Genomic DNA, 56,087 nt, shown 5'->3' on the forward strand with positions numbered 1-56,087 from the left:
AGCTTGCCTCGCGATCTTTTGACTTTTTAAAAGATCGCGAGGCAAGCTCGCTCCTACAGTTTTATTGGGGGTTAGAGCGTTAACGCCCCGCTGTACAGCCCATACGCCGCGCCCAGCGCGGTAATCACGACTGCGGCGAATATCAGCGGCTCTATGCCCTTGAACAACGCCTGCCCTTGCTCACGCTTGGCCTTGGCAAACAGAAATATCCCCGGCGCATAGAGCAACGCGGACAACAGCAAGTACTTGGGCCCCGCCGCATACAGCAACCACATCGCGTAGATCAATGCGATGGCTCCTATCAGCAAGTCCTTGACCCGGCTACGACTGGCCTTGGCGTAGGTCTCACCGCGCACGCACAACAACACCGAATACGCCGCCGACCAGAAATAAGGCACCAGAATCATCGATGAGGCGAGGTAGATCAGGGTGGTGTAGGTGCCCGATGACACCAGCGTGATGACCAGAAACAGCTGAATCATGATATTGGTCAGCCACAGGGCGTTGACCGGCACATGGTTGGCGTTTTCCTTTTTCAGGAACGCCGGCATGGTTTTATCCCGGGACGTCGCGTACAAAATCTCGGCGCACAACAATGCCCATGACAGCAGCGCACCGAGCAATGAAACCGCCAGGCCGATGCTGATCAGAATCGCGCCCCAATCCCCCACCACATGCTTGAGCACCCCGGCCATGGACGGGTTTTGCAGTTGCGCCAGTTCGGGCTGAGTCATGATGCCCATCGACAGCACGTTCACCAGCACCAGCAACGCCAGCACGCCGAGAAACCCGATCACGGTGGCCTTGCCCACATCGGAACGCTTTTCGGCGCGCCCGGAGTAAACACTGGCGCCTTCGATACCGATAAACACAAACACGGTGACCAGCATCATGTTGCGCACCTGGTCCATCACGCTACCGACGCTGGGCATTTCTGAGCCCCACAGGTCACGGGTAAAGATGTCGGCTTTAAACGCCACGGCGGCCAGCACGATAAACATCACGATCGGTACGATTTTCGCGACGGTGGTGAGCTGGTTGATAAAAGCGGCCTCTTTGATGCCGCGCATCACCAAAAAATGCACGCCCCACAGCAACAGCGATGCACAGCCGATGGCAATGGGCGTATTGCCCTGGCCAAACGCGGGGACGAAAAAACCCAAGGTGCTGAACAGCAACACGAAGTAACCCACGTTGCCCATCCAGGCACTGATCCAGTAGCCCCAGGCCGACGAGAACCCCATGTAGTCGCCAAATCCGGCCTTGGCGTAGGCGTACACGCCCGAATCCAGCTCCGGCTTGCGGTTGGCCAGGGTCTGGAATACAAAAGCCAGCGCCAGCATGCCCACCGCCGTGATTGCCCAACCAATCAATACCGCAGCGCCAGCGGCTCGTTCGGCAATATTTTGTGGCAATGAAAAAATACCGCCGCCAATCATCGACCCGACCACTAACGCAATCAAGGCATTGAGCCGAAGCTTCTGGGTCTGCTGAGACATCGCTACCTCTTTGTTGGGTGTTTTATTAATGCTGGTTATCAAGCGACAGGCAGTTGCGAGTAAATAAATGTTTGTCCCAAACGTTTAATAAAGTTGCGCTATAAGCCTGATTTTTTTAACAGCAAGATTTTCTATTAAAGACCAAAAACTAGCGCAGATGCAGATGACGTTTTCATTTCACAGGCCGTTAAATGAAACATCCGGCTCACATTTGCAAATTCTCAAATAGTGTCTAGCTTCATTCCCCACGACGAATCAATTAAAGCCGCTGTATTACCTGAAAGCCCTCTGGAGCCGGGTTTCCAGCGCGCGTCATAAAAATGCGCAATAGCGACCTCCCCGCTCTACTGACAATGGAATGTAGTCATGACCTGACCTAAGTCAACAGGGTAAGCAAACAACGCAATAACCTCTGAGACATCACTTCACATGGATTGGAGTCACTCTAAATGTCTGACACTCCTGGAAAACTTCGACTAGGTGCATTGGTTGCTCTGGTAGTCGGTTCAATGATTGGCGGCGGGATTTTTTCGCTGCCGCAAAACATGGCGGCAAGTGCGGATGTCGGGGCGATTTTAATCGGCTGGGCGATCACCGCCGTGGGCATGCTGACCCTCGCATTTGTGTTCCAGACCCTGGCCAATCGAAAACCCGACCTGGACGGCGGCGTGTACGCCTATGCCAAGGCCGGGTTTGGCGATTACATGGGTTTCTCATCGGCCTGGGGGTACTGGATCAGTGCCTGGCTGGGCAACGTGGGTTACTTCGTGCTGCTGTTCAGCACACTCGGTTACTTCTTCCCGATCTTCGGTGAAGGCAACACGGTCGCCGCCATCGTCGGCGCGTCAATCCTGCTCTGGGCCGTGCACTTTCTGGTCTTGCGCGGCATCAAGGAAGCAGCGTTCATCAACCTGGTGACCACCGTCGCCAAGGTCGTACCGCTGATTCTGTTCATTCTGATTGCACTGTTCGCGTTCAAACTGGACATCTTCACCAGTGACATCTGGGGCCTGAAAAACCCGTCGCTGGGCAGCGTGATGGACCAGGTGCGCAACATGATGCTGGTCACCGTGTGGGTGTTCATCGGTATCGAAGGCGCGAGCATCTTCTCGTCCCGTGCCGAAAAACGCTCAGACGTCGGTCGCGCCACCGTGATCGGTTTTATCACCGTGCTGCTCTTGCTGGTGCTGGTGAACGTGCTGTCGCTGGGCATCATGACTCAGCCAGAACTGGCAAAACTGCAAAACCCTTCGATGGCGGCCGTGCTTGAACACGTGGTCGGCCACTGGGGGGCGGTGCTGATCAGCGTCGGCTTGATCGTGTCCTTGCTGGGTGCCCTGCTGTCGTGGGTGCTGCTGTGTGCAGAGATCATGTTCTCGGCCGCCAAAGACCACACCATGCCGGCGTTCCTGAAAAAGGAAAACGCCAACCACGTACCGGTCAACGCCCTGTGGCTGACCAACGTGATGGTGCAGATCTTCCTGATCATCACCCTGTTCTCGGAAAGCACCTACCTGTCGCTGATCTATCTGGCGACCTCGATGATCCTCGTGCCTTACCTCTGGTCGGCGGCCTACGGCCTGCTGCTGGCGGTGCGCGGCGAGACTTACGAGAACGCCCTGGCTGAGCGCAAAAAAGACCTGATCATCGGTTCTGTCGCGCTGATCTACGCGATCTGGCTGATCTATGCCGGTGGTCTGAAGTACCTGCTGCTCTCGGCCCTGCTGTATGCACCTGGCGCCATCTTGTTCGCCAAGGCCAAACGCGAAAGCGGCCAACAAGTGTTTACCAACATCGAGAAAGTGATTTTTGCCGCAGTGATTATCGGTGCCCTGGTGGCAGCGTATGGCCTCTACGACGGCTTTCTAACCCTGTAATACCCTGTTTTATGTACTTTGGAGGATGACTGTAATGACCACGGAAAAAGTGAAGTACGGCGTGCATTCCGAAGCCGGCAAGCTGCATAAGGTTATGGTGTGTTCCCCAGGCCTGGCTCACCAGCGTCTGACCCCGAGCAACTGCGATGAGCTGTTGTTTGATGACGTGCTCTGGGTCAACCAGGCCAAGCGTGACCACTTCGATTTCGTCACCAAAATGCGCGACCGCGGGATTGATGTGCTGGAAATGCACAACCTGCTGACCGATATTGTTGCCATTCCAGAAGCGCTGGACTGGATCCTTGACCACAAGGTCACGCCGAATCAAGTGGGCGTGGGCCTGATCAATGAAGTCAAAGCCTGGCTCAAGAGCCTGGAGCCGCGCCACATTGCCGAGTACCTGATTGGCGGTGTCTCTGCTGACGACCTGCCTAATAGCTTCGGTGGCAAAACCATCCAGATGTTCCGCGATTTCCTGGGCCACACCAGCTTTATCCTGCCGCCCCTGCCGAACACTCAGTTCACCCGTGACACCACCTGCTGGATCTACGGTGGCGTGACGCTGAACCCGATGTACTGGCCTGCCCGCCGTCAGGAAACCCTGCTGACCACGGCGATTTACAAGTTCCACCCTGAGTTCACCCAGGCTGAATTCAACGTCTGGTACGGCGATCCGACCGTTGACCACGGCAATGCCAGCCTCGAAGGCGGCGACGTCATGCCAATCGGCAAGGGCGTGGTACTGATCGGCATGGGCGAGCGCTCGTCACGCCAGGCCATCGGCCAACTGGCACAGAACCTGTTCAAGAACAAAGCGGTTGAGCGTGTGATTGTTGCCGGGCTGCCCAAGTCTCGCGCGGCGATGCACCTGGACACCGTGTTCAGCTTCTGCGATCACGACCTGGTGACCATCTTCCCGGAAGTGGTCAATCAAATTGTCGCCTTCTCCCTGTACCCGGATGAAAGCAAAGCCGGTGGCATTGACGTTCGCCGTGAAGAAGCCAGCTTCCTCGATGTGGTCGCCAAGGCCTTGGGCCTGAAAGCCCTGCGCGTTGTCGAAACCGGCGGTAACAGCTTCGCCGCCGAGCGTGAGCAGTGGGATGACGGCAACAACGTCGTGGCACTGGAGCCTGGCGTGGTCATCGGCTACGACCGCAACACGTACACCAACACCCTGCTGCGCAAGGCCGGTGTTGAAGTGATCACCATCAGCGCCTCTGAACTGGGACGCGGCCGTGGCGGCGGTCACTGCATGACCTGCCCGATCGTACGCGACCCAATCGATTACTAAGTCACCCATTGATTGCTTGCGCTGACCCCACAAGGGGCGGCGCAAGCCGGTTAACCAGAAACCCAGGAGATCCCCATGGCGTTTAACATGAAAAACCGCAGCTTGCTGAGCTTGGTTCATCACACCCCTCGTGAGCTGCACTTCTTGCTGGATCTGTCCCGTGACCTCAAGCGCGCCAAGTACACCGGTACTGAAGAGCCGCACTTGAAAGGCAAGAACATCGCGCTGATTTTTGAAAAAACCTCGACCCGCACCCGTTGCGCGTTCGAAGTTGCAGCCCACGACCAGGGCGCGCACGTGACTTACATCGACCCGGTTTCTTCGCAAATCGGCCACAAAGAAAGCATGAAAGACACCGCCCGCGTTCTCGGCCGCATGTTTGACGCCATCGAATACCGTGGCTTTGAGCAAGTGGTTGTCGAAGAGCTGGCCAAGTACGCAGGCGTACCGGTGTTCAACGGCCTGACCGCTGAGTTCCACCCGACGCAAATGATTGCTGACGTGCTGACCATGCGTGAACACAGCGACAAGCCGCTGCACAACATCAGCTACGCCTACTTGGGCGATGCGCGCAACAACATGGGTAACTCGCTGCTGCTGATCGGCGCCAAGCTGGGCATGGACGTGCGCATCGCCGCACCAAAAAGCCTGTGGCCAGAAGAAGCCTTCGTCAAACAGTGCCAGGAATTCGCCAAGGAAAGCGGTGCCAAAATCACCCTGACCGAAGACCCGAAAGCGGCGGTAAAAGGCGTGGACTTCATCCACACCGACGTGTGGGTATCGATGGGCGAGCCGGTTGAAACCTGGAACGAACGCATCAAGCTGCTGCTGCCTTACCAGGTCAACACCGACATCATCAAGGCGGCAGAAAACCCGCGCGTGAAGTTCATGCACTGCCTGCCGGCGTTCCATAACAGCGAAACCAAAGTCGGCAAGGACGTGGCTGAGCATCACCCGAACCTGAAAAACGGCATTGAAGTGACCGAAGAAGTGTTCGAGTCGCCGGTCAACATTGCCTTTGAACAGGCTGAAAACCGCATGCACACCATCAAGGCCATTCTGGTGGCGGCGCTGGCTGATATCTAAGCCCTGGTTCGGTTGGCCTGTGTACACAGGCCTTCTGTGGGAGCGGGCTTGCTCGCGATGGATTCAGCGCGCGTTCAGAGACAGACCGCGTCGCCAGCATCGCGAGCAAGCCCGCTCCTACACCACAGCGTCGCTTACCCTCCCCTTTAAATAAGGACATTTTCTATGCGTATCGTCGTTGCACTGGGCGGTAACGCCCTTCTTCGTCGCGGCCAGCCCATGACCGCTGACAACCAACGCGAAAACATCCGTACGGCCACCGCCCAAATCGCCCGCGTCGCCCCTGGCAACGAACTGGTGGTGGCGCACGGTAACGGCCCGCAAGTGGGCCTGCTGTCGCTGCAAGCCGCTGCCTACACTGACGTTGCGCCCTACCCGCTGGACGTGCTCGGGGCTGAAACCGAAGGCATGATCGGTTACATGATCGAGCAAGAACTGGGCAACCTGCTGCCCAAGGACGTGCCTTTCGCCACCTTGCTGACCCAGGTAGAAGTCGACCCCAAAGACCCGGCTTTCAAGAACCCGACCAAGCCGATCGGCCCGGTGTACAGCGAAGCTGACGCCAAGCGCCTGGCCGCTGAAAAGGGTTGGGACATTGCCCCGGACGGCGACAAGTTCCGCCGCGTGGTGCCAAGCCCCAAGCCCAAACACATCTTTGAAATCCGCCCGATCAAATGGCTGCTGGAAAAAGGCACCGTGGTGATCTGCGCGGGCGGTGGCGGTATTCCGACCATGTACGGCGAAGACGGCAACCTCAAGGGCATTGAGGCGGTAATCGACAAAGACCTGGCCTCGTCCCTGCTGGCTCAACAGCTCAACAGTGACTTGCTGGTAATCGCCACAGACGTCAACGCTGCCTTTATCAACTGGGGCAAACCTGACCAGAAAGGCATTACACAGGCGCACCCGGACGAACTGGAAAAACTCGGCTTTGCCGCTGGCTCCATGGGCCCGAAAGTTGAAGCGGCCTGTGAATTTGCCCGCAAGACCGGCAAGACTGCCGTGATCGGCGCACTGGCGGATATTGAAGCAATCGTTCAAGGTAAGGCAGGTACTCGAGTGAGCACCGAGAAACCTGGTATTACCTACTTCTGAACCCAAGGGCAGGCCTGGCGGTCTGCCCTTGACTACTTAGCCTCAAGGAGCAGCCCTATGGCCTCGTTCGAACCCGGTCACCTGCATATCCATCGCGAACCGCTGCAGCCGGGCGACTTTGGTTATGACATCAAAATCGATTACCAGGTCGTTCAAGATCCCAAGGAAGGCAGGTCGATGCAGTTCGACATGCACGGCCAGATCAACAAAAAGGATTTCAAGGACTCGTTCACGCTGCCCAAGGACATGGCGTTCGATTTCGCCCGCGTGGCCTTCAAAATCGCCGTGAAAAACGGTATTCCCAGCAACGCGAACATCCTGTCGATGCATAAATACTACGACTTGATGTTCAAGGACGTACGAGAGCAACTCGACGTCAAGCCGGGTGACCCGGTAAAACCTGAACACCTGGAATAACCCTCTGTAGCCGCTGCCGCAGGCTGCGATAAGGCCCGAAGGGGCTTCAAAACCTGAAGGCAGGACCGCTGCGCGCTCCATCGCAGGCTGCGCCAGCGGCTACAAGGTTTTTTGAGCTTTGTCCTAAGCCTCCCCGCCAAGGCATACTGGCCATCCCCTGGCTTAAGTTTTCTCGTTCCCATGCGTATCCATGTCAGTTTTATCGACCGTGTCGGCATCACCCAGGAAGTTCTGGCGTTGCTCGGCGGGCGTAATCTCAACCTGGATGCCGTGGAGATGGTGCCGCCCAATGTCTACATCGACGCCCCGACCCTCAGCCCGCAAGTGCTCGACGAGCTGCGCGAGGCGCTGTTCAGGGTTAACGGGGTGCAGTCGGTGCGGGTGGTCGATATCCTTCCCGGCCAGCGCCGCCACCTGCAACTCGACGCCCTGCTCGCCGCCATGACCGATCCGGTATTGGCGCTGGACAGCGGTGGCCACGTGCTGCTGGCCAACCCGGCGCTGGTCACGCTGTACGGCCGTGACCCTACCGGTGAAAGCATCGGCGAGCTGTTCAGCGATCCCGGCCTGCTCAATGTGTTGCTGGAAAATGGTTTTCGCCTGCCGTTGCGCGAAGTGACGCTCAACGGCCAGCCGCTGATGCTCGACGCCACGCCGATTACAGACGCCGGTGCCTTGCTCACGCTGTACCAGCCCAGCCGTATTGGTGAGCGGCTGGCCGCCCTGCATCACGACCACGCAGAAGGCTTTGACGCGCTGCTCGGTGACTCCCCGGCGATCCGCACCCTGAAGGCCCGTGCCCAGCGCGTGGCGGCGCTGGATGCGCCCTTGCTGATTCAGGGCGAAACCGGCACCGGCAAAGAACTCGTGGCCCGCGCCTGTCATGCGATCAGCACCCGTTTTGCAGCGCCGTTTTTGGCTTTGAACTGCGCGGCGCTCCCGGAAAACCTGGCTGAAAGCGAGCTGTTTGGCTATGCCCCCGGCGCCTTCACCGGCGCCCAGCGCGGCGGCAAGCCGGGGCTGATGGAGCTGGCCAACCACGGCACGGTGTTCCTTGATGAAATCGCTGAAATGTCGCCCTACCTGCAAGCCAAGCTGCTGCGCTTTTTGAATGACGGCAGTTTTCGTCGGGTGGGCGGCGAGCGTGAGGTCAAGGTCAATGTGCGGATCCTCAGCGCGACCCACCGTAACCTCGAAAAAATGGTCAATGAAGGGACGTTTCGCGAAGACCTGTTCTATCGCCTGAACGTGCTGAACCTTGAGGTGCCGCCGCTGCGCGAGCGCGGCCAGGATATTTTGCTGCTGGCACGCGCCTTTATGCAGCAGGCTTGCACGCAGATCCAGCGCCCGGTGTGCCGCCTGGCACCCGGCACTTACCCGGCGTTGCTGGGCAATCGCTGGCCGGGTAATGTGCGGCAATTACAGAACGTAATTTTCCGCGCGGCCGCGATCTGTGAAAGCACGCTGGTGGATATCGGTGACCTCGACATCGCGGGCACCTCGGTCGCCCGGCAAAGCGATGGCGAGATAGAAACCCTGGAGCTGGCGGTCGAAACGTTCGAAAAAGCCCTGCTGGAAAAACTCTACGTCAGCTACCCCTCAACTCGCCAATTGGCCAGCCGCCTGCAAACCTCGCACACCGCCATTGCGCACCGCCTGCGCAAGTACGGCATCCCGGGTAAAAATTAAGCCTCGCGATCTTTTAAAAGATCGCGAGGCAAGCTCGCTCCTACAGAAACCTTGTTTTCCGTATTGATTTCATTCCAGCGGAACGATTTCGATACAGGCATGCCAATCCTCAGTAACCCAAGGCTTTGATCCACTTGGATTTTTTAATTGCGCCAGCACTGTAGCGATTTCGCTACAGCGTGATGAGTCAGTCATCTGCAAAACCACTATAAGTAACTGATAAATAAGCCTTTTTATAAACTGGCAACCATCTTGCAGTGATCATCGCATTCAGCTCGACCTGCACGAGCATTACACCTGTGACCACCAGACATGTCTGGCCCTGAGGAGTTTCGATGAGCGAATTGCGTTTTACTGAAGACCACGAATGGCTGCGTGCCGAAGCCGATGGCAGCGTGACCGTAGGCATTACGGCTTTTGCGCAAAACGCTTTGGGCGATGTGGTGTTTGTTCAATTGCCAGAGTTGCAGGCTTACGACAAAGGCGCTGAAGCCGCCACGGTTGAATCGGTCAAGGCCGCCAGCGGCGTGTACATGCCACTGGACGGTGAAGTCCTCGAACTGAACGCTAAACTCGAAGACAGTCCAGAACTGGTCAACGAGGATCCGCTGGGTGAAGGCTGGTTTTTTCGCTTTAAACCGGCTGATCCCGAGGCGCTCGGCAAGCTGCTCACGCAGGACGCTTACGACCGCTTGATCAAAGCTCAAGACGACAACTGAGGAGCCGGCCATGACGATTAATCTCAGCACTGCCAATGAATTCATCGCGCGCCACATCGGCCCGCGTCAGGCCGACGAACAGGCCATGCTCACCACTCTTGGGTTTGACTCGCTGCAAGCACTCAGCGCCAGCGTCATCCCGGAAGGCATCAAGGGCACCAGCGTACTCAACCTGCCCGCTGGCCAAAGTGAAGCCGATGCCCTGGCATCAATCAAAGCCATCGCGGCGAAAAACCAGCTGCACAAAACCTATATCGGCCAAGGCTATTACAACTGCCACACGCCTTCGCCGATCTTGCGCAACCTGCTGGAAAACCCGGCCTGGTACACCGCTTACACGCCTTATCAGCCGGAAATCTCCCAGGGTCGTCTTGAAGCCTTGCTGAATTTCCAGACGCTGATCAGCGACCTCACCGGCCTGCCGATTGCCAACGCTTCGCTGCTCGACGAAGCCACCGCGGCCGCCGAAGCCATGACCTTCTGCAAACGCCTGAGCAAGAACAAAACCAGCGAGCGCTTCTTCGCCTCCCGCCACTGCCACCCGCAAACCCTCGATGTGCTGCGCACCCGTGCCGAGCCGCTAGGCATTGAAGTGGTGGTGGGTGACGAGCGTGAGTTGAGCGACCTGTCGTCGTTCTTCGGTGCCTTGCTGCAATACCCGGCAAGCAATGGCGATGTGTTTGATTATCGCGATCTGGTTGAACGCTTCCACGCCGCTAACGCGCTGGTGGCGGTGGCCGCTGACTTGTTGGCGCTGACCTTGCTGACACCTCCCGGTGAGTTCGGCGCCGACGTGGCCATCGGCAGCGCCCAGCGCTTTGGCGTGCCACTGGGGTTTGGTGGCCCGCACGCGGCTTACTTTTCGACCCGCGATGCCTTCAAGCGCGACATGCCGGGGCGTCTGGTCGGCATGTCAGTAGACCGTCACGGCAAACCGGCGCTGCGCCTGGCGATGCAAACCCGCGAGCAACATATCCGCCGCGAGAAGGCCACCAGTAACATCTGTACCGCTCAAGTGTTACTGGCCAACATCGCCAGCATGTACGCCGTGTACCACGGGCCTCAAGGCCTGACCCAGATTGCCCGGCGCATCCATCAGTTGACTGCAATCCTTGCCCAGGGCCTGAAGGGGCTGGGGCTGAACGTTGAGCAAAGCCAGTTTTTCGACACCCTGACCCTGCACACCGGCAACCGCACCAGCGCGCTGCACGCCAAGGCTCAGGCCCAGCACATCAACCTGCGGGTGGTCGATGACGAACGCCTTGGGCTGTCGCTGGACGAAACCAGCAGCCAGTCCGACGTGGTTGCCCTGTGGGCCTTGCTCGCAGTCGATGGCCAGACATTGCCTGACTTCGACACCTTGGCCCAGTCGGTAAAAGGCACGCTGCCTGCGGCGTTGCTGCGACAGTCGGCGATTCTGAGCCACCCGGTGTTCAACCGTTATCACTCTGAAACCGAGCTGATGCGTTACCTGCGCCGTCTGGCTGACAAAGACCTGGCGCTGGACCGCACCATGATCCCACTGGGCTCGTGCACCATGAAGCTCAACGCCGCCAGCGAAATGATCCCGGTGACCTGGGCCGAGTTCGGCAACTTGCACCCGTTTGCTCCTGCCGAGCAAAGCCAGGGCTATCAGCAACTGACCCGCGAGCTGGAACTCATGCTCTGCGAGGCCACCGGTTACGATGCCGTGTCGCTGCAACCCAACGCCGGCTCCCAAGGTGAATACGCAGGCTTGCTGGCTATTCGTGCGTACCACCAGAGCCGTGGCGAAGAGCGCCGCGACATCTGCCTGATCCCCTCCTCGGCCCACGGCACCAACCCGGCGACCGCACACATGGCCGGTATGCGCGTGGTGGTGACCGCCTGTGACGCGCGCGGCAACGTCGACATTGAAGACCTGCGCGCCAAGGCCATCGAGCACCGTGATCACCTGGCCGCGCTGATGATCACCTACCCGTCGACCCACGGCGTTTTTGAAGAAGGCATCCGCGAAATCTGCGGCATCATTCATGACAACGGCGGCCAGGTGTACATCGACGGCGCCAACATGAACGCGATGGTCGGCCTGTGCGCACCGGGCAAGTTTGGCGGCGACGTGTCGCACCTTAACCTGCACAAAACCTTCTGCATCCCGCACGGCGGTGGCGGCCCGGGCGTTGGCCCGATTGGCGTCAAGTCGCACCTGATCCCGTTCCTGCCGGGCCACAGCGCCCTGGAACGCAAGGAAGGCGCCGTGTGTGCCGCCCCGTTCGGCAGCGCCAGCATTCTGCCGATCACCTGGATGTACATCCGCATGATGGGCGGCGAAGGCCTGAAACGCGCCTCGCAATTGGCCATTTTGAACGCCAACTACATTGCCCGCCGTCTCGAAGAGCATTACCCGGTGCTGTACTCGGGCGCCAACGGCCTGGTGGCGCACGAATGCATCCTCGACCTGCGCCCGCTTAAAGAAACCAGTGGCATCAGCGTTGATGACGTGGCCAAGCGCCTGATCGACTTTGGCTTCCACGCGCCGACCATGTCGTTCCCGGTGGCGGGCACGTTGATGATCGAGCCGACTGAAAGTGAATCCAAACAAGAGCTGGATCGCTTCTGCGAAGCCATGATCCGCATCCGCGAGGAGATTCGCGCGGTCGAAAACGGCAGCCTCGACAAAGACGATAACCCGCTGAAAAACGCCCCGCACACGGCCGCAGAAATCGTTGGCGAGTGGACTCACCCGTACAGCCGTGAACAAGCGGTGTACCCGGTCGCGTCGTTGATCGAAGGCAAATACTGGCCGCCGGTGGGCCGTGTCGACAACGTGTTCGGCGACCGCAACCTGGTCTGCGCGTGCCCGTCGATCGAGAGCTATCAGGAGGCTTGATCCCGATCCGTAGGAGCGAGCTTGCCTCGCGATCTTTTGATCTTTTTAAAAGATCGCGAGACGAGCTCGCTCCTACACGTTTTGCTTGCCAATTCATCTATAAGAAACCGGAGAACCCTATGTCGTTAAGCGTGTTCGACCTGTTCAAAATTGGCATCGGCCCTTCCAGTTCCCACACCGTCGGCCCCATGCGGGCTGCCGCACGTTTTGTCGAAGGTTTGGCCCGCGAGGGTTTGCTGCCGAGCACGGCCTGCGTGAAAGTAGAGCTGTACGGTTCCCTCGGCGCCACCGGTAAAGGTCACGGCAGCGACAAGGCCGTGTTGCTGGGGCTTGAAGGCGAACTCCCGGACACCGTCAACACCGAAACCGTGGCTGAACGCCTGGCGATGATTCGCAGCAGCGGGCGTTTGAACCTCAACGGTGAACACGCCATCGACTTCAACGAAAAACTGCACCTGGCGATGATTCGCAAACCCTTGGCCTTTCACCCCAATGGCATGATTTTTCGCGCCCTGGACGCCGCCGGCATACAGATTCGCAGCCGCGAGTATTACTCGGTCGGCGGCGGTTTTGTGGTGGATGAAGACGCTGCGGGCGCTGATCGCATCGTCGAAGACAGTACGCCACTGAAGTACCCGTTCAAAACCGCCAAAGAGCTGCTGAACCATTGCGCCACGCAGCACTTGTCCATCAGCCAAGTGATGCTGGCCAACGAAGGCGCCTGGCGCCCGGAAGCCGAAACCCGCAGTGGCCTGCTGCACATCTGGCAAGTGATGCAGGACTGCGTGAGCGCGGGCTGTCGCAATGAAGGGATTTTACCCGGTGGCTTAAAGGTCAAACGCCGGGCTGCTGCGCTGCACCGCCAACTGTGCAGCCACCCGGAAGCCGCCCTGCGCGATGCGCTGTCCGTGCTCGACTGGGTCAATCTGTATGCACTGGCGGTAAACGAAGAAAACGCCAACGGAGGGCGCGTGGTCACCGCGCCCACCAATGGGGCTGCGGGGATTATCCCGGCCGTGCTGCATTACTACATGCGCTTTATCGGCGGTGCCAACGAAGACGGCGTGGTGCGGTTTCTGCTGACGGCAGCCGCCATCGGCATTCTGTACAAGGAAAACGCCTCGATCTCAGGCGCCGAAGTCGGCTGCCAGGGCGAGGTCGGTGTGGCCTGCTCCATGGCCGCGGGTGCGCTCTGCGAAGTGCTGGGCGGCAGCGTGCAACAAGTCGAGAACGCCGCCGAAATCGGCATGGAACATAACCTGGGGCTGACCTGCGACCCGATTGGCGGGCTGGTGCAAGTGCCGTGTATCGAGCGCAACGCCATGGGCTCGGTCAAGGCCATCAACGCCGTGCGCATGGCGTTGCGCGGCGACGGCCAGCACTTTGTCTCGCTCGACAAGGTCATCCGCACCATGCGCCAGACCGGCGCTGACATGAAAAGCAAATACAAAGAGACCGCCCGCGGCGGTCTGGCTGTCAACATTATTGAGTGCTGATTTTCAAGGAGTTAAGAATGTCCACCGAACACCTGCTCATCACCCCGCTGCACGCACTGCACCTTGAACTCGGTGCCCGCATGGTGCCGTTTGCCGGCTATGACATGCCCGTGCAATACCCGCTGGGCGTAATGAAAGAGCACCAGCACACCCGTGAACAGGCCGGATTGTTTGATGTTTCGCACATGGGGCAGATCCTGCTGACCGGTGCCGGTGCCGCCAAAGCTCTGGAGACATTGGTGCCCGTCGACATCATCGACCTGCCGGTGGGCATGCAGCGTTACGCCATGTTCACCAACGAACAAGGCGGCATTCTGGATGACCTGATGGTTGCCAATCTGGGTAATGACCAATTGTTTTTGGTAGTTAACGCGGCCTGCAAGGAGCAGGACCTGGCTCACCTGCGCAAACATCTGAGCGCCCACTGCGAGATCCAGCCGCTGTTTGAAGAGCGCGCCCTGCTGGCCCTGCAAGGCCCGGCAGCGGTAAAGGTGTTGCAGCGTCTGGCACCTGACGTCGCCAAAATGACCTTTATGCAATTTGAGCCGGTGACGCTGCAGGGCGCGGCGTGTTACGTCAGCCGCTCGGGTTATACCGGTGAAGACGGCTTTGAGATCTCGGTACCGACAGCACACGCAGAAAAACTCGCCCGCGCCCTGTTGGCTGAACCTGAGGTTGAAGCCATTGGTTTGGGCGCACGTGATTCGCTGCGCCTTGAAGCCGGTCTGTGCTTATACGGCCACGACATGAACGAAAAGACCACGCCAATTGAAGCCAGCCTGTTGTGGGCGATCTCTAAAGCGCGCCGTGCCGACGGCCCGCGCGCGGGTGGCTTCCCCGGTGCTGACACCATTTTTGCCCAGCAACAACAAGGGGTTGCACGAAAAAGGGTCGGCCTGCTGCCCCAAGAACGCACACCGGTGCGTGAAGGCGCCGAGGTGGTCGATGCACAGGGTAACGTCATCGGCACAGTGTGTAGCGGCGGCTTCGGCCCTACCCTGGGCGCACCGCTGACCATGGCGTATCTGGACAGTGCATTCACCCCGATAGACACCGAGGTCTGGGCGATTGTTCGGGGTAAACGTGTACCGATGAAAGTGTCTAAACTGCCGTTTGTAGCGCAACGTTATTATCGGGGATAAGCCCCCGGGCTTTTTATACAGTTGTATGACACTTGCGTGCCATACAACTGCCACAAAACAGTGCGAAGTTTCGATAGTGAAAAAAGCACTTTAAACATGAAAACAATTGAACACCTCTATGAACACACTTTCTTTAACGCTGCCCACACCCCACTGTAGGAGCGAGCTTGCTCGCGATCTTTTGATCTTTTAAATGCGTTGCTATAAGTGAACTGCATGAGGTTATAAAGCGGTTTATTTAAGGGGCTTGTTTTTTTAATTCTGTTTTCGTAGAGTTTGACCACTGTGTTTGCATGGGTCGCTGGAATCGTGACCTGGGCAGTAGCTCTATGTTTGCTACAACCCGTTCTGCGTCTCTTACTTTCCTGCAACCCAGCACCAGTCCTCTTTCACTGTAAGGAGGCTGCCATTAATTGTTAGCGTCAAGGAATTAAGAAATGTCTCAACGTCAGAGCGGTACCGTCAAGTGGTTTAACGACGAGAAAGGTTTTGGTTTCATCACTCCGGAAAGCGGCCCGGATCTGTTCGTACACTTCCGGGCCATTCAAGGCAACGGTTTCAAAAGCTTGAAAGAAGGCCAGAAAGTGACCTTCATCGCTGTTCAAGGCCAAAAAGGCATGCAGGCTGACGAAGTTCAAGCCGAAGCCTAAGCTTCTGCTGCACAAAAGCCTCTGATGCTGACATCAGAGGCTTTTTTGTGGGCGCAATTTCGTAAGATGGGTTTTTCCTTCACGAGAGCCTGCCATGTCGAAACCACCACTTAGCCCCCAAGGCGACTTTCCCGCCGCCGGCCTGGGGCGCCGTCTGGCAGCCATGTTCTATGATTTTTTGCTGTGTACGGCCCTGCTGATCGTGACCACGTTTATCTACAAGCTGATCATGATGGGCTTTATCGGTGAAGCCAAAATGCGCGAACTTTCCGAAGCCGGGGCGCTGGATGGCGATCCGTTGCTCTCGACCATTTTGTTGTTTGTCCTGTTCGCGTTCTTTGCCAAGTTCTGGACCCACAGCGGCCAAACCCTGGGCATGCAAGTGTGGGGCGTGCGCGTGCAAAACGCCGACGGGACGGCGATCAGCCTGTGGCAAGCGCTGTTGCGTTTTATGGTGTCGATTGGTTCGTGGCTGTGTTTAGGGCTGGGGTTTATCTGGTCTGTGTTCGATAAGCGCGAGCGCACCTGGCACGACATGTACTCCGACAGCCAGCTGGTTCGCATCCCTAAACAGAAGAAATAAAAAAAGCCCGTATCTCGCGATACGGGCTTTTTATTTTGGTTGTGCCTCTGTGTCACTGCCATTTGCTGCACAAACGGGTTGCTACGCAACCCTTCGCAGCCTTCGGCAGCGACTACGAGGCTGGTTACTCTGCCAGCTTGAAAGTAATGAAGCTGGCACGACCCTGACGCAGTACACGCATCGAGACCGAACGATTTTTTGGCAATGCCTTGGCAATTTCAGTGAATTGCTTGGCATCGGTAATCGCCTGGTTGTTCAGATGAGTGATCACATCACCCGGTTGCAGACCAATCAACGCCGCAGGACCGTCCTGTACGTCTTTGATGATCACGCCACCTTTGATGTCGTTGGCTTTCTTCTGCTCGTCGGTCAAGTCAGCGACAGCAACGCCCAGACGGTTGCTGCTTTGCTCAGCACCGGTAAGACCTGCCATTTCCTTGCCTTCATCCGGGATAGCGCCCACGGTGAGGTCCAGGGTTTTGCGCTTGCCGTCACGCACCACTTCAAGCGTGGCTTTGCTACCGGCTTTCAACGCGCCTACCAGGTGCGGCAGGTCGGCCGACATGACAATCGGCTGGCCGTTCATGCTCAGGATCACGTCACCCACTTGCAGACCGCCTTTGGCAGCCGGGCCGTCGTCCAGTACTTGAGCAACCAGAGCACCGGCTGGTTTTTCCAGGCCGAAGGATTCAGCCAGGTCTTTGTTGACCTCTTGAATCACTACGCCCAACCAGCCACGGCTGACTTTGCCACCGGTTTTGAGTTGGTTGGAAACGTCCATGGCCACATCGATAGGGATCGCGAACGACACGCCCATGAAGCCACCGGAACGGGTGTAGATCTGCGAGTTGATGCCGACCACTTCACCTGCCAGGTTGAACAGCGGGCCACCGGAGTTACCCGGGTTGATTGGCACGTCAGTCTGGATGAACGGCACGTAGCTTTCATTCGGCAGGCTGCGGCCGATGGCGCTGATGATGCCTTGGGTGACGGTGTGGTCAAAGCCGAACGGCGAACCGATCGCGACCACCCATTGACCGGCCTTGAGGTCCTGGGACTTGCCCAACTTCAGCACTGGCAGGTTTTTGCCTTCAATTTTCAGCAGGGCCACATCGGAACGCGGGTCGGTACCGACCAGCTTGGCTTTCATTTCGCTGCGGTCAGACAGACGCACGATGATTTCGTCAGCATCAGCGACCACGTGGTTGTTGGTCAGGATGTAGCCGTCCGGGGAGATGATAAAACCCGATCCCAGCGATTGAGCTTCGCGCTGACGCCCACCTTGGCCACCGCCCATGCCTGGCGGCATGCCACGTTCAAAGAAATCACGCAGCCCCGGCGGCAAGCCTTCGAGGTCTGGCATGTTCGAGACTTTGCGGTCCGGCAGCTTTTGCGTCGTACTGATGTTGACGACAGCGGGTGAGGCCTGTTCGACCAACTGCGTGAAGTCGGGCAGTTGCGCTTCAGCCAGCGCGGGGACTGCCTGCCCGAGCATCAGCACGGCAGCAAAAATGGGTAAGTAAGACTTCAATCGAGGCATTGGTTTACAGCTCCCGTTAATAGCCAGCAGGGTTGTGCAACGAGTCCCAAAAACTTAAGCCAGCATAGACCGGTTTTTGGGCGGACCAGAAACAAACAAGGTCAGAGCCCATTAGGCACTGACCTTTGTAAAAAAATTGAAAAAAACAATTTGAAATGTTGACCCTTCATTTCAGTGTTCCATCAAGGTTTTGCCGTCGCCGAGGGTTCGGCCTGCCCTGCCCGCATGGAGAGTGCGATGCGCTCTGCGGTGCCCATCGGGATCTCGCCCACCACGGTTGCGAGGATCTCTGCGTCAGGCGTCGAGAGGTGCCGTGAGACCGCAACGGTCGGCCCCAGCTGCAGACGCATGTCGGGCACAGCGTCGCCTTTCAGGGGTTCAAGGAACACCGAGAAACGCGTCAAGCCGTCGTCATACATGAGGCTGGTTACTTCTGTTTTGGTTTTGGGATCGCGACGCACGTTGCTGCTCAAGAGTTCAAACCCTGGCGGCAACCAGTCGGAATGCCAGCTGTGCGCAGGTTTGCTCACCGGTGCGGCTGTTTGAGACGTGGCCACGGCCTGACAACGGTCACTGGGGGTGAGCTGGCTGTCGTTGGGCGGCGTCGTTTCAAGGTGGGTGAACTGAAAACGCTCCAGCAACTGCCCTTTGTCATTGACCAGCAATGACTTCAAAGGCAAGCCGGTTTCACGGTCCAGGTACAGTTCAACGCCATAGCGATGCTGGTCACGCGGGGTTAGCACAATAACCGCCACCGGGCGACCGGCTACCCGCGAATCACCCGCGCGAGTTACGGCATACCAGTTTTCAAGGCGTTGCAAATCCAGCTGTCGCGCGGTGGTGTCGGCGACATCTGCAAGGCCATTGATCAGTTTGCCAGTGACGCACTCGGTGCGCCCATCGGCACGGACCACCTCGTAAGGCGCACCATCAAGCTGCACCAGTCGTTCACGCACTTTGCCGTCTTGCACACGGTGCCAGATGCGATGGGTCGAAAAACTCCCATTGCGCTCGTAAACAAACGTGCCTTGATAGCTTTGCTGCTGCTCAGCCGCGCCTAAGCGTTTTAGCCAGTCTTGGGCGTCATCGGCATGAGCAGGTACAACAAAAAAACCACTGAGCAGAAGCGGTAACAGAGGTAGGACGCGCATGATGGCCCTTAACGGTTTTCCAGGCTTGCAGCTCGTGCGTAAGGCAGCGGGCTTTCAGTTCCTTTCATGGCCGCTTGTTCAGCGTGCTGGCGCAAATAGCCCGGCAAACGCTGATTCTGCCAACCTGCTTGGCCTTGCAGTACACCATTGGCCATTGGCCCGGTGCCCTGATCAGAGCTTTCGCTGTAGTTGGCCAGTACCGCCGGGCCTTTGACTGTCGGCGCACTCAGGCTAGGCTGATTACCTTGCTGGGCCAATTGGGCGCCCACGATGTCATCCTGGTTGTACAGTCTGACACCCGCCAGAACAGCCACCGTCACCGAGGCAGCAACTGCCAGGCGGCCAATGCTTTGCCAGTGACTGCGCTTGGCTTTGGCGGGTGTTTGTTCTTCGGCCAGTGCGGCCGATACTGCAGATGCGATGTCCAGGCGAGGGATCAGCAGATCTTTGTGCATCACTGCACGGGCAACCTGGTAGCGATTCCAGGTGGCACGTGTTTGTGCATCGTCAAAGGCATTCAATACCCGACGTAATTCCAGTTCGTCCGCTTCGTTATCCATCACTGCGGACAGCGATTCCTGCAGGGCTTCACGACTCATGGCGGTTCCTCTCTTGGCTGTCGCCGCTGTCTCAGTTTTCCTGCAACAACGGCTGCAGGGCTTTATCGATGGCTTCCCGAGCACGGAAAATCCGGGATCGTACGGTACCCACCGGACATTGCATGACGCTCGCAATATCTTCGTAACTCAGACCATCAAACTCACGTAAAGTTAACGCCGTACGTAAATCTTCTGGCAGTAGCTGAATGGTGCGGTGAACCGTGCCTTCGATCTCATCGCGAAGCAAAGAACGCTCCGGCGATTCCAGATCTTTCAGACCGTGATCACCATCATAAAATTCAGCATCTTCAGAACTCACATCGCTATCGGGTGGACGACGACCGCGTGACACCAGATAGTTTTTCGCCGTGTTAATGGCGATGCGGTACAGCCACGTATAAAAGGCGCTGTCTCCGCGGAAATTGCCAAGTGCACGGTAAGCCTTGATAAAGGCTTCTTGTGCCACGTCCTGGGCTTCATGGGTGTCGTGCACAAAACGCACGATCAACCCGAGAATTTTGTGCTGGTATTTCAGCACTAGCAGATCAAATGCACGCTTGTCGCCGCGCTGCACGCGCTCGACCAGTTGCTGATCCTCTTCCTGGGTTAGCATGAATACTCCTCATAAGACCGGGAGGAAGAGTGTTTTGCTAATTGATCAGGCTTGCAAACATAGACTCGGGCTTTACGCAAAAGTTCTCTCCCCCCTGGCAAGTTTCCTGCGCACTCGGATTTGGCACGCACGAAAACGCAGCTCGGGCCTGGCCGGCTGCGTCAATAATCTTGTCGTCAAAGTCACCTGCATGGGCCGTAAAATCAACCCCGCATGGCATTGACGCAACTCCCCTTTATGGCGGGCAACCTGCTATTGAACCCTGAGCCGCAGGAAAAGTTCCAAAATTCAGACCAGGTGTAACGTCTATAGCAGGATGAAATACAGTTCGGGCGCAGGTTGTGCCTGACGCGCAGCCTCTGGTTTGCCGATTTATTCTGCAAAACGGCATGCAGATCGCCACACTCTGAGGCACACTTCTCGCCCGCTGTAATGACCCAACGCCACAAAGGCCCGGCTATTGTGCCGATCCCCCCCTCTATATACTAGAGGGCGCTTTTTTTGCGGACATAAGAAGAATGAGCCAACATTTTCAACACGATGTGCTGGTGATTGGCAGCGGGGCTGCCGGTCTGAGCCTGGCACTGTCACTGCCAGGCCATCTGCGCATTGCAGTTTTGAGCAAGGGCGATCTGGCCAACGGCTCGACGTTTTGGGCACAGGGCGGCGTCGCTGCCGTACTGGATGACACCGACACAGTCCAGTCCCACGTCGAAGACACCCTGAATGCCGGGGGCGGCCTGTGTCATGAAGATGCCGTGCGTTTTACGGTCGAACACAGTCGCGAAGCCATTCAGTGGCTGATCGACCAGGGCGTGCCCTTCACCCGCGATGAGGACGCTGACCCTGAACACCCAGGGTTTGAGTTCCACCTCACCCGTGAAGGCGGCCACAGCCATCGCCGCATCATTCACGCCGCCGATGCCACCGGCGCCGCTATCTTCAAGACACTGCTCGAACAAGCCCGCCAGCGCTCCAATATTGAATTGCTCGAACAACGGGTGGCTGTTGACCTGATTACCGCCCGTCGCCTGGGCCAGGAAGACGACCGCTGCCTGGGAGCCTACGTGCTCAACCGCGCCACCGGCGAAGTCGACACCTACGGCTCGCGCTTCACCATTCTGGCCTCTGGCGGCGCGGCCAAGGTGTACCTCTATACCAGTAACCCCGATGGCGCCTGCGGTGATGGCATTGCCATGGCCTGGCGCTCGGGCTGCCGGGTTGCGAATCTTGAGTTCAACCAGTTCCACCCCACTTGCCTGTATCACCCGCAGGCCAAGAGCTTTTTGATCACCGAAGCCCTGCGTGGAGAAGGTGCACACCTCAAGCTGCCGAATGGCGAGCGCTTCATGCACCGTTTCGACCCGCGTGGTGAACTGGCCCCGCGAGACATTGTGGCCCGAGCCATCGACCACGAAATGAAACGCCTGGGCATCGACTGCGTGTACCTGGACATCAGCCATGAGTCCGACACGTTCATCAAGACCCATTTCCCGACGGTCTATGAACGCTGCCTGGAATTTTCCATCGACATCACCAAACAGGCGATTCCGGTGGTGCCTGCGGCGCACTACACCTGTGGCGGCGTCATGGTGGACGGTCACGGGCGCACCGACGTGCCCGGCTTGTATGCCATTGGCGAAACCAGCTTTACCGGCCTGCACGGTGCCAATCGCATGGCCAGCAACTCATTGCTGGAGTGTTTCGTGTATGCCCGCTCTGCAGCAGACGACATTCTCACGCAACTCGAACACATCGACATCCCGGATTCGCTGCCCAGTTGGGATGCCAGCCAGGTAACTGATTCGGACGAAGACGTGATCATCGCCCACAACTGGGATGAGCTGCGGCGCTTTATGTGGGACTACGTGGGCATTGTTCGTACCAACAAGCGCCTGCAACGTGCCGAGCACCGTGTGCGCCTGCTGCTGGACGAGATCGACGAGTTTTACAGCAACTATAAAGTCAGCCGCGACCTGATTGAGCTGCGTAACCTGGCACAAGTGGCCGAGTTGATGATCCGCAGTGCAATGGCGAGAAAGGAGTCACGGGGGCTGCATTACACCCTCGACTACCCGGACATGCTGCCTGAAGCGCTGGACACTATTCTGGTGCCAACCACCTACGCCGACTGAACTTGAGTCGCACGCGCAAGCGCCGGTGCTGATCCGGCGCCAGCGCGTCACGCGGGATGCACACCGCCCTCACCCACCGTTCGCCCGGCACGCTGAAGCGCAGCAGCACCATCATCGGCAACGCCAGGCTGTCACGCTGCAACTGCACGGCCTGCCAGCCCTTGGCCCGACTCCATAACTGCCAACCCTCGGCATTTCGTCGCAGACCACTGAAGGCCTTGGCGTGGGTCAACCGAATATGCCTGGGCACTGCCCAAACGCCATGCATCAGGCACAACAACAGCCCAAGCAGGCAAGCCCACACGGGTATCGAAAGAAGGCAGATTGAGATCAGCGCCAGCGATTGCGCTGCCAGATACGCCGCCAGCAATTGCCCGGAGGCATGCCAGCGGCATTCGAAGAAATCACTTGGGCTGGACACGGTCCAGAATCATGCGGACCATGCGCTGCAGCTCGGGGTCTTGAGACTCGCTGCGCTCCATGAACCAGCCGAACATGTCCTGATCTTCGCACTCCAGGAGCTTGCGATAGACTTCGCGATCAACGTCATTGAGGTGCGGGTAAACCTCCTTGACGAACGGTACCAACAATACGTCCAGTTCAAGCATGCCGCGGCGGCTGTGCCAGTAGAGACGATTGAGTTCAACATCTTCGACCATGGAGCGCTCCTCAAATAGAGCGCAAGTATACAGACCGATCCAACAGAGAACAGTCGGCTTTGGTCGGTTGTCGAGAACCTTTGCGAACTACCCATTTACAGGTCACCCCTCTATGATGTGTCCCAGACTTTACAACCTGCGATGACTCATGGCCGACTCTGCTTTTTTCTGCACCTTGTCTCACGAAGGCGTTCTTGCTGTTATTGGCAACGACGCCAGCAAGTTCCTGCAGGGACAACTCACCTGTAACCTCAATTATCTGAGCGACACGCGCTCAAGCCTCGGTGCGCGTTGCACACAGAAAGGCCGGATGCAGTCGAGTTTCCGTATCCTCCTTGAACCGCAGGGCTGCTTTCTGGCGATGGCGCGTGAACTGGTCGAGCCACAATTGGCTGACCTGAAAAAGTACGCGGTGTTCTCCAAATCAAAATTGACCGATGACAGCGATCAGTGGGTGCGCTTTGGCCTGAGCCAGGGCGACGCAGTATTGCAAGGTCTGGGCATCGATCTGCCTGCCGACACAGACAGCGTCGCCCGGGCGAATGGGCTCATCGCCATTCGTGTATCAGAGGGCCGCGCAGAACTGTGGGCACCGGCCGAGCAAGCCGAACACCTGCACCAGCAGTTGAAAGCCCAGTTGCCTGAAGCCGACATCAACCAATGGACACTCGGCCAGATCCGCGCCGGCATTGGTCAGGTCATGCCGCAAACGCGCGAACTGTTCATCCCGCAAATGATCAACCTGCAAGCGGTAGGCGGTGTCAGCTTCAAAAAGGGCTGCTACACCGGGCAAGAAATCGTTGCGCGCATGCAATACCTCGGCAAGCTCAAGCGCCGTCTTTATCGCCTGTCGCTTGAGGCGGGCAGTGTGCAGCCAGAGCCTGGCACGCCGTTGTTTTCAGCGACACACAGCAGCGCCGTGGGTGAGGTGGTGATTGCCGCTCATACTCCGGAGCGTATTGAACTGCTAGCCGTGTTGACGGCTGACGCGGTGGAAGCGGGAGACATTCACGTGGGGGATCTGCAAGGCCCTGCACTGACGTTGCTTGACCTGCCTTATCAACTCGACCGTGATCGTGAGATACAGCGTTAATTCTCGAGAATAGAAATGAGCATGTTGGCGAGCAAAGTCCAGATGGACTTGGTAAAGGCCATCGTTCGAGATGACCTGGTTTTGCCCACGCTACCGGAAGTGGCGTTAAATATTCGCAAGGCTGCGGAAAACCCGGAAATCAGCGTCAGCAACCTCAGCAAAGTCATCGGTCGCGATACCGCGCTGGCGGCGCGGCTGATTAAAGTCGTCAACAGCCCGCTCCTGCGGGCGTTGTACGAAGTGACAGACTTGCACACAGCCATCACCCGGCTGGGCGTGAACTACAGCAGCAACCTGGCCATTGGTTTGGTCATGGAACAGATCTTCCACGCCCGCTCGCCCGTCGTCGAAAGCAAAATGCGCGACGTCTGGCGCCAAAGCCTGGAGGTGGCCGGTGTGTGCTATGCGTTTTGTCGGCGGTATACCTCGCTCAAACCCGATCAGGCAGCGCTTGGCGGGTTGGTGCATCAAATTGGCGTGTTGCCGATCCTGATTTATGCCGAGGAACACAACGAACTGCTCGCAGACCCGGTGTCGCTGAACCATGTGATCGAACGCATTCACCCGGTGATTGGCGACAAATTGCTCGCGGTCTGGGAATTTCCGGAAATGCTGCTCAAGCTGCCGGGGCAGTATCAGGACGTTGGCCGCGAGTCCAAGGCCATCGACTACATCGACCTGGTGCAAATCGCCACGGTGTTCTGCGAACAGCGCGACACCCCGACACTCAGCCACAACCTGAATGCGCTGCACGCATTCAAGCGGCTGAAGCTGGATGCTGACAGCGAGCTGTTTCAGCAACAAATGAACGATGCGCGCGGGATGTTCATGTAACGCCACACCTGTGTCCGACTGCTAAGCGGCCGCAAGATCAAAAGATCGCGAGGCAAGCTCGCTCCTACAGAACCCGTAGTCGCTGCCGAGGCACGAAGGCTGCGATAGCTCGCGCCTACAGCGAACGATTGTCGGCTGCCGATACGAAGTTCACTCGCACTTTCAGCCCGCGCTGGGCGCCGTCATGCAGGCTGATATGGGCCAGATGCGCGCGACAGATTTCGCCAACAATGGCCAAGCCCAAGCCACTCCCCGCCACTTGCTGGTTACGTCGATAAAACCGCTCGAACACTCGCTCCCGGTCTTCATAGGGAATGCCAGGGCCGTCGTCTTCAACTTCCAGCACCGCTGGCAAGGACACCCGCAAGATCACATTGCCCCCGGTGCAGGTGTGCGCCAGTGCGTTGTCGATCAGGTTACTCAATAGCTCATTGAGCAAGGTCGGTTCCCCGCGCAACCAGACCGGCTGGTCGGCTTCCAGCGCCAGGGCCACGCCTCGGGAATGCGCCAGGGGCGCCATGGCCATGCCCAGCTCACGGGCCAGTTGGCTGAGATCGAGCAATTGCGCCCCGCCCTCAGCAATGGCCCTGGCACCATTTTCAATACGCGCCAGCGACAACAACTGATTCGCCAAATGTGTCAGCCGGTCAGTGTCTTTAACCGTTTGTTCCAGCGTGTGACGCAAGACTTGCGGGTCATGTGTGCGCAAGCCCAATTCAATGCGAGCCTTGAGCACGGCCAGTGGGGTGCGTAACTCATGGGCCGCATCGGCAATAAACTGCGCCTGGCGCTCAAACTGCCAACGCAGGCGCTCGGTAAAGTGGTTCAACGTCTGCACCAGCGGCCTCAGCTCACGTTGCACAGGCACCAGTGGCAGCGGGCGTAAATCATCCGGTTCGCGCTCTTCAACGGCGGTGCGCAAACGCTCCAGCGGGCGCAAGGCGGCGCTTACGGCAAACCACACCACCAGCAATGCGCCCAGCCCCAGCATGCCCAAACGCAGCAAGGTGTCGGCCATCAGGCTGCGCGCCATGGCCACGCGCGCCTCGTCGGTTTCTGCCACGCGAATCTCGGCCATGCCATTCATGTTCGGTTCGCTCACAGCCTTGAGCAGGCTCACCACGCGGACGTTTTGCCCACGGTATTCAGCGTTGTAAAAACGCGCCAGCGCCGGGTAGTCGTCAGTCCGCGGCGTGCCGGGTGGCGGTGCCGGCAAGTGTTCATAGCCTGAAATCAGCCGCCGCTGAATATCGTAAACCTGGTAATAGATGCGTCCGGCACTGTCGTAGGCAAAGGTATCGAGCGCCACGTAAGGCACGTCGGCACTCAGGCTGCCATCACGCTGTGACAAGCCTGCGGCGATGGTGCGGGCGGATGCCAGCAAGGTGCGGTCGTAGGCCGTATCAGCGGCTTCGCGACCATTGAGGTAAGCACTCAGGCTGCTGGCGAGCATCAGCACCACCAGCAACAGGGTCAGGGTCCACAGCAACCGCCAACGCAGGCTGTCGACCTTAAACATCACGGCCTTCCAGCAAGTAGCCCAAGCCCCGAAACGTCACGATTGCGACCGCATGACCATCAAGTTTTTTGCGCAAGCGGTGCACGTATATTTCAATCGCGTCCGGGCTCGCTTCTTCGTCCAGACCAAACACTTGAGCCGCCAGTTGCTCCTTGCTCATGACCCGCCCTGGCCTTGCGATCAGCGCTTCCAGTACGGCTTGCTCGCGCGAAGTCAGGGTCAGCAATTCATCTTTTAATGTGAAGCGTCGGGTCTCCAGATCGTAAACCAGCGTGCCGCAGCGCTGCTGGCGCTCGCCACCCAACACGCTTCGGCGCAACAGGGCTTTTACCCGCGCTTCGAGTTCGGCCAGCTCAAACGGCTTGGCCAAGTAATCATCGGCGCCCAGATTGAGCCCATGCACCCGGTCCTTGACGTCACTGCGCGCAGTCAGCATCAACACCGGCAGGGTTTTGCCACGCGCCCTCACACGGGCCAGCACTTCAAAGCCATCCATTCGCGGCAGGCCCACGTCCAGAATGGCCATCGCATAGTCTTCGCTGCTCAGTGCCAGGTCAGCGGCCACACCATCGTGCAGGACGTCCACAGTCAGGCCGGTACTTTTCAACGCTTGAGCAACACTCTCGGCCAACTGCAACTGATCCTCGACCAAAAGAACACGCATCGGATTTACCTCATTATTTTTGTTCAGGCCTATGGCTCTGTGCGCGAAGTGTACAGACGCAAACGGGGCTGTGAACCCCAAATAAACACTGAAAGAAAACTGAAAGGTTCACGAAAGGTTGGCGGATTAGGATTCGCCAACAAACAGTTACATCTGTTGCGCAAATGATTTTTTAGCGCTGCGCAAAACACCTCGACGTGTTTTCGCCAATAAGAACAATAATGGAGCACACCGTATGCTGATGCCTCAGCCTATCGCCCTTTGCCTACCTGCTTGCCCCGTCTTCGCTCACCGCCACACAGGCCTGCGAACGACATTCTGTTGCCCCTCGCTGTACCCATGACGCTGACGATGCACGGCACTTGCCCGGCGTAAACGTTGGCGATGGCCACGGCTGATAACAGCACTTTTCTGCTCGTTTAAAAACAATAACTCCTGCGGAGACATTATGAATTTCTCACTGCGCACTTTGGCTCTTGCTGCCGGCTGCATGTTGTTCGCTGGCCAACTGATGGCTGAACCTAAACGCCCTGAATGTATCGCCCCGGCCTCCCCTGGCGGCGGTTTTGACCTGACCTGCAAGCTGGTGCAAAGCGCACTGGTAAACGAAAAACTGCTCAGTAAACCGATGCGCGTGACATACATGCCGGGTGGCGTGGGCGCGGTGGCGTATAACGCGGTCGTCGCGCAGCGCCCGGCAGACGCCGGCACGTTGGTGGCATGGTCCAGCGGCTCACTGCTGAACCTGGCACAAGGCAAGTTCGGACGCTTCGATGAAAGCAATGTGCGCTGGCTGTCAGCTGTTGGCACCAGCTACGGCGCGCTAGCCGTGAAAAAAGACTCGCCCTACAAGAATCTCGACGATCTCGTTCAAGCACTGAAAAAAGATCCGGGCAGTGTGGTGATTGGCTCCGGCGGCACAGTGGGTAGCCAGGACTGGATGCAGACGGCGCTGGTCGCCAAAGCAGCAGGCATCAACCCGCGTGACTTGCGTTACGTCGCGCTGGAAGGCGGCGGCGAAATCGCCACGGCCTTGCTGGGCGGCCATATCCAGGTCGGCAGCACCGATATTTCCGACTCCATGCCTCACATCCAGAGCGGTGACATGCGCCTGCTGGCGGTCTTCGCCGATGAACGTCTTGACGACCCGCAAATGAAAGATATTCCGACCGCCAAGGAACAGGGCTACGACATCGTCTGGCCGGTGGTACGCGGCTTCTACCTGGGGCCAAAAGTCAGCGATGCCGACTACGCGTGGTGGAAAGATACCTTCGACAAACTGCTGGTGTCGGAAGAATTCGCCACCTTGCGTGATCAGCGCGAACTGTTTCCGTTCTCGATGACAGGCCCGGAACTGGACGCCTACGTGAAGAAACAAGTGGCTGAATACAAAATCCTGGCCAAGGAATTTGGCCTCGTTCAGTAACCGTCGCTGATCGCTGACTGTGCCCTTAACCGTGGGGGCACAGCCCTGGAGTGAACCATGCTCTTACAACGTATTTTTGCCTCAGCGCTGCTCATCGTCTGCCTCTGTCTGGCAGCGATGGCGTGGCCCTATCAGGCGTCTTTTTCTTACGAGCCGGTGGGCCCTCGCGCCTTCCCGCTGTTGATGCTCGCCCTGATGAGCCTGGGTTTGATCTACATGATCTTTCGCCCATCGCCGGTGGTGCACAGCGAAGACGACCCGCAACTGGATCGTGAAACCCTGATCAAGATCGGCCTGTGTGTGGTGCTGTTGCTGATCTTTGCCGGCACCTTCGAAACCCTCGGTTTTGTCCTCAGCGCCATCTTGGTCGGCATCCCGATGGCACGCCTGTATGGCGGCCGCTGGTTGCCGAGCATTGTGATCATCAGCTTGATGAGCGTCGGTCTTTATCTGCTGTTTGATAAAGCGATGGACGTTCCGCTGCCGCTTGGCCTGCTCGAAGTTCTGGAGAACTGATATGGATACTTTTAGCTATTTGGGCCAGGGCTTCGGCGTCGCGCTCAGCCCTTACAACCTGGTCACCGCTTTGTGCGGCACCTTGATCGGCACCGTGGTTGGCCTGCTGCCCGGACTTGGCCCGATCAACGGCGTGGCCCTGCTGATCCCGATTGCCTTCGCGCTCGGCCTGCCGCCAGAGTCCGCGCTTATCTTGCTGGCCGCGGTGTACCTGGGCTGTGAATACGGCGGCCGTATCAGCTCAATTTTGCTGAACATCCCCGGCGAAGCATCGACGGTCATGACCACCCTGGACGGCTACCCAATGGCCCGTAAAGGCCTGGCCGGCGTGGCGTTGTCGCTCTCGGCCTGGAGCTCGTTCATCGGCGCATTCATTGCCACCTGCGGCATGGTGCTGTTTGCCCCGCTGCTGGCCAAATGGGCGATTGCCTTCGGCCCGGCAGAATACTTTGTGCTCATGGTGTTCGCGATTGTCTGCCTGGGCGGCATGGCCGGCGACCGGCCGCTCAAGACGTTTATCGCAGCACTGATCGGCCTGTTTCTGTCGTGCGTCGGGATCGATGCCAACAGCGGTGTGTACCGTTTCACCGGCGATAACATCCACCTGACTGACGGCATCCAGTTTGTCGTGCTGGTGCTCGGACTGTTTTCCATCAGCGAGATTCTGCTGTTGCTGGAAAAAACCCATCGCGGCCAAGAAGCCGTGAAAGCCACCGGCCGTATGATGTTCAACCTCAAAGAAGCCTCCGCGGTGTTCGTGGTGAATATCCGCTGCGGTTTGCTGGGCTTCATCATGGGCGTGCTGCCGGGTGCCGGTGCAACCTTGGCCAGTGCGGTGGCCTACATGACGGAGAAACGTCTGGCCGGTGCCACAGGCACATTCGGTCAAGGTGACTCGCGTGGTCTGGCGGCACCCGAAACCGCTATCGGCGCTTCGGCGTGCGGTGCCCTGGTCCCGATGCTGACACTCGGCGTACCGGGTTCCGGCACCACGGCGGTGATGATCGGCGCCTTGTCGCTGTACAACATCACCCCGGGCCCACTGCTGTTTGAACAGCAACCGGACATTGTCTGGGGCCTGATCGCTTCGTTGTTCATCGCCAACATCATGCTGGTGATCCTCAACATTCCGATGATCCGCATCTTCACGCGCATTCTGGCCGTGCCTAACTGGGCACTGGTGCCGGTGATTGCCATCATCACGGCGATTGGCGTGTATGCCGTGCACGCAACCACCTTCGACTTGTTCCTGATGATCGCCATCGGCATCTTCGGTTATATCCTGCGCAAGCTCGACTTCCCGCTGTCGCCGGTCCTGCTGGGGTTCATCCTGGGCGGGCTGATGGAGCAGAACCTGCGTCGTGCGCTGTCGATTTCCAATGGTGCACTGGAGATCTTGTGGGCCAGCCCGATCACCATGAGCGTCTGGGGCCTGACCGCCGTGATGCTGCTGTTCCCTATCGTGCGTATCTGGCGCAAGCGCAGCGCCAAACGCCACACCACAGCCAATGCCTGAATCAGGCGTTAAAGGCTGCGAGTAACACCGCCAGTCGCCCTGACTGGCGGTTGCCTCTATGGCAACCAAGTAAAACGCCTGGCGGGCGCCCCGCTCGTCAGGCAACCGGTTGATCGCCAACTCGCGTGTAATCAGTTTAAACATCTATTCAAGCCAATATTTAAAACTCCCACAACCATGTAGGAAAATTCCATTACTGTCATGGACATTCCTACAACCTTGTCACGTTGTTGAGACGTCAGCAGACCGATTATTTTTAGCACCTCAAGAATGATCTTCTCGTCCGGCACACTCCTCAATGCAAGGGCAACATATGAAAAAGTGCAGTTTTTCCAGGCGACCACTCTCGCCGGATACACCCTCTACATCGCCTGATTTCATACCCTCTTTAACGCCAAAAGAGCATGAAGTCCTCAGTTGGTGTGCCCAAGGAAAAACCAGTGCCGAGGTGGCGCTCATTCTGAACAGATCAGAAACAACGATCAATTTTCATATCGCCAATGTACGAATGAAATTCGGCGTCACGTCGCGTCACGCCGCCGTCATCAAAGCCATTAAGCTCGGCATGCCTCTGCTGCCTTAGCGGGCACTAAAAAGGCGTGCCAAGGACTATAAGCATGAGCCTATCAACAGCCTCTCTCTCACTATCAGACTGCACCAGCGACGATGCGTTTTGGCCCCCCATCAACCTGACATCGCTAAGAAAAGCCCTGTCCTTGAGTTCAAGTATCAGTGAAGGGCGACTTAGAACAGCAGCGCACGGAGCAACTGCCACCGTCAATAAAGCACTGACCGTGTGGCAGCAGCATGTTCGGCAACAAGGTTATGGGTATTTAGAAGAAGTCCCCGCCCCCACAATCAATAACTGTTCCGTGTTGGTGGCTCACTACCTCAGCGCTGTAGAAGCCACCGCAGCCATTGAGCTTTATCAGTATTTTAAAATTGCAAAGTGCGGACGCCGCTGTTCTCTGGATGAGTCGCCTGCCCTCCATTTGTTCACGCATGAGTACCGACATCATGACGAATGAAATGATTAGTTATGCTTCGTACTGGTATCTGGAAATAGGGCTTCCAATCATCGCAATGATCGACCGTAATGCATTGTTTGGGGCCTCTCTGGGGGCGTGGGTGGTCACCAGTGCACGCAGGTCTCTCAAGGGCTGGCAACACGTAGGTTCCTTTCTGCTGAGCGCCTGCGTCGGTTATTTATTCACCCCTGTCGCCCTGCCACACTTAAACGGCTTATCCGTGGGAGTCACGGCATTTATTTGCGCACTGGTGGTCATACCTATCAGCATAAAACTCATGATTTGGGTCAACACTGCAGATATTGCCGATGTACTGCGACGTTTCAAAGGGCCCAAATAAACTAACGGCGAACAGCATCATACTCAAGACGGGCTGACAGCTCTTCAACTTGACGAAGCAACAGATAAAGCTGTTGTTTTTCTTCGGCCACTTTATACACAACGCGTTGATCGGAGCGTTTTAATGTTCGAAACATCAATACCATTTTTCGTTCATGTTCGGACAGCCTGCCCACGGCTTCAACCATCGTCGCCGGCGACTGCAATAACATTGGGCCCTGCCCCCCAAATAGCCAGTCAAGCGAGACACCATGTGCGCTGGCAAGTTCCATACACACCGAGTAAGGAATTCGATCGCGTCCTTTCCAGCTACTGAGTGTTTGCGGACTTACCCCTAGCACCTCGGAAAGTCCGGAGTCTGTTTTAACGCGGGTTATTTTTTTCAACCGTCCAAGTATTTCAATAGATTTACTGCTACTCAATTTGAATTTTTCCAATTTGACATTGTTGTGTTTTTTGGCAGAATTTACGCGTATTGAGTATTTTTTAGTTATAGATATGTAACATTTCCCATCAAAACAAAAGACTATTAAAACAGCCCATTAGGAAAAAACAAACACATAAAGAAAACCAGAAAAAAAGATTACTTATCCGGAGTCATAATTCTTACAAGAACAGTTAAAAAGGATTACTCATCATCAAAAAACTGACTAACCCCGACATAAGGTGTCAGCCTGCATGATCAACGGATTGATCTTTCTTTGAAAATTAACGTGCTTATTCAAACGGGCACACAACAATAGTTCAATTGGAGTCAGTCATGAGCACCTATAAAATGGTTTGTCCGCATTGCTTAAGCAGAATGCGTATTCGCACCAGTGAAGGTCGACATATCTTCTTACGCGTCGCTTATTTGCAATGCACAACCGAAGCCTGCGGCTGGTCAGTCAGGGCAGAATTTGAAATGACCCATGAGCTGTCTCCCAGTGGTATGCCGAACCCGGACGTGCGCCTGCCGGGTGTCAATCAGGAGTTGCGCCAAGCGGCGCTACCGTCCGAAAAAATGACTGCCGAGGGCGCCCGCGCATGACCCTAATTTATTCGCAAATCGAAGACCACCCCTACCTTCAGCAAGCGGCGCTGGTGTTCTTGCAACGTTATCAGGCTCAGCACCCCGGTAACGATCAGGTGCTTTTTTGCAAGGCGGTTCGGTATTTGGTCACGACATTTGAATTAAGTACAGCGCTTGCGGAAAAGCTGGTCAGTCATGCCTATGGCGATTTAAAAACCATTCATGAACGACGACGTCTGGACGTCAGTGCCAGTAGCGATACGCTCGCGGTGATTACCGACCCGGCCAACGGCATGACCTGGGCTGTGCCTGTTGCAGCGATAGTCGGCAGAGTGATTGAAGCGCCCGATAACTGTCGCTTGCGCCTGGTCTGACCCGCACAGGCTCAGATCATTGCACCTCAGCACACCAGGCGCCTTACCTGGTGTGCCAACGGCGTGTGAGCCCGGATCAAACAGGCGGTAACTTCCAGTCGATCGGGGTCAGGCCATTTTGCTCAAGAAACTTGTTGGTACGGCTGAAATGCCCATTGCCGATAAATCCACGGTAAGCCGACAACGGCGACGGGTGCACCGATGTCAGCACCAGATGCTTAGTCGCATCGATCAGCTTTTGCTTGCTCTGCGCATGGGCGCCCCAAAGCAAAAAGACCAGCTGAGGTTGCTGCTCACTGACGACTTGAATAATGCGATCGGTAAAACGTTCCCAGCCTTTTTTGGCATGTGAGGCGGCAATCCCCCGCTCCACGGTCATCGTCGTGTTAAGCAACAACACGCCCTGATCCGCCCAGGACTGCAAACAGCCGTGAGGCGCGATATCAATATTCAAGTCACGCTTGAGTTCTTTATAGATATTGACCAGCGAAGGTGGCACCGCGATACCCGGCTGCACCGAGAAACACAAACCATGCGCCTGGCCAGGCCCGTGATAGGGGTCTTGCCCCAAAATGACCACTTTGATGTTGTTCAGCGGCGTTGAGTTCAGGGCATTGAAAATCAATGGCCCGGGCGGGTAGATTTCTTTTCCGGCAACATGTTCCTGGCGCAAAAACTCGCGCAACTCGCCCATGTAGGGTTCATCGAACTCCTCACGCAAAGCCTGCTTCCAGGCAGCTTCAAGTTTTATACGATCATCCGACGTCATGGTTACACCCTTAAAAACAATGCCGCGGACACTAGAAAAGCTCGCTCCCATTGTCAATTGATCAATACCCGCAGCGCAGACTGACGATACGCACGCCAGCCTGCGACGCAGGGATTAGTCGCGTTACGTGATCGGTGTTTTATCGGCCTCCCCAGCCTCGGCCGTAACCTCCCCCATAGCCATAGTGATACCCAGGCCCAGGGCCCCAGTAGTGTGGCGACGGGGCGTAGTAAGGGTGCGGGTAGACGTAATAAGGCCGGTAAACGCCGTAGTAATAAGGTGCTGGCACCGTATAAACATCAGAGCGATAAACGCTGTAACCCGAGTTATAAGGCACACACGCAGACACAGCCAAACCCAATACAACAATAGTGAGTAGACGTCGGAACATGGCGGCCTCCTGGACCGCGAAAGGGCACGATCCAGCGGCGCTGGACGGCGTCAAACAGCAAAGCTGCCTGACGATTTATATGACCGCAAAAAGTAGACTCAGTGCCATGCAACACTAACCCTCAGACCAGTGGCCAGGCCCGGGCGCGACAAGGTGATTAGCGCAGCGCCATTGCACAAGGCATACACTGGCGCCACTGATGCCAGCCACTCCACGGACACCCGACATGACAGCCCCCGACCTTTGCCCCGCTTGTGGTGCGCGTAATGACTGCTCTATGGCCAGTACACAGACCGAGCATCTGCCCTGCTGGTGTTACAGCGTCAGCATTGACCCTGAGATCCTGCGGGCTTTGGCGCCCGAGCAACGCAACAGCGCATGCCTGTGCCCCCGCTGCGCCGACGTACTCAACCAATTACCTCCAGCGCCCCCAGAACACCTCGCGTAAGATGCAGGCCTGTATCTCTTGTGATTGATCGCTATGCGCGTAGACCGTTTTCTGAGCAACCTGCCCCAGTTCAACCGCCAACAGGCTCGCTTGTTACTGATTGAAAAGCGCGTGCGGGTTGATGGCCAGATCGTCTCTGACCCACACCATGACATTCGCGAGTTCAGCCGGATTGAGCTCGACGAACACGTGTTGCAAGCCGGCAAACCCGCGCGTTATTTCATGCTGCACAAACCGCCTGGTTGCGTCAGCGCCACCCAAGACCCCGAGCACCCGACCGTGCTCGATCTGCTGAACGAAGACGACAAGCACGACTTGCACATCGCGGGTCGACTGGACTTCAACACCAGCGGCTTGATGCTCATCACCAATGACGGCCATTGGTCTCGCCACCTGACACAACCGCAAACCAAACTGCCCAAGGTGTACTACGTCGAGACGGAACAAGACATCACTGACGACTACATCACCCGGTTCGAACAGGGCGTGTATTTCGCCTACGAAGACCTGACCACCTTGCCTGCCACACTTGAGCTGCTCGGCCCACGCTCGGCGCGCTTGAGCATTGTGGAAGGTCGCTATCATCAGGTTAAACGCATGTTTGGCTACTTCGACAATAAGGTCGTGCGCCTGCACCGTGAAAGCATTGGCCCATTGATGCTCGACAGTCGACTCGCCCCGGGGGATTACCGTGCGTTGACGCCAGAGGAAGTCCAACAGTGCTGCCCTGCGATGCAACCGCTGTAGAAACGAGCTTGCCTCGCGATCTTTTGATCGTTGAAAAAATCGCGAGGCAAGCTCGCTCCTACAGATGTGAACTGCGCTTAAGGCCACGCCTGCCTGTCACAATCGCGGCGCATTATCAGTCTGACAGACGCTCGATTCACTGGAGTCAGACCCATGATGAAGCCCGAAATCGCTGTGCTCGACATTCAGGGGCAGTATCGAATTCACACTGAGTTCTACCGCTCTGATACCGCGCAAAACACCATCATTCTGGTCAATGGGTCGATGTCCACAACAGCATCGTTCGCCCAAACCGTCAAAAACCTGCACCCGCACCTCAACGTCGTCCTTTACGATCAGCCCTACGCAGGCCAGTCAAAACCCCACAACCGGCATCAGACCCCTCTGACCCAAGAACTGGAAGCCGACGTGCTTCTGGAGTTGATTGAGCACTTCGACGCCCAGTACGTGCTGTCATTTTCATGGGGAGGCACCGCCGCGCTGACCGCCTTGGCCAGTTCACCCCGGCGTATCGAAAAAGCCGTCATCAGCTCATTTTCGCCCCTCATCAATATCCCCATGCGCAACTACCTGGAGCGCGGCCGCCGTTGCCTGGCAGACTGCAATCGCACGCAGGTCGGCAACCTGGTCAACGACACCCTGGGCAAACACCTGCCTTCTCTGTTCAAGCGCTTCAACTACCGGCACGTCAGCACCTTGGCCGAACATGAATACGCGCAGATGCACTTTCACATCAACCAGGTGCTGAGCGGCGACCCTCAGTGCTATCTCAAGGCCACACAACGCATTGAAATACCGGTGTTGTTCATCAATGGTGAATGGGACGAATACACCGCCGCCAATGACGCACGGCAATTCGCACACGCGATCCGCGACAGCCAATTTGTCAGCGTGGAAAACACCGGACACTTTCTGGACATGGAGCACAAACAGGCCAGCCACATCAGCAAGATTGCCTTGCTCGACTTTTTAAAACCGCCAGCGCCTGTCATCACAAGGCCCGCACAGCGATTGTCGGTAGCGCTGTGACGGCGCTTAAAACACGAAAAGGTTTAACCAACGCCCTGAAATGCACGTTTCAAGAATAAAAAACTTCTCATCAAGGCCGACTTCTGGTACAAAGTTAGCCGCTTTGAGCGGGTATAGTTTAGTGGCAAAACGAAAGCTTCCCAAGCTTTAGTTGAGGGTTCGATTCCCTCTACCCGCTCCAATTCTGCTTCTCCCTCGTTGTCCAGTATTCTCCTCTCCAGCTATCTACGCCCGCCCTCAGACTCCAAACATCTCTTCCGACAAGCCACTCATACTCCTCATACGCAATGGGTCGTCGTTTGCGTACTGAAATTCGTTGGCTACCCCTTCAAGATTGGACCTGATCATCCTATATCACAGCGCCAGACTTGGAGAAATACCTTGCTGACTAACGGTCTTTACAATGGCTTTTTTATGCATAGGAAATATGCATAATGAGAACATTCAGGATTCAATACGACAGGGCCAAAAACCTCGCCAATCAGCAAAAGCATAAAGGCATTAGTTTGGCTGATGCGGAGCAGGTGTTTTACGACGAGGCTGGCGTAACTATTCAGGACCATGACCACGAGGAAGAACGCTGGGTCACCATGGGACTGGATGCAAAGGGGCGTGTACTGGTTGTCGCCTATACGTATCGAGACCCGCATTTTGTGCGCGTCATCAGTGCCAGACTCGCAACCAAACATGAACGACGCCAGTACCAGGAGGTATGAACCATGAAAGACGAATACGATTTCAGTACTGGCAAACGCGGCGCGGTTGCCAGCAGCAAAGGCAAGACACGTATCACCATCATGCTCGACGATGTTGTGATTGAAGCTGCCCGCAAGCGCGCGGAAAGTGCGGGTACAGGCTATCAGACGTTGATCAATAACCTCCTCCGACAAGCATTGGTCTCTGAAGACGCGCACAACCTGGCCCCTGCTCCGAAAAAACGAGCCAGTACGTTGCAGGTGATAAACGATGGGATCAGCCAGTCCGATGTCGAAGCGTTGGAGCAACAACTCATCGCTGTCGCCGGAGAGTTAAATCGAGTTTTAGGCACGCCAAAGCCGAGCAAACCCAAGGCTAATGAATGCCTTTAAAAAGGTACGCACTTGCCTCACTAGCAATAGGCTGTAGTAGCGAGCCTGTCTCGCGATCTTTTAAAGATCAAAAGATCGCGAGACAAACTCGCTCCTGCAGATTGGATTTACAACACGCTCTCACGCAGTTGCGGGAAGACTTTTGACACTTTGTTCAGCAGGTAGTCGCCATATTCCCCGTTGAAGGCGTGCACGTTGGCCTGGTCCCAGCGTTGGGCGCTGTCGTCTTGCTGTTCAACCGCAGGCAAGCCTTCAATTGGCTGGACCCGCGCGCGGTAGTTGGGGTCGAAGAACAGCGGGAATGACAGGCGGTCCGAACCCGAGGTGTTGCGCGCTACGCGATGCGGTGTTGAGCGGTACAGGCCGCCGGTCATGCGGTCGAGCATGTCGCCGATGTTGCACAGAAACGCGCCAGGGATCGGTGTCGCCTCGATCCAGCCTTGCGGGGTGCGCACTTGCAGGCCGCCTATGCTGTCCTGATGGAGGATGGTCAGCAGTCCGTAATCGGTGTGTTCGCCCACGCCCCACTGCACATCCAGCCCTTCTGGCACGGGTTGCGAAGGATAGTTGAACAAGCGGAACAGTATCAGCGGATCGGCAGTGTAGCGGTCGTGAAAATACTGCGCGTCCAGCCCCAGGCTCAGGGCGACGCCTTCGAGCAGCCGATGCCCAAGCTGAGTCACCGCCTCTATGTAGGCCAGAATGGTCTCGCGAAAACCGACGACATCCGGGAACAGGTTCGCACCATGCACCGGGGTTTTGGCCACGACTTCGGGCGCCGTGTCGTCCAGCTCAGTGCCCAGGTACAGGCCCTCTTTCCAGTCAGGCCGGTTTGAGGTCAGTTCACCGCCCAGCGGAAAGTAACCCCGCCAGGCACGTCCGCCGAGTTCCATGCGCCAGCGCAGTTTGGTGGCTTCGTCCAGTGCAAAAAACTCATGGCTCAAGGCTTCAAGGCGTTGCACCAGTGCCGGGTCAATGCCATGCCCGACGACATAGAAAAACCCCTGTTCGCGGCAGGCGCGGCTGATCTGCTCAGCAACTTCACTGCGCCCGCTTGCAGTGAACAATGGCGCTACATCAATGATGGGTAACTCTCGGATCGCAGTGCTCATGACCACTCAGTCCTCAAACGGCAGACGAAAAAGGTGTACGGATATCCGCCAAAAATTTCTGCGTGCGCGGATGTTCCGGGTTCTGGAAAAAGCTTTCGGCAGGCGCTCGCTCGAGCACCCGACCCTGATCCATAAATAAAACCCGGTCGGCCACTTCACGGGCAAAGCCCATCTCGTGGGTCACCACGACCATGGTCATGCCATCGCGGGCCAAGTCTCGCATCACCAGCAACACTTCACCGACCATCTCCGGGTCGAGCGCACTGGTGGGCTCGTCAAACAGCATCAACGGTGGGCGCATCGCCAGCGCCCGGGCAATGGCCACGCGCTGCTGCTGACCACCGGACAAATTGATCGGAAAGGCACTCGCCTTGTGCGCAAGGCCTACACGATCGAGTAACGCCATGGCTTCTTTTTCAGCGTCTGCCCGGCTCAGGCCGCGCAGACGAATCGGTGCCAGCGTGCAGTTTTCCAGCACGGTGAGGTGCGGGAACAGGTTGAACTGCTGAAACACAAAGCCGATGTGTGAGCGGAATTGGTTAAGGTCCAGGTCCTTGGCGTGGATGTCCTGACCATCTATCAGAATGCGCCCGGACTTGATCGGCTCCAGGCGATTGAGGGTGCGGATCAAGGTCGATTTGCCCGACCCCGACGGCCCGCAAATCACGACTACCTCGCCCTTGGCAATATGCTCATCGACATCCACCAGCGCCTGATAGGTGCCGTACCACTTGTTAACTTTTTCCAGGCGAATCATCAGGTCACCTTGCTGTTGTCAGTTAAGGAAGCACGTTGCGTCTGACGCCGCTCCAGCCAGAAGGCGAAACGTGACAGGCCAAAGCACAATACAAAATACGTGAGCCCCAGAATCAGGTAGACCTGAGCCGGCATGGTGAACACTTGGGTGTTGATCTGCGAGGCGATAAAGGAGATTTCCGTGAGGCCAATGATGTAGCCCAATGAGGTTTCCTTGATCGTCGAGACAAACTGGTTAACCAACGACGGCAGCATGGTGCGCAGCGCCTGTGGCAGGACCACCCAGCGCATCGTGCGCCAGTAGCCGAACCCCAGCGAACGCGATGCTTCCACCTGCCCGCGGTCCAAACCCTGCACCCCGGCGCGAACGATCTCGGACAGGTACGCTGCGTCGAAGATCACCAGTGCAATCAGCATGGTGGTGAACTGGTCGGTCTTGAAGCCGGTGAGGCTGGGCAGGAAAAAGTACGCCCAAAAAATCACCATCAATAACGGGGTGCCGCGCACCACAAACACCAGCGCCGTGACCGGCCAACGCAGCCAGCGCCACGGGCTGAGCCGCGCCAGGCCGAACAGCACACCCAGCGGCATCGCCAAGACCAGCGCGGCAGACGCCAGGATAAGGGTCAGCGCCAACCCGCCAAGCGGCCCGTTGGGGTATTGACCGACCAGGAAGTACACCCAGTACGAATCGATCAACTCTAAGGTGGTCATCGTGATTTCGCCTGCACGTAGCGGTGTTGATACCACGCCGCAGCACCGGTAATCAGCAGCGACACGCTGAGATAGGCCGATGTGGCAAAGGCAAAGGATTCAAGGCTGCGGAATGTTGCGGTTTCAACCTGCCCGGCCTGATACATCAACTCGGCCACACCGACCACCGTGGCGATGCTGGTGTTTTTCCACAAATTGAGGGTTTGCGAGATCAGCGGCGCAACGGTCACCCGCAAGGCTTGCGGCAAAACCACCAGACGCATGCTCGCAAGATAACCAAAGCCCAGGGCACGCCCGGCTTCCAGTTGCACGGTGGGGATCGCACGGATACCGCTGCGAATGTCTTCGCTCATAAAAGCTGCGGTGTACAGCGTCAACGCAACGATGGCGCTAATGGCCTCTATGTTGCCGGCGTAGAGCCACTCGCGAAAGGACTCGGGCAAAAACTCAGGCGCCGCGAAATACCAGAACAGCATGTGCGCCAGCAGCGGAATATTGCGGATGGACTCGACGTAGGCAAAACCCAGCCATTGCAGCGGCCGCACAGGTGACAGACGCAGCAAGGCAATGAACAGGGCCAACGGGAGTGCGCACACTAACGTGACACAGGCGAGCTTGATGGACAGCATCAAGCCACTGAGCAGCATGTCGTGGTATTGACCGCTCAGGAGTAACGAATAATCAAAATCCAGCATCTCGCGCAAAACTCTTGGAGACCGGCCGGCCATTCATTGGCGTTGCCTGGAGTTACCAGACCAGCAATGTCATGACCGGCCCGCCTAATGGCAGCGGTTACTCAACCTGATCGGAGTCGATCTTGAAATGGCGCTCGGCCTGGTTCGATTTGGTGCCCGGGCCGTACCATTTCAGGTACAGCTTCTCGGCTTCACCCGAGCTTTCAAGACGCGCGAGAGTCTTGTCGACAGCCACTTTCAAGTCGCCGCTGTCTTTGGGCAATGCCAGCGCAAGCGCTTCGGTGCTGAGGTTTTCAGGGAGGATTGCGTAGCCTTTGGCGCCTGCACCGATCTTCGCAAAATCGTTGGTCAGGGCCGACTCATCATCAACAAACGCTTTGCCTTTACCCTGCTGCAACGCCAGCAGTGCCTGTTGCGAAGTGTCGAAGGTCACGACTTTAGCGGTCGGCAACGCCTTGAGGATGTTGGGTTCCTGAGTACCGCCTTTGACGGTGAGGATTTTTTCTCCGGCCAGTTGATCAAGTGCCGTCACGCCGCTGGATTTCTTCACCATGGCTTTTTGCCCGGTGATCAACACTGAATACGAGAAATCGACCAGCGCCTCACGTTCTTTGTTGTGGGTCAGCGAAGCGGCCAGCAGATCGACGCGGCCCTGCTGCAACTCTGGAATCCGCGCGGCTACGGCGATCTGTTTGTAGACCGGCTTGACGCCCAGGTCCTTGGCAATTTCATTGCCCAGATCGATCTCATAGCCAATGATCTGGCGGGTCTTGGGGTCAACGAAACTGTTGGGTTCATCAGTACCCAAGGTACCGATCACAATCTCGCCCTTGTTTTTGATGGCGGCGACATCGGCAAAAACGCCAGCGCTCACGAGAGACAAAGCAACTGCAACGGCCGAACTCAGAAGGCTAATTCTCATCTCAGGATCTCAGAAGAAAAACTTAAGAACGTGACCCCGCCACTGATCAGCAGTGCAGGCCATTAGCCTTGAAGTCTAACAACCCGAACCATTGGTAATAAAAGAACTATTTAATATATCTATATCGCATTAATGATTGTCAGACACGGTCAAAGCCCTTGCAAAACCCCGTAGCCGCTGTCGAAGAATGAGGCTGCGATGGGTTGCGCAGCGACCCCAAACGGCGGTCCTGCGGCCCGCATCGCAGCCTCGCTTCGCTCCTCAGCGGCTACAAAAGTGCCAGCTTTAATTCCCCTTCATCGCCGCCGTCAGCTTGTCGACGTTGTAGCGGAACATTTGCGCATACGTCGGCGCCGGGCCATCGGCAGGTGACAACGATTCAACGTAAAGCTCGCCACCTGGCTGCGCGCCGCTGGCATCAGCGATTTGCTTGACCAGCCGCGGGTCGCTGGAGTTTTCGAAGAAGTAAGTGCTGACGTGTTCTTGCTTGATCTGTTTGATCAGCTTGCCCACGTCCGCAGCCGACGCTTCGGTTTCTGTCGAGAAGCCCAGCGGCGACAGGAAAGTCACGCCATAAGCATCGCCGAAGTATCCAAACGCATCGTGCGAGGTCAGGACCTTGCGTTTGTCACTGGGGATTGCCTGGACCTGCGCGCGGGCATAAGCATCCAGTTGCTCCAACTGCTGGATGTACTGCTCGCCTTTGGCCTGATAATCGCTGGCATTGGCCGGGTCAGCCTTTTGCAAGGCGCTGATGATGTTGCGCACATACACCACACCGTTCGCCGCACTGTTCCAGGCATGCGGGTCGGTGATGCGCTTGCCGTCTTCTTCCATGCTGCGGGTCTTGATGCCATTGGACAGCACCACCGGCTGGCCCTGGTAACCCGAGGCCTTGATCAAGCGGTCAAGCCAGCCCTCCAGATGCAAACCGCTGACAAACACCAGATTGGCCCGCTTCAACGCCTGTGCGTCATTAGGCGTTGGCTCGTAGGCATGCGGATCGCCGTTAGGGCCGATCAGCGAGGTCACGTGCACATGGTCACCGCCCACGTTCTGCACCATGTCGGCAAGCACGGTGAATGACGCCACCGCTTCGATGGGTTTTGCCTGGGCAAGACCGGCCATACTCGACAATGCAAAAACAGCAGCCAGCAGCATTTTTGGCTTCATGCGAATCCCCTTTGGGTGAGTGTCGGAAATCAGTGGGTGAGATGCGTTTTCGGGAGCAAGCGACGGACAATTCCACTGCGGCCAAACAGCAGCGAAATCACATAAAAAGCACTGGCGGTCAGCACAATCGCCGGGCCGGAAGCGACGCCGGCATGAAACGAAACGATCAAACCAATAAAGCCCGAGAGCGTGGCGACCACGGTCGAAATGATCATCAGCGCACTTAATGATGTGGCCCAAAACCGCGACACGGTGGCCGGGATAATCATCATGCCCACCGCCATCAACGTGCCCAGCGCTTGAAAACCGGCCACCAGATTGAGCACCACCAGCAGCAAAAACAGCACGTGATACAACGAGCCTTTACCGCCCACCGCGCGCAGAAAGCCGGGGTCGAAACACTCCAGTATCAGCGGTCGATAAATCAGGGCAAGGACGATCAAGGTGAATGAGGCGATGCCGCCGACCATGAAAATGGCCTGGCTGTCGATGGCCAGAATGGTCCCGAACAGCACGTGCAACAGGTCCACGCTGGAGCCATGCAACGAGACAATCAACACCCCGGCAGCCAGCGAAGTGAGGTAAAAACTCGCGAAGCTGGCGTCTTCGCGCAAGGTCGTAAAACGGCTGACCAACCCGGCCAGCAACGCCACCAACAGCCCGGCGATCAGCCCGCCAAAGCCCATGGCGGGCAATGACAAACCGGCGAACAAAAAGCCGACTGCCGCACCGGGCAATACCGCGTGGCTCATCGCATCACCGACCAGGCTCATGCGTCGCAACATCAACAACACACCCACCGGGCCGGAGCCGATACCCAGCGCCAGGCAAGCCACCAAGGCGCGGCGCATAAAGCCAAATTCAACAAACGGTTGCACCACCATCTGATACAGCATCATGACGGCTGCTCCTCGTTCATATCGCAGGGCGTGGCATCGTCACTCCAGTACTCGGCCATGTTGCGCGCCCGGCGCAAATTGTCGGCGTGCAACACGGTCGCGGTGTCGCCCCAGGCAATCGCCTCGCGCGCCATCAGCAGCGTATTGGGGAAATGTTTGCGCACCTGTTCGATGTCATGCAGCACCGCGATCACGGTGCGGCCCTGACCGTGCCAGTCGCGGATCAGTTTGAGCAGGTCTTGAGTGGTGCGTGCATCAATGGCGGTAAAGGGTTCGTCCAGCAAAATTACCGAGGCGTTCTGCATCAACAAGCGTGCAAACAGCACCCGCTGAAACTGCCCGGACGACAACGAGCCGACACTGCGGTCTTCAAACCCTTCAAGCCCGACGGCAATCAACGCCTCTTGGGCCTGCCGGGCTTGCTCACGGCTGACGCCACGAAAGGCCCCGATACTGCGCCATGCGCCCATCAGCACCGTATCGACAACATTCAGGGGGAAACTGCGATCGATCTCGGCCGCTTGCGGCAAATAACCAAGATTACGCAACGCCAGATTGCCGCGATCTACCCGCCCGGCGGCGGGCTTTAGCGTGCCGGCAATGGTTTTGATCAGCGTCGATTTGCCAGCACCGTTAGGGCCGACAATCGCAGTCAGGCTGCCTGCATCGAAGCAACCGCTGATGTGATGCACCGCCGGTCGGCGCTCATAGGTGACGGTCAGGTCATCCAGGCTAATGCTCGCCGCACTCATGGAATCGCCACCGCCCAGGCGATGCCCAGCCACAACACCACCAACACACACAACGAGGTTAACAGTCGCTTACCCGCAGACTGGGCCAGCGCAGAACTGACAATGCCTGCAACAAGGGGGGATCGGGGAGTCTTCACGCGGGTCGCTCGAAATATAATGTAATGATATTACATCCCAGCAAACTGTTATGCCTAGTGAATACATGCTAATGGCCAGCGAAATCTGTACAGCCTGCACCCGCAGCAAATCCGCACTCAGCAGAAAACGCGGCTGTATCAAGCACTTGCCTGAGGCGCGTGCCATTTTGTCGCACCACCCTTGATCGCTTGATTGACGCGGCGTGGCGCCTCGCCAGAGCGCAGGCTCGGTACACATCGCTGTGAGTCGAGAAAAAGCAGTGGTAGATTCCCGCCCCATGAGATTTGCCCGTGACCACCGTTCGCTCGTTGCCTGGATGCTGCTGGCTTTCATCCTGTTCAACGGCCTCGCCTGCAGTATCTGCCACGGGCAGATGCTCGGTGCGTTTTCGCGGGCACCTACACGGATGGAGTGCGGCATGAGCCACACCCCCAGCCATGCCATGAAAGACATGTCGAAGATCAGCGACATGTCACCAACGTCCATGAAAGCCATGGAAGACACCTGCTCATTTGCCGCCTCGGTCGCTCAGGCGTTGATCTTCTTTATCGCACTGGGCTGGCTGATCCGCCGTGCACGCCCCACTCGATCCCAGCCCCGTGGCCCGCTCAAACCCCCGCCCCGCTACGTGATCCCCAGGCTTCAACCACAAGCCCCGTAACCCCACGTTCGTTCACGGCGCGCACCTGCGTCGCTCACTGACTCGACAACGTTATGCCGGCGCGCAGTGCGTGTGCGCGCGGCTTTGTGGTGAAAACATGTCTGAACACATTGTAAAAATGGCGCCTGTGGCGTCAGGGCACCTGCTCGCCCTGTTGAAACGTACCGGCTTGCCGATCAAACCGTTGCTGCTGGCCAGCGCCAGCATTTGGCAACTCCCGGCCCTGGCCGACGCCCCCACACCCGTGGTCCTAGAGGCGTTACAGGTCAACGCCACCGCGCTCTCCCCGCTGCAGGACCCGCTGCACCTGGATGAGCAGAACACCACCGGCAGCCGACTGGGCCTCACCGCCCGCGAAACCCCGGCCACGGTCGAGGTCAAAACTCAGCAAGACATGCAGGTCAAAGGCCTACGCACCACCAAAGAGGTATTTTCCGACATCAACGGCGCCACGGTCGGCAACGTCCCGGGCAACCCGGCCGTACTGACAATGCGCGGCTTCAGTGGCAGTGCAATTAATGTAATGCAAGACGGCGTGCGCGTGGCTTCCTCGACCCTTGTCACCCGTGATGTCGACACCTGGAACTACGAGCGTGTCGAAGTGCTCAAGGGCCCGTCTTCGGTGTTGTCTGGCGAAGGCGCGCTGGGCGGCGCGGTGAACATGATTACGCGCAAGGCCAGCCTGGATGGCCAGCACGTGGACGGCATGTTCAGTGCTGGCAGTTTCAACACTCGGCGTGCCGCGATCGGGGTCAACCAGCCGCTGTCCGACAACGTGGCCGTGCGGGCGGACATCAGTTCGCTGAGTTCCGACAGCCTGTACGACATCGACCATCAGAACACCAGCGCTTTGGGCCTGACGGGCAGCCTGCTCTACACCCCCAATGACGACCTGTCGATGCTGTTTGCCATTGACCATTTCGACGATTCCTACGACTCGGCCTACCAAGGCTCGCCCTTGGTGGCCGCTTCCGCGGCGGGCCACGCCAGCGGTATCGTCAAAAACCCTTATGGCCTGGTCATCGACAAATCGGCCCGCTACCTGAACTACAGCCCGGACGGCGCGCACTCAGGGGCCCGCAGTACTGCGTTGCGCTGGACCACGGATTACCGCCTCAACGATGACTGGTCGCTCAACAACTTGGCCAGTTACTACACCGCAAGGCGAGATTTCTTCCTCTCGGGCGAGCAAACCTACAACCGCAGCACCGGACTGCTGGACCGCACCGACCAGCGCATCAGCCACGATCATCAGTTCTGGAGCGAACGCTTGAGCGCGACCAACGACACGCTGCTGGGCGATTTCCGTAACCGGTTTACGGTCGGTGGCGAGTTTAACTACACCCGCTTCAGCAACCCCCGACAAAACGGCACCACTACTTCGGTTGACCCGCACAACCCGGATGTCGGCAGCTTCCCGTCCAGCGACAGCTACAACTGGCCCGGCGCCGGTAACAACGTGGTGTATCAGTCCAATATGGACACCACCGCGCTGTTTGCCGAAGACGCCTTCAACCTGACACCCGACTGGTTATGGGTCGGCGGCGTGCGCTACGAAGACATCGACCTGCGTCGTGCCATCACCGATCTCAACCTGGGCACCCGGCAGTCATTCAACCCGACCTACCGGTCGTTTTCATGGCGCATGGGCACGGTGTATAACCTGACGCCTGACGTGCAGCTCTACGCTCAGTACTCAACGGCCGTGACACCGGTGTCGTCCTTGCTGCTGATCTCGACCGCCAATGGCGGCTTCGACCTGTCCAAAGGGCGTTCAGTGGAAGTCGGCTTCAAGGCCAATGCCTTTGACGGGCGTACCACGGTGCTGGGCTCGCTGTACTGGATTCGTCTCAATGACATTCTGACCCGCGACCCCAACGACGCGACGCTGACCATTCAAGGGGGCAGCCAGGTTTCCAAGGGCATGGAACTGAGCACATCGACCCAATTGACCTCGCAACTGCAGCTCGATCTGGGGGTTTCGCTGGTGGATGCGCGCTACGACGAACTGATCGAAGCGGGCGGCGCGGATCGCTCCGGCAACCACCCGGTCAACGTCCCGCACACCACCGCCAATGCCGCCGTGCTGTACCGTTTGAGCACCTTGCCAGTGACGCTTGGGGCTTTCGTCAAGCACGCCAGCGGGTTCTACACCGACACGGCCAACACCTATTTTGTGGAGGGCCACACCACGCTGGATGCATCGATCAGTTATGAGCTGAAAAACGCCACCGTGACCTTGCGCGGCCGCAACCTCACCAACGCGTTCTATGGTGAGTATTCCGGCTATTCATCGACGCAGGTGTTTCTGGGAGCACCCCGCAGTGCCGAGTTGGGCGTAACGTTCAAGTTCTAACCGAGAGTGGCGTGTGAACGACACCCACGTTCACACGCCAGTGTTGGAGGATCAATGGCCTTGCGCTTCACCCTTGATCCACTCAATGAACTGACGGGTCATTTCGCTGACGCCTTTTTGCCGCTGCGTCAGCAAGTAATAAGCGAGCTTGTGCCGCATGCTCAGGTGAGGAAACGGAATCACCAACTCTCCATTGCGCACAGCCCGCTCGCACAGTTCGATGGCACACAAAGCCACGCCATGCCCCTCGATCGCCAACTGCGCCAGCACGTTGGAGTCCGTCACCACATGCCCGGTGCGCACATGCAAATCCGCCTGCGGGTAAAGCGCCAGCCAGCTCTCCCAATCGTGGTAATGCCGGTCGTGCAACAACGGCTGACTTGCCAGGTCGGCCGGTATATGGATGGCTTGCGCCAGCGCAGGTGAACACACAGGTACATAGTTAAGCCCCATCAAGTACTCGGCCTCAAAACCGGGCCAATCAGAGGTCCCCCACTTGATGGCCAACTCGACTTCGTCGGGAAACTCGACCCGCTGAGTACTAAGCAACTGCTGAATATGCAGCGCCGGAAAACGCCGAGTGAAGTGTTTAAGCCGAGGCGTCAGCCAAAACGCACTCATCACCGGCTCCGCCTCGATGTACAACACCGGAGGTGCTACTTGCCGGGCACACTTTTCAAACGCGCCAACCAATTGCTCAAAAGGCCCGCGAATATCACTCAGCAATGCTGCCCCCGCCTTGGTCAGCGTGACGGTGCGCGTGGAGCGCACAAACAAGGGCACCCCCAGTACCTCTTCCAGCTTCACAACCTGCTGGCTGACCGCCGATTGCGACAAATGCAGCAGATTCGCCGCGCGCGTAAAGCTGCCCTGCTCGGCCACTGTTTTAAAGGCCAGCAATAACGTGAGATGGGGTAAACGCTCTGTGAACTTATTCATAAGAGGTCGTTATCAGTCCATTACTAAATCGCGATTCTCTCTGCGCGAGAGCCTGCCTACATTAGCCGCAGCCCCCGAAAATAAAGGGGGCCTATCCAATAATTACAATAGTTGGGACTCAATATGCTGCAAAACACGCAGAAAGACCTAACCCTGATTTTCACCAGTATCGCGGTGATTTCGCTGACGGTTATCGGCCTGATGATGTTTCCCGATCAGGCCAAAGTGCTGGCTGATCATCTGTTCACTTCCGCCACCATGACCTTCGGCACGCTGGTGCAAGTGCTGGGGTTTGTCTGTGTCATCCTGATCGTCGGTCTGGCCTTCAGCAAGTACGGCAACATCCGCTTGGGCGAAGGCAAACCGGAGTACAAAAACACCAGTTGGATCTTCATGTTCATTTGCGCAGGGCTCGGCTCGGCAACCATGTACTGGGCCTTTATGGAGTGGGCGTATTACTACCTCACACCGGGCCTGGACATTGCCTCCGCCAGTAAGCAAGCGCTGGAAATGAGCATCGCGTACTCGTTCTTTCACTGGGGCATCACCCCTTGGGCGATCTACGGCATTGCCTCGCTGGCGATGGCGTACCACTTCCATGTCCGCAAAAACAAAGGCCTGAGCCTGGCGGGCATTATTGAGGCGATTACCGGCTTCAAGGCTCACGGCCCGGTGGGACGAATCATCGACCTGATCTTCCTGTTTGCCACCTTCGGCGGGCTGGTCCTGACCACCACCCTCACCGCGTCGACCGTGGCTAAAGGGCTGTCCGATCTGACCGGCCTGACTGACGGCTTTATGCTCAAGGCCTGTCTGGTGATGCTGGTCACCGTGGTGTTCTCGCTCAGTTCCTGGATTGGTATCAGCTCTGGCATGCAGCGCCTGGCCAAGCTGGCCTGCGGCATGACCATGCTTTTCGCTCTGATTGTATTGCTGCTTGGGCCAACCCTGTTCAGCATCAATAACACCGCCAACGCTATTGGCCTGACACTGCAAAATTTCATCCACATGAGCCTGGCCACGGATCCAACCGGCAACGGCGAATTTGCTCGCGGCTGGACGGTGTTTTATTGGCTGTACTGGATCACTTATGCGCCGGGCGTGGCCATTTTCGTCACCCGTGTGTCCAAAGGCCGCACAATCAAGGAAGTGGTCATGGCCATGATCCTCGGGGGCTGCGGCGGGTGCTGGTTCTTCTTCGGCAGCCTGCAGAGTTTTGCCATTCACCAGTTCATCACCGATGTGGTCAACGCGCCCGCCATGCTCAGCGGCGCCGGGGGCGAAGCGGCAGTCTCGCTGCTGTTGAACAGCCTGCCTTTTGGCAAAGTACTGTCGGTCATCTACTTCGTGTTGATGCTGGTTTTCCTGGCCTCGCACCTCGACGCCGTGGCCTACACCGTTGCTGCAACCAGCACCCGCAATCTGCGCGAAGGCCAGGACCCGGCGCCGTCACTGCGTTTGTTCTGGTGCCTGCTGCTAGCCGCGTTGCCACTGGCGATGCTGTACATCAACGCCTCACTCAACACCTTGAAAACAGCGGTGATCCTGACCGCCATCCCGTTCATTTTTATCCTGTTCGTAAAAATCTGGGGCCTGTTGAAATGGCTGCGTGAAGACTATGCCGCCATGCCGGCCAGTCTGATCGAAGAACAGAGCGAACGCCTGTCCACCATGGATGCCGCCCAAGCAAGCGCCGCCCGTGCCCACCAACGCCACGGTGCTGCACCGACTCTGGAAACACAGCCATGAAAATCATAGATGTAGAAGCCATCTGGTTGCGCGTGCCTGCGCTCGATCAACCCTGCGAATGGGGTGAAGATGCGTTGATCGTGCGCATCCATACAGACACCGGGCTGATCGGTGTCGGGGAAACCGACAGTTCCCCGGCGGTGGTCAAAGCCTTGATCGAAACTCCGGCCTCCCACGAAACCTGTCAGGGTTTGCGCGACATACTGCTGGGCGAAAACCCGCTGGAAATCGACCGCTTGTGGAAGAAGATGTACCGCCAATCCGAATACATGGGCCGCCGCGGGGCAGCGATTCATGCGATCAGTGCGCTGGACATCGCACTCTGGGACCTTGCCGGGCAGCATTACGGCGTGCCGGTGCACACGTTGCTGGGCGGAAAATACCGTGAGCACATCCCGGCTTACGGCACGTTTATTCCAAGGCCCGACGAAGCCGGTAACCGTGAACTTGTGCGGGGGTTGCTGGCCCAGGGTTTGCGCAGCATCAAGTTGGGTGGCGCGGGGTTTGGCGAGGACCTGCGCAAAGACCAGGCAATGCTGCGAGTCATCCGGGAAGAAATCGGTGACGACGTGCAACTGCAAATCGACCTGGTGGGCCGTTGGCGAAACTACCCGCACGCACTGGCGCAATGTGATGCATTGCGTGAGTTCGATCTGAACTGGATCGAAGAGCCCCTGCCCTCCGACGATACGCGCGGCTTGGCGTATCTGGCTGAGCGCTCGGACATGCGCATATCCGGCGGCGAAGGCCTGGCCACACGCCATGAATTCCGTCACTTCCTCGAAGCATCAAGGCCCGCGATCATTCAGCCCGACATTACCCGCTGCGGCGGGATCAGCGAGATGCGCCACATCTACGAGCTGGCACAACTGCATGGCGCGCAATTGGTCCCTCACGGTTTCAGCACCGGAATTTTGCTGGCGGCCACGGTGCACTTTCTAGCCGCCAGCGAGTTCGGTGAACTGATCGAGTACTCACAAAGTGACAGCCCGCTGTTCCGGGGGTTGGTGAAAAACCTGTTGCCACTGCATGACGGCCAGGTCCCTGTGCCCGATACACCTGGACTGGGCGTGGTGCTGGACGAGGCCATGATTGAGCGCTACCGCGTTCACCCCTGAATCCAGGAGATGAGACATGACGAATCTGATCATTGAACACGTTGAAGTCTTTGCCTGTACGCCGCCGGTACGAGGCTCTACCTGGACCCCGGAACAACCCGAGCCGTGCACCACGCATACGTTTATTCGTATCACCACCCGTGATGGTGTGGTGGGCAGCGCGGCCACGGATGCTTACACCTCGCATCATCGCGATGCTGTACTGGCTGAAACGCTGCGCGACATGATCCCGGACCTGATCGGCCGCTCAGCACTGGATCGCGAAGCACTGTGGCTGCACTTTCATCCCAAGGCGTATGCGCGTTCGGCGCAAGCTCAGGCCCTGATTGATGTTGCGTTGTGGGATATTGCCGCACAAGCGGCCGGGCAGCCCTTGTTCAAGCTGCTCGGCGGTTACCGCGAGCATATTGACGCTTATGCCAGCACTCCGGTGCTGGCGACGCCGCACGCTTATGTCGAGGCCGTGCAACAACTGGCCGAGCGAGGCTATCGGGCGATCAAGTTTCACTGCTGGTGCGACCCGGCACGGGACCTGGAGATGATTGAACAGGTGCAGCGTGCACATGCCGATAAAGGCCTGGCGCTGATGCTGGATGTAGAACAGCGTTATGACCTGAACGCGGCGCTGACAGTGGGCAGGGTACTGGGTGAGCTGGGTTACGCCTGGTTTGAAGCGCCGCTGGATGACTATGACCTCGCCGGCTATCAGCAACTGACGGCGCGGCTGAATGTGCCGGTGCTGGCGGCCGGCAATGCCATTACCGACTATCGATTGGTGGCCTTTGCCGTCCGGCAACACTGCTGGAGCCGGGTACGGGTTGACGTCATGACCTGCGGCGGCATTACACCCGCGCTTAAAATCATCCATAACGCCGCCGCCAATGGCATTCAGGTCGAACTGCAAAGCTGGGGCCATGCGCTTGCACAAGCTGCCAACCTGCACCTGATGCTCGGGCAGCCAACCAGCAGCTACTTCGAGCAGGCGTGCGAATATGAGCTGTTCGAATTTGCCACAGCCAACCCGATACGCACCAATCCACGCGGGCAAATCACCGCACCGGGCAATGCGGGTTTAGGCCTTGAAATCGACTGGGCCCAGATCGAGCGGTGTGCAGACATACACCTCAAGCAATAAAGCATTGTGCAGGAGCGAGCTTCGCGATCTTTGGGTGTTTAAAAAGATCGCGAGGCGAAGGGGTTAACGGCTGCTTTTTTTCACGCTGTACATGGCCGTGTCGGCCTGGTGCAGCAGTTGCCGGGCGTCGTCGCCATGTTCGGGGTAAACGGCGATGCCGATGCTGGGGAGGGTGTTGAGTGTCTGCCCTTCAATCAAGAGGGGCTGGCTCAATTCAGTGCGGATGTTCTCGGCCACGATCAACCCGTCTTCTGGCCGTTTGAGGTTTTCAAGCACCACTACAAACTCGTCGCCACTCATTCTGGCCACGGTGTCACTTTCGCGCACACAGGCTTTTAAGCGCAGCGCCACGTGTTGCAGCAACACGTCGCCAACGCCATGTCCGTAACTGTCATTGATCCGTTTGAAGTCATCCAGATCGACATACAGCACTGCCAGATACTGCTGCTCGCGTTTGGCCCGGGCCAGCGCGCTGTTTAAACGTTCGTACAGAAACTCGCGATTGGGCAAGCCGGTCAGTGCATCGTGCTGCGCCAAAAACTGCAGGTGAGCGTGGAGTTTTTTTCGCTCAATGGCCGCTGCAATCTGGGCGGATACGAACTGCAACAGTTCTTTGTGCGCCTCGGTATAGGGTTCACTGCCCGATGAGCTCTTGACCAGCACCGCACCGATAATGCCGTTTTGCGCTACCAACGGGGCGCCCAGCCACGACGCTGAACCCTGCTCGGCGTGCAGTAGCATCTGCCCACTGCGGATGACCTCCTGGCTCAGCCGCGTCACCTCGTCCAGCGGCCAATCCCCGTGCTCTGCAACCCGATAAGGAAAACTCAACAAACCATCCGGTTGATCACACAGTGCGACCGAAAAGTTTATCGCTGGCAGCCACTGACCGATCAACGCGTGAACGCGCTTGAACAACTCCAGCAAATCCCCAGCCCCATGGGCGGCTTCGGAGATGGCAAACAGCGCCAACTGACGGGACTCGGCCAGTTTGCGCTCGGTAATGTCACGGGCCACCGCGATGTGCAGTCGATAGTCTTCTGACCAGCGCGCAGACCACAAAATATGTATGACACTGCCGTCTTTGCGTAGATAACGGTTCTCGAAATTCGGCAGGGGGTCGCCCTCCCTGACGTCATTGGCAGCATGCACAGTGCGTTCACGGTCAGCCGGGTGAACCAGATCGATAATGCAACGGCCGATCAGTTCGTCCTGCTCATAGCCAAAAATACGCAGGCAGGCCGCGCTGACATAAACAATGTGGTACTTGCGGTCCACGACGCAGACCGCATCCAGCAACTGATCAATAAAACTGACTTGAGACAGGTATCTTTTGATGTCCATAAAGCCCTCGATGCCTCGAGATTAAACGTGAACATCCATCCCTATCCCTGTGTTGCCCCATGACTGCACTCCCGGCAGATCACGTTACTTGTTGCTGCCCACCAGCCCTGGCAAGGCATGCGCCAGCGCGCTGATGGCAAAGCCGATAAACATCACGCCACACAAACGTGTAATCAGCAATTGATGGCGTTGATACAGCGCGCGTACGTGACCCGCGCCGACGATACCGATCAAGATCACATACGCCAGTGCGCCGCCGACAAAGCTCAGGGCGATGAGCCAGGGCAGCATGCTCCAGGTGAGCAGTTCAGCACGCCCGGACAGCAGCGCGGTGAAGGTCGCCACGGCCACCGGGTAGGCTTTGGGGTTGGTCAGGCCAAAGAAAATACCGTGGGCAAACGGCTTACGGGCCGGGCCTTCCTCGGCCACGCTGCTGCGCTTGGCACGCACGGCGCGCAGGCCCAGCCAGAACAGGTAAAGGCCGCTGATCAAGCCCAATACGTTGAATGCAGTGCTGCCAAATTCCCGCGCGCCGACAATCGCAATCAACGCCGTACTGCACCAAATCACATCACCCAGTAAATGCCCGCACAGGAAGCCGGCGCCCGCACGGCGCCCACGGGCTGCGCCAATGCCGAACACAGCCAAAACACCCGGGCCCGGAGTGATGCCATAGATAAAGCCCGACGCCAGTACGGCCAGCCACAATGAAGAAGTCATGCACAACGCTCCAAAAAATTCAGACTTCACGCTGTCCAGTCGCCCGTGAAGTCGTTCGATTTTGCACGTTCTGCAGCGTTATGTAACCGCGCGTTCAACAAAATGCCACGCTTTCTTCAAACAGCCCCTGCGTTCAGGCGGTAACCTTTAACGGCGGCGCCCCAAAAGGTTGACCACCACCCGGTCAACCCAGCCCCAGATACGCTGTTTGACCCGCCCCCACAATGGCCGGGACTGCCAGGATTGCAAGGTGATCGGCAGGCTTTGCGCGAAGTCGTTCATAAAGCTGGCCGCCACGGCTTTAGTCAGCGTCGGGTCGATGGCCTCCAGGTTGGCCTCAAGGTTAAAACGTAGATTCCAGTGGTCAAAGTTGCACGAGCCAATGCTCACCCAATCGTCGACCAGAACCATTTTCAGGTGCAGAAAGCACGGCTGATACTCAAATATCTGCACCCCGGACTTGAGCAACCGCGGGTAGTAACGATGCCCGGCGTAACGCACGGACGGGTGATCGGTGCGGGGACCGGTCAATAGCAACCGCACATCGACCCCGCGATTGGCCGCGCGACGCAGCGAGCGCCGCACACTCCAGGTGGGTAGAAAGTAAGGCGTGGCCAGCCAGATGTTGTGCTGGGCGCTGTTAATGGCCCGCACCAGCGATTGCAGAATGTCGCGGTGCTGATGGGCATCGGCATAGGCCACTCGGCCCAGGCCCTCGCCCTGCTGAGGCGCCTTGGGCAATCGCGCGAGGCCAAAGTGGGTGGCAGGCTTCCAGGCTTTGCGGCTGATGTTGGCGCGCCATTGGCGCTCAAACAGCATCTGCCAGTCCTGCACCAGCGGCCCCTCAATCTGCACCATCACCTCGTGCCAGTCGCACACGTTTTGCGCAGGCTGCCAGAACTCATCGGTAATGCCCGTCCCGCCTACCACCGCCAATTGCTGGTCCACCAGCAACAGCTTGCGGTGATCGCGGTACAGATTGTTCAGCCCCCGACGCCAGC

General features: G+C 57.6%; 56 protein-coding genes and 1 tRNA gene (1 of these 57 running past the window's edge). 34 read left to right on the plus strand and 23 right to left on the minus strand.

Annotated features, from left to right (window positions below):
* Positions 1-71 precede the first annotated feature (71 nt).
* Complete coding sequence (gene arcD, locus QMX84_RS06880) at positions 72-1,499, minus strand: arginine-ornithine antiporter (RefSeq protein WP_048367966.1); 1,428 nt, start codon at positions 1,497-1,499, stop codon at positions 72-74.
* Between the two features lie 449 nt (positions 1,500-1,948).
* Between arcD (QMX84_RS06880) and arcD (QMX84_RS06885) the strand changes: the two genes are divergently transcribed.
* From arcD (QMX84_RS06885) to QMX84_RS06940, 12 genes are all read left to right on the plus strand, one after another.
* Entirely contained in the window at positions 1,949-3,376 is a 1,428-nt protein-coding gene (gene arcD / locus QMX84_RS06885; RefSeq protein ID WP_048367967.1) for an arginine-ornithine antiporter, read from the plus strand.
* 34 nt (positions 3,377-3,410) lie between these two features.
* Positions 3,411-4,667 carry an arginine deiminase gene (gene arcA, locus QMX84_RS06890; protein WP_282363454.1) on the plus strand — a complete coding sequence of 419 codons (1,257 nt, stop codon included), beginning with the start codon at positions 3,411-3,413 and terminating at the stop codon, positions 4,665-4,667.
* 75 nt (positions 4,668-4,742) lie between these two features.
* Positions 4,743-5,753 (plus strand): ornithine carbamoyltransferase, encoded by a 1,011-nt coding sequence (locus QMX84_RS06895; RefSeq protein WP_123749764.1) that lies wholly within the window; start codon positions 4,743-4,745, stop codon positions 5,751-5,753.
* Positions 5,754-5,918: 165 nt separating this feature from the next.
* Positions 5,919-6,848 carry a carbamate kinase gene (arcC, locus tag QMX84_RS06900; RefSeq protein WP_123749763.1) on the plus strand — a complete coding sequence of 310 codons (930 nt, stop codon included), beginning with the start codon at positions 5,919-5,921 and terminating at the stop codon, positions 6,846-6,848.
* Positions 6,849-6,905: 57 nt separating this feature from the next.
* Positions 6,906-7,265 carry a DUF5064 family protein gene (locus QMX84_RS06905; protein ID WP_123749762.1) on the plus strand — a complete coding sequence of 120 codons (360 nt, stop codon included), beginning with the start codon at positions 6,906-6,908 and terminating at the stop codon, positions 7,263-7,265.
* A 180-nt stretch (positions 7,266-7,445) separates the two neighbouring features.
* Positions 7,446-8,954, plus strand: coding sequence for a sigma-54-dependent transcriptional regulator (locus QMX84_RS06910; protein WP_048385459.1), 1,509 nt, complete (start codon positions 7,446-7,448; stop codon positions 8,952-8,954).
* Between the two features lie 335 nt (positions 8,955-9,289).
* Positions 9,290-9,673, plus strand: coding sequence for a glycine cleavage system protein GcvH (gene gcvH, locus QMX84_RS06915; protein ID WP_048367977.1), 384 nt, complete (start codon positions 9,290-9,292; stop codon positions 9,671-9,673).
* A 10-nt stretch (positions 9,674-9,683) separates the two neighbouring features.
* Positions 9,684-12,542: an aminomethyl-transferring glycine dehydrogenase gene (gene gcvP, locus QMX84_RS06920; RefSeq protein WP_282363455.1), complete on the plus strand. Its 2,859-nt coding sequence runs from the start codon at positions 9,684-9,686 to the stop codon at positions 12,540-12,542.
* 119 nt (positions 12,543-12,661) lie between these two features.
* Positions 12,662-14,038 carry an L-serine ammonia-lyase gene (locus tag QMX84_RS06925; protein ID WP_282363456.1) on the plus strand — a complete coding sequence of 459 codons (1,377 nt, stop codon included), beginning with the start codon at positions 12,662-12,664 and terminating at the stop codon, positions 14,036-14,038.
* A gap of 17 nt (positions 14,039-14,055) precedes the next feature.
* On the plus strand, positions 14,056-15,180 hold the full coding sequence (gene gcvT / locus QMX84_RS06930; protein WP_282363457.1) for a glycine cleavage system aminomethyltransferase GcvT: 1,125 nt from the start codon (positions 14,056-14,058) through the stop codon (positions 15,178-15,180).
* Positions 15,181-15,617: 437 nt separating this feature from the next.
* On the plus strand, positions 15,618-15,830 hold the full coding sequence (locus QMX84_RS06935) for a cold-shock protein (RefSeq protein WP_007977299.1): 213 nt from the start codon (positions 15,618-15,620) through the stop codon (positions 15,828-15,830).
* A 94-nt stretch (positions 15,831-15,924) separates the two neighbouring features.
* Positions 15,925-16,413 carry an RDD family protein gene (locus QMX84_RS06940; RefSeq protein ID WP_282363458.1) on the plus strand — a complete coding sequence of 163 codons (489 nt, stop codon included), beginning with the start codon at positions 15,925-15,927 and terminating at the stop codon, positions 16,411-16,413.
* Between the two features lie 124 nt (positions 16,414-16,537).
* Here the strand turns inward: QMX84_RS06940 and QMX84_RS06945 are convergent, their stop codons facing one another.
* The 4 genes from QMX84_RS06945 to rpoE form a co-directional block, all read right to left on the minus strand.
* Positions 16,538-17,953, minus strand: a complete 1,416-nt coding sequence (locus tag QMX84_RS06945; protein WP_262125114.1) for a DegQ family serine endoprotease — start codon at positions 17,951-17,953, stop codon at positions 16,538-16,540.
* Positions 17,954-18,135: 182 nt separating this feature from the next.
* A complete protein-coding gene (locus QMX84_RS06950; protein WP_282363459.1) occupies positions 18,136-19,104 on the minus strand; it encodes a MucB/RseB C-terminal domain-containing protein in 969 nt (322 codons plus the stop codon).
* Positions 19,105-19,112: 8 nt separating this feature from the next.
* Positions 19,113-19,703 carry an RseA family anti-sigma factor gene (locus tag QMX84_RS06955; protein WP_048367991.1) on the minus strand — a complete coding sequence of 197 codons (591 nt, stop codon included), beginning with the start codon at positions 19,701-19,703 and terminating at the stop codon, positions 19,113-19,115.
* A gap of 31 nt (positions 19,704-19,734) precedes the next feature.
* Complete coding sequence (gene rpoE, locus QMX84_RS06960) at positions 19,735-20,316, minus strand: RNA polymerase sigma factor RpoE (RefSeq protein ID WP_048367992.1); 582 nt, start codon at positions 20,314-20,316, stop codon at positions 19,735-19,737.
* A gap of 518 nt (positions 20,317-20,834) precedes the next feature.
* Between rpoE and nadB the strand changes: the two genes are divergently transcribed.
* Complete coding sequence (gene nadB, locus QMX84_RS06965; RefSeq protein WP_262125116.1) at positions 20,835-22,451, plus strand: L-aspartate oxidase; 1,617 nt, start codon at positions 20,835-20,837, stop codon at positions 22,449-22,451.
* Here nadB and QMX84_RS06970 read toward each other — a convergent pair.
* Positions 22,420-22,872 carry a protein YgfX gene (locus QMX84_RS06970; RefSeq protein ID WP_262125117.1) on the minus strand — a complete coding sequence of 151 codons (453 nt, stop codon included), beginning with the start codon at positions 22,870-22,872 and terminating at the stop codon, positions 22,420-22,422. The two genes, nadB and QMX84_RS06970, sit on opposite strands and share 32 nt — an antisense overlap.
* The gene (locus QMX84_RS06975) at positions 22,856-23,110 is read right to left on the minus strand and encodes a succinate dehydrogenase assembly factor 2 (protein WP_048385476.1); all 255 of its coding nucleotides are present in this window, start codon (positions 23,108-23,110) and stop codon (positions 22,856-22,858) included. Before QMX84_RS06975 ends, QMX84_RS06970 begins: the two co-directional genes overlap by 17 nt.
* A 148-nt stretch (positions 23,111-23,258) precedes the next feature.
* On the opposite strand from QMX84_RS06975, the gene QMX84_RS06980 reads away from it, so the two are divergent.
* Both QMX84_RS06980 and QMX84_RS06985 read left to right on the plus strand, forming a co-directional pair.
* The gene (locus QMX84_RS06980; RefSeq protein WP_262125120.1) at positions 23,259-24,203 is read left to right on the plus strand and encodes a folate-binding protein YgfZ; all 945 of its coding nucleotides are present in this window, start codon (positions 23,259-23,261) and stop codon (positions 24,201-24,203) included.
* A gap of 15 nt (positions 24,204-24,218) precedes the next feature.
* Positions 24,219-25,037 (plus strand): HDOD domain-containing protein, encoded by an 819-nt coding sequence (locus QMX84_RS06985; protein WP_048385479.1) that lies wholly within the window; start codon positions 24,219-24,221, stop codon positions 25,035-25,037.
* A gap of 115 nt (positions 25,038-25,152) precedes the next feature.
* Here the strand turns inward: QMX84_RS06985 and QMX84_RS06990 are convergent, their stop codons facing one another.
* Positions 25,153-26,556, minus strand: coding sequence for a sensor histidine kinase (locus tag QMX84_RS06990; protein WP_262125121.1), 1,404 nt, complete (start codon positions 26,554-26,556; stop codon positions 25,153-25,155).
* A complete protein-coding gene (locus QMX84_RS06995; RefSeq protein ID WP_153334160.1) occupies positions 26,549-27,220 on the minus strand; it encodes a response regulator in 672 nt (223 codons plus the stop codon). Before QMX84_RS06995 ends, QMX84_RS06990 begins: the two co-directional genes overlap by 8 nt.
* Before the next feature lie 448 nt (positions 27,221-27,668).
* On the opposite strand from QMX84_RS06995, the gene QMX84_RS07000 reads away from it, so the two are divergent.
* The 6 genes from QMX84_RS07000 (at position 27,669) to QMX84_RS07025 (ending at position 32,046) form a co-directional block, all read left to right on the plus strand.
* Positions 27,669-28,646, plus strand: a complete 978-nt coding sequence (locus tag QMX84_RS07000) for a tripartite tricarboxylate transporter substrate binding protein (protein ID WP_153334158.1) — start codon at positions 27,669-27,671, stop codon at positions 28,644-28,646.
* Between the two features lie 57 nt (positions 28,647-28,703).
* Positions 28,704-29,162, plus strand: a complete 459-nt coding sequence (locus tag QMX84_RS07005; RefSeq protein ID WP_123749750.1) for a tripartite tricarboxylate transporter TctB family protein — start codon at positions 28,704-28,706, stop codon at positions 29,160-29,162.
* A 1-nt stretch (position 29,163) separates the two neighbouring features.
* Positions 29,164-30,678 (plus strand): tripartite tricarboxylate transporter permease, encoded by a 1,515-nt coding sequence (locus tag QMX84_RS07010; RefSeq protein WP_048368007.1) that lies wholly within the window; start codon positions 29,164-29,166, stop codon positions 30,676-30,678.
* 313 nt (positions 30,679-30,991) lie between these two features.
* Positions 30,992-31,261 (plus strand): helix-turn-helix transcriptional regulator, encoded by a 270-nt coding sequence (locus QMX84_RS07015; protein WP_082148640.1) that lies wholly within the window; start codon positions 30,992-30,994, stop codon positions 31,259-31,261.
* A 34-nt stretch (positions 31,262-31,295) separates the two neighbouring features.
* Positions 31,296-31,706, plus strand: a complete 411-nt coding sequence (locus QMX84_RS07020; protein WP_262125125.1) for a head completion/stabilization protein — start codon at positions 31,296-31,298, stop codon at positions 31,704-31,706.
* The gene (locus QMX84_RS07025; protein WP_262125127.1) at positions 31,696-32,046 is read left to right on the plus strand and encodes a putative holin; all 351 of its coding nucleotides are present in this window, start codon (positions 31,696-31,698) and stop codon (positions 32,044-32,046) included. Before QMX84_RS07020 ends, QMX84_RS07025 begins: the two co-directional genes overlap by 11 nt.
* Position 32,047: 1 nt before the next feature.
* On the opposite strand, the gene QMX84_RS07030 is transcribed toward QMX84_RS07025, so the two are convergent.
* Positions 32,048-32,467, minus strand: a complete 420-nt coding sequence (locus QMX84_RS07030; RefSeq protein WP_262125128.1) for a helix-turn-helix domain containing protein — start codon at positions 32,465-32,467, stop codon at positions 32,048-32,050.
* A 338-nt stretch (positions 32,468-32,805) separates the two neighbouring features.
* Between QMX84_RS07030 and QMX84_RS07035 the strand changes: the two genes are divergently transcribed.
* Both QMX84_RS07035 and QMX84_RS07040 read left to right on the plus strand, forming a co-directional pair.
* Positions 32,806-33,075, plus strand: coding sequence for an ogr/Delta-like zinc finger family protein (locus QMX84_RS07035; protein ID WP_123749746.1), 270 nt, complete (start codon positions 32,806-32,808; stop codon positions 33,073-33,075).
* Complete coding sequence (locus tag QMX84_RS07040; RefSeq protein ID WP_048368010.1) at positions 33,072-33,431, plus strand: hypothetical protein; 360 nt, start codon at positions 33,072-33,074, stop codon at positions 33,429-33,431. The genes QMX84_RS07035 and QMX84_RS07040 overlap by 4 nt, the downstream gene beginning before the upstream one ends.
* A 76-nt stretch (positions 33,432-33,507) precedes the next feature.
* Here QMX84_RS07040 and ung read toward each other — a convergent pair whose 3' ends face one another.
* Positions 33,508-34,200, minus strand: a complete 693-nt coding sequence (ung, locus tag QMX84_RS07045) for a uracil-DNA glycosylase (RefSeq protein WP_262125129.1) — start codon at positions 34,198-34,200, stop codon at positions 33,508-33,510.
* Between the two features lie 617 nt (positions 34,201-34,817).
* Here ung and QMX84_RS07055 point away from each other — a divergent pair.
* The 6 genes from QMX84_RS07055 (at position 34,818) to QMX84_RS07080 (ending at position 37,903) form a co-directional block, all read left to right on the plus strand.
* Positions 34,818-35,039 carry a cysteine-rich CWC family protein gene (locus QMX84_RS07055; RefSeq protein ID WP_282363460.1) on the plus strand — a complete coding sequence of 74 codons (222 nt, stop codon included), beginning with the start codon at positions 34,818-34,820 and terminating at the stop codon, positions 35,037-35,039.
* 33 nt (positions 35,040-35,072) lie between these two features.
* Positions 35,073-35,786 carry a 16S rRNA pseudouridine(516) synthase gene (locus QMX84_RS07060; RefSeq protein WP_262125131.1) on the plus strand — a complete coding sequence of 238 codons (714 nt, stop codon included), beginning with the start codon at positions 35,073-35,075 and terminating at the stop codon, positions 35,784-35,786.
* Between the two features lie 156 nt (positions 35,787-35,942).
* Positions 35,943-36,815 (plus strand): alpha/beta hydrolase, encoded by an 873-nt coding sequence (locus QMX84_RS07065; protein ID WP_262125189.1) that lies wholly within the window; start codon positions 35,943-35,945, stop codon positions 36,813-36,815.
* Positions 36,816-36,922: 107 nt separating this feature from the next.
* A tRNA-Gly gene (locus tag QMX84_RS07070) sits at positions 36,923-36,996 on the plus strand.
* Positions 36,997-37,249: 253 nt separating this feature from the next.
* Positions 37,250-37,531, plus strand: a complete 282-nt coding sequence (locus QMX84_RS07075; protein ID WP_282363461.1) for a BrnT family toxin — start codon at positions 37,250-37,252, stop codon at positions 37,529-37,531.
* A gap of 3 nt (positions 37,532-37,534) precedes the next feature.
* Positions 37,535-37,903, plus strand: a complete 369-nt coding sequence (locus QMX84_RS07080; protein WP_153334144.1) for a BrnA antitoxin family protein — start codon at positions 37,535-37,537, stop codon at positions 37,901-37,903.
* A 107-nt stretch (positions 37,904-38,010) separates the two neighbouring features.
* On the opposite strand, the gene QMX84_RS07085 is transcribed toward QMX84_RS07080, so the two are convergent.
* From QMX84_RS07085 to QMX84_RS07120, 8 genes are all read right to left on the minus strand, one after another.
* Positions 38,011-39,015: an isopenicillin N synthase family oxygenase gene (locus QMX84_RS07085; protein ID WP_123749741.1), complete on the minus strand. Its 1,005-nt coding sequence runs from the start codon at positions 39,013-39,015 to the stop codon at positions 38,011-38,013.
* Between the two features lie 13 nt (positions 39,016-39,028).
* On the minus strand, positions 39,029-39,772 hold the full coding sequence (locus tag QMX84_RS07090; protein ID WP_048368023.1) for an amino acid ABC transporter ATP-binding protein: 744 nt from the start codon (positions 39,770-39,772) through the stop codon (positions 39,029-39,031).
* Positions 39,772-40,485, minus strand: coding sequence for an amino acid ABC transporter permease (locus QMX84_RS07095; RefSeq protein WP_282363462.1), 714 nt, complete (start codon positions 40,483-40,485; stop codon positions 39,772-39,774). Before QMX84_RS07095 ends, QMX84_RS07090 begins: the two co-directional genes overlap by 1 nt.
* Positions 40,482-41,180, minus strand: coding sequence for an amino acid ABC transporter permease (locus tag QMX84_RS07100; RefSeq protein ID WP_048385503.1), 699 nt, complete (start codon positions 41,178-41,180; stop codon positions 40,482-40,484). Before QMX84_RS07100 ends, QMX84_RS07095 begins: the two co-directional genes overlap by 4 nt.
* A 97-nt stretch (positions 41,181-41,277) precedes the next feature.
* The gene (locus tag QMX84_RS07105) at positions 41,278-42,102 is read right to left on the minus strand and encodes an ABC transporter substrate-binding protein (protein WP_048368029.1); all 825 of its coding nucleotides are present in this window, start codon (positions 42,100-42,102) and stop codon (positions 41,278-41,280) included.
* Positions 42,103-42,387: 285 nt separating this feature from the next.
* Positions 42,388-43,275 carry a metal ABC transporter substrate-binding protein gene (locus QMX84_RS07110; RefSeq protein WP_262125138.1) on the minus strand — a complete coding sequence of 296 codons (888 nt, stop codon included), beginning with the start codon at positions 43,273-43,275 and terminating at the stop codon, positions 42,388-42,390.
* Positions 43,276-43,304: 29 nt separating this feature from the next.
* Positions 43,305-44,174 (minus strand): metal ABC transporter permease, encoded by an 870-nt coding sequence (locus QMX84_RS07115; RefSeq protein WP_048368033.1) that lies wholly within the window; start codon positions 44,172-44,174, stop codon positions 43,305-43,307.
* Positions 44,171-44,926, minus strand: coding sequence for an ABC transporter ATP-binding protein (locus QMX84_RS07120; RefSeq protein ID WP_153326224.1), 756 nt, complete (start codon positions 44,924-44,926; stop codon positions 44,171-44,173). The genes QMX84_RS07115 and QMX84_RS07120 overlap by 4 nt, the downstream gene beginning before the upstream one ends.
* Positions 44,927-45,341: 415 nt before the next feature.
* Here QMX84_RS07120 and QMX84_RS07125 point away from each other — a divergent pair, with 415 nt between their 5' ends.
* Together QMX84_RS07125 and QMX84_RS07130 are read left to right on the plus strand one after the other, a co-directional pair.
* A complete protein-coding gene (locus QMX84_RS07125; RefSeq protein WP_048385511.1) occupies positions 45,342-45,725 on the plus strand; it encodes a hypothetical protein in 384 nt (127 codons plus the stop codon).
* A gap of 97 nt (positions 45,726-45,822) precedes the next feature.
* A complete protein-coding gene (locus QMX84_RS07130; protein ID WP_282363463.1) occupies positions 45,823-48,081 on the plus strand; it encodes a TonB-dependent receptor in 2,259 nt (752 codons plus the stop codon).
* A gap of 51 nt (positions 48,082-48,132) precedes the next feature.
* On the opposite strand, the gene QMX84_RS07135 is transcribed toward QMX84_RS07130, so the two are convergent.
* Positions 48,133-49,020, minus strand: a complete 888-nt coding sequence (locus tag QMX84_RS07135) for a LysR substrate-binding domain-containing protein (RefSeq protein ID WP_282363464.1) — start codon at positions 49,018-49,020, stop codon at positions 48,133-48,135.
* 123 nt (positions 49,021-49,143) lie between these two features.
* On the opposite strand from QMX84_RS07135, the gene QMX84_RS07140 reads away from it, so the two are divergent.
* Genes QMX84_RS07140 through QMX84_RS07150 form a run of 3 tightly spaced genes read left to right on the plus strand, consistent with a single transcriptional unit; the run spans position 49,144 to position 53,022 of the window.
* Positions 49,144-50,769 carry a BCCT family transporter gene (locus QMX84_RS07140; protein ID WP_282363465.1) on the plus strand — a complete coding sequence of 542 codons (1,626 nt, stop codon included), beginning with the start codon at positions 49,144-49,146 and terminating at the stop codon, positions 50,767-50,769.
* A complete protein-coding gene (locus QMX84_RS07145) occupies positions 50,766-51,887 on the plus strand; it encodes a mandelate racemase/muconate lactonizing enzyme family protein (protein WP_282363467.1) in 1,122 nt (373 codons plus the stop codon). The genes QMX84_RS07140 and QMX84_RS07145 overlap by 4 nt, the downstream gene beginning before the upstream one ends.
* Before the next feature lie 16 nt (positions 51,888-51,903).
* The gene (locus QMX84_RS07150; protein ID WP_262125144.1) at positions 51,904-53,022 is read left to right on the plus strand and encodes a mandelate racemase/muconate lactonizing enzyme family protein; all 1,119 of its coding nucleotides are present in this window, start codon (positions 51,904-51,906) and stop codon (positions 53,020-53,022) included.
* A gap of 63 nt (positions 53,023-53,085) precedes the next feature.
* On the opposite strand, the gene QMX84_RS07155 is transcribed toward QMX84_RS07150, so the two are convergent.
* The 3 genes from QMX84_RS07155 to QMX84_RS07165 all read right to left on the minus strand — a co-directional run.
* Positions 53,086-54,366 (minus strand): GGDEF domain-containing protein, encoded by a 1,281-nt coding sequence (locus QMX84_RS07155; protein WP_282363468.1) that lies wholly within the window; start codon positions 54,364-54,366, stop codon positions 53,086-53,088.
* An 84-nt stretch (positions 54,367-54,450) separates the two neighbouring features.
* Complete coding sequence (locus tag QMX84_RS07160; protein WP_048368046.1) at positions 54,451-55,086, minus strand: LysE family translocator; 636 nt, start codon at positions 55,084-55,086, stop codon at positions 54,451-54,453.
* A 147-nt stretch (positions 55,087-55,233) separates the two neighbouring features.
* Positions 55,234-56,087 carry the 3' portion of a phosphatidylserine/phosphatidylglycerophosphate/cardiolipin synthase family protein gene (locus QMX84_RS07165; RefSeq protein ID WP_282363469.1) on the minus strand. Its footprint extends 304 nt past the window's final position, so only the last 854 of its 1,158 coding nucleotides appear in the window; the start codon falls outside the window, past its right edge; it ends in the stop codon at positions 55,234-55,236.

Source organism: Pseudomonas sp. PS01297 (assembly GCF_029959305.1).
In the GTDB taxonomy this organism is placed as follows: Bacteria; Pseudomonadota; Gammaproteobacteria; order Pseudomonadales; family Pseudomonadaceae; genus Aquipseudomonas; species Aquipseudomonas helleri.

What these genes read in the sequence shown, in the direction of transcription:
- arcD (WP_048367966.1), bottom strand. Translation starts at nt 1,499, where the DNA reads ATGTCTCAGCAGACCCAGAAGCTTCGGCTCAATGCCTTGATTGCGTTA.
- arcD (WP_048367967.1), top strand. Translation starts at nt 1,949, where the DNA reads ATGTCTGACACTCCTGGAAAACTTCGACTAGGTGCATTGGTTGCTCTG.
- arcA (WP_282363454.1), top strand. Translation starts at nt 3,411, where the DNA reads ATGACCACGGAAAAAGTGAAGTACGGCGTGCATTCCGAAGCCGGCAAG.
- QMX84_RS06895 (WP_123749764.1), top strand. Translation starts at nt 4,743, where the DNA reads ATGGCGTTTAACATGAAAAACCGCAGCTTGCTGAGCTTGGTTCATCAC.
- arcC (WP_123749763.1), top strand. Translation starts at nt 5,919, where the DNA reads ATGCGTATCGTCGTTGCACTGGGCGGTAACGCCCTTCTTCGTCGCGGC.
- QMX84_RS06905 (WP_123749762.1), top strand. Translation starts at nt 6,906, where the DNA reads ATGGCCTCGTTCGAACCCGGTCACCTGCATATCCATCGCGAACCGCTG.
- QMX84_RS06910 (WP_048385459.1), top strand. Translation starts at nt 7,446, where the DNA reads ATGCGTATCCATGTCAGTTTTATCGACCGTGTCGGCATCACCCAGGAA.
- gcvH (WP_048367977.1), top strand. Translation starts at nt 9,290, where the DNA reads ATGAGCGAATTGCGTTTTACTGAAGACCACGAATGGCTGCGTGCCGAA.
- gcvP (WP_282363455.1), top strand. Translation starts at nt 9,684, where the DNA reads ATGACGATTAATCTCAGCACTGCCAATGAATTCATCGCGCGCCACATC.
- QMX84_RS06925 (WP_282363456.1), top strand. Translation starts at nt 12,662, where the DNA reads ATGTCGTTAAGCGTGTTCGACCTGTTCAAAATTGGCATCGGCCCTTCC.
- gcvT (WP_282363457.1), top strand. Translation starts at nt 14,056, where the DNA reads ATGTCCACCGAACACCTGCTCATCACCCCGCTGCACGCACTGCACCTT.
- QMX84_RS06935 (WP_007977299.1), top strand. Translation starts at nt 15,618, where the DNA reads ATGTCTCAACGTCAGAGCGGTACCGTCAAGTGGTTTAACGACGAGAAA.
- QMX84_RS06940 (WP_282363458.1), top strand. Translation starts at nt 15,925, where the DNA reads ATGTCGAAACCACCACTTAGCCCCCAAGGCGACTTTCCCGCCGCCGGC.
- QMX84_RS06945 (WP_262125114.1), bottom strand. Translation starts at nt 17,953, where the DNA reads ATGCCTCGATTGAAGTCTTACTTACCCATTTTTGCTGCCGTGCTGATG.
- QMX84_RS06950 (WP_282363459.1), bottom strand. Translation starts at nt 19,104, where the DNA reads ATGCGCGTCCTACCTCTGTTACCGCTTCTGCTCAGTGGTTTTTTTGTT.
- QMX84_RS06955 (WP_048367991.1), bottom strand. Translation starts at nt 19,703, where the DNA reads ATGAGTCGTGAAGCCCTGCAGGAATCGCTGTCCGCAGTGATGGATAAC.
- rpoE (WP_048367992.1), bottom strand. Translation starts at nt 20,316, where the DNA reads ATGCTAACCCAGGAAGAGGATCAGCAACTGGTCGAGCGCGTGCAGCGC.
- nadB (WP_262125116.1), top strand. Translation starts at nt 20,835, where the DNA reads ATGAGCCAACATTTTCAACACGATGTGCTGGTGATTGGCAGCGGGGCT.
- QMX84_RS06975 (WP_048385476.1), bottom strand. Translation starts at nt 23,110, where the DNA reads ATGGTCGAAGATGTTGAACTCAATCGTCTCTACTGGCACAGCCGCCGC.
- QMX84_RS06980 (WP_262125120.1), top strand. Translation starts at nt 23,259, where the DNA reads ATGGCCGACTCTGCTTTTTTCTGCACCTTGTCTCACGAAGGCGTTCTT.
- QMX84_RS06985 (WP_048385479.1), top strand. Translation starts at nt 24,219, where the DNA reads ATGAGCATGTTGGCGAGCAAAGTCCAGATGGACTTGGTAAAGGCCATC.
- QMX84_RS06990 (WP_262125121.1), bottom strand. Translation starts at nt 26,556, where the DNA reads ATGTTTAAGGTCGACAGCCTGCGTTGGCGGTTGCTGTGGACCCTGACC.
- QMX84_RS06995 (WP_153334160.1), bottom strand. Translation starts at nt 27,220, where the DNA reads ATGCGTGTTCTTTTGGTCGAGGATCAGTTGCAGTTGGCCGAGAGTGTT.
- QMX84_RS07000 (WP_153334158.1), top strand. Translation starts at nt 27,669, where the DNA reads ATGAATTTCTCACTGCGCACTTTGGCTCTTGCTGCCGGCTGCATGTTG.
- QMX84_RS07005 (WP_123749750.1), top strand. Translation starts at nt 28,704, where the DNA reads ATGCTCTTACAACGTATTTTTGCCTCAGCGCTGCTCATCGTCTGCCTC.
- QMX84_RS07010 (WP_048368007.1), top strand. Translation starts at nt 29,164, where the DNA reads ATGGATACTTTTAGCTATTTGGGCCAGGGCTTCGGCGTCGCGCTCAGC.
- QMX84_RS07015 (WP_082148640.1), top strand. Translation starts at nt 30,992, where the DNA reads ATGAAAAAGTGCAGTTTTTCCAGGCGACCACTCTCGCCGGATACACCC.
- QMX84_RS07020 (WP_262125125.1), top strand. Translation starts at nt 31,296, where the DNA reads ATGAGCCTATCAACAGCCTCTCTCTCACTATCAGACTGCACCAGCGAC.
- QMX84_RS07025 (WP_262125127.1), top strand. Translation starts at nt 31,696, where the DNA reads ATGACGAATGAAATGATTAGTTATGCTTCGTACTGGTATCTGGAAATA.
- QMX84_RS07035 (WP_123749746.1), top strand. Translation starts at nt 32,806, where the DNA reads ATGAGCACCTATAAAATGGTTTGTCCGCATTGCTTAAGCAGAATGCGT.
- QMX84_RS07040 (WP_048368010.1), top strand. Translation starts at nt 33,072, where the DNA reads ATGACCCTAATTTATTCGCAAATCGAAGACCACCCCTACCTTCAGCAA.
- ung (WP_262125129.1), bottom strand. Translation starts at nt 34,200, where the DNA reads ATGACGTCGGATGATCGTATAAAACTTGAAGCTGCCTGGAAGCAGGCT.
- QMX84_RS07055 (WP_282363460.1), top strand. Translation starts at nt 34,818, where the DNA reads ATGACAGCCCCCGACCTTTGCCCCGCTTGTGGTGCGCGTAATGACTGC.
- QMX84_RS07060 (WP_262125131.1), top strand. Translation starts at nt 35,073, where the DNA reads ATGCGCGTAGACCGTTTTCTGAGCAACCTGCCCCAGTTCAACCGCCAA.
- QMX84_RS07065 (WP_262125189.1), top strand. Translation starts at nt 35,943, where the DNA reads ATGAAGCCCGAAATCGCTGTGCTCGACATTCAGGGGCAGTATCGAATT.
- QMX84_RS07075 (WP_282363461.1), top strand. Translation starts at nt 37,250, where the DNA reads ATGAGAACATTCAGGATTCAATACGACAGGGCCAAAAACCTCGCCAAT.
- QMX84_RS07080 (WP_153334144.1), top strand. Translation starts at nt 37,535, where the DNA reads ATGAAAGACGAATACGATTTCAGTACTGGCAAACGCGGCGCGGTTGCC.
- QMX84_RS07085 (WP_123749741.1), bottom strand. Translation starts at nt 39,015, where the DNA reads ATGAGCACTGCGATCCGAGAGTTACCCATCATTGATGTAGCGCCATTG.
- QMX84_RS07090 (WP_048368023.1), bottom strand. Translation starts at nt 39,772, where the DNA reads ATGATTCGCCTGGAAAAAGTTAACAAGTGGTACGGCACCTATCAGGCG.
- QMX84_RS07095 (WP_282363462.1), bottom strand. Translation starts at nt 40,485, where the DNA reads ATGACCACCTTAGAGTTGATCGATTCGTACTGGGTGTACTTCCTGGTC.
- QMX84_RS07100 (WP_048385503.1), bottom strand. Translation starts at nt 41,180, where the DNA reads ATGCTGGATTTTGATTATTCGTTACTCCTGAGCGGTCAATACCACGAC.
- QMX84_RS07105 (WP_048368029.1), bottom strand. Translation starts at nt 42,102, where the DNA reads ATGAGAATTAGCCTTCTGAGTTCGGCCGTTGCAGTTGCTTTGTCTCTC.
- QMX84_RS07110 (WP_262125138.1), bottom strand. Translation starts at nt 43,275, where the DNA reads ATGAAGCCAAAAATGCTGCTGGCTGCTGTTTTTGCATTGTCGAGTATG.
- QMX84_RS07115 (WP_048368033.1), bottom strand. Translation starts at nt 44,174, where the DNA reads ATGATGCTGTATCAGATGGTGGTGCAACCGTTTGTTGAATTTGGCTTT.
- QMX84_RS07120 (WP_153326224.1), bottom strand. Translation starts at nt 44,926, where the DNA reads ATGAGTGCGGCGAGCATTAGCCTGGATGACCTGACCGTCACCTATGAG.
- QMX84_RS07125 (WP_048385511.1), top strand. Translation starts at nt 45,342, where the DNA reads ATGAGATTTGCCCGTGACCACCGTTCGCTCGTTGCCTGGATGCTGCTG.
- QMX84_RS07130 (WP_282363463.1), top strand. Translation starts at nt 45,823, where the DNA reads ATGTCTGAACACATTGTAAAAATGGCGCCTGTGGCGTCAGGGCACCTG.
- QMX84_RS07135 (WP_282363464.1), bottom strand. Translation starts at nt 49,020, where the DNA reads ATGAATAAGTTCACAGAGCGTTTACCCCATCTCACGTTATTGCTGGCC.
- QMX84_RS07140 (WP_282363465.1), top strand. Translation starts at nt 49,144, where the DNA reads ATGCTGCAAAACACGCAGAAAGACCTAACCCTGATTTTCACCAGTATC.
- QMX84_RS07145 (WP_282363467.1), top strand. Translation starts at nt 50,766, where the DNA reads ATGAAAATCATAGATGTAGAAGCCATCTGGTTGCGCGTGCCTGCGCTC.
- QMX84_RS07150 (WP_262125144.1), top strand. Translation starts at nt 51,904, where the DNA reads ATGACGAATCTGATCATTGAACACGTTGAAGTCTTTGCCTGTACGCCG.
- QMX84_RS07155 (WP_282363468.1), bottom strand. Translation starts at nt 54,366, where the DNA reads ATGGACATCAAAAGATACCTGTCTCAAGTCAGTTTTATTGATCAGTTG.
- QMX84_RS07160 (WP_048368046.1), bottom strand. Translation starts at nt 55,086, where the DNA reads ATGACTTCTTCATTGTGGCTGGCCGTACTGGCGTCGGGCTTTATCTAT.